Origin of the sequence: Micromonospora sp. NPDC049114, assembly GCF_040648635.1 — a bacterium.
Taxonomy (GTDB): Bacteria; Actinomycetota; Actinomycetes; order Mycobacteriales; family Micromonosporaceae; genus Micromonospora.
Genome location: NZ_JBEZEA010000003.1, coordinates 115,789 through 171,843, shown reverse-complemented (window position 1 = coordinate 171,843; position 56,055 = coordinate 115,789). Strand labels below are relative to the sequence as shown.

The following is a 56,055-nucleotide window of genomic DNA, read 5'->3' as shown; positions in this document are numbered from 1 at the left end:
GGAGGTGAGCAGGCCGCGCAGCTCCGCCGCGAGCGCCGGGAAGCGCTGCACGATGGTGTCCACCGAGACCGACGGGTCCAGCAGGGCGGCGGGCAGCCCGAGGTCGTCGACAACTGCCACGCTCGCCGACTCCAGGCCGGGCTGCTCGTCGCGGTCGAAGAGGCGGGACAGCAGCCGCCAGTAGAGGACCTGACGGCGGTTGGCGTCGGCGTAACCGCCGGTGGGGATCGGCGCGGTCATCGGCGCAGCAACCGTCCCGCGCGCTCGCGCAGAACGGCCACGGCATCGCCTGCCCGGGCCTCCTCCTTGGCGACCTTCGGATCGGTGACGCCGCAGGCCCAGTCGCCGTTGTGTGCCTGCACCGTCCGCCGCTTCACGGTGGCCCGGACCGCCAGCGGCTGGAGCAGCCAGCGGCCGTCGTCCCAGCGCAGGAGGCCCAGGCAGGCCGACGCGGCGGCGACCAGGGCGGCGGTCAGCGGGCCGGCGGCGGGAAGCCGGTCGACGGCGAGCGCCACCCGTTCGCCGTCCACCTCGATGCCGAGCGTGCCGTCCTCGTCGCGGCTCGCGGGGCCCTCGACGAGCACCGGCTCGGCGATGCCCGTCGGGTGCCGGTCGAGCGGGTCGGTAGCGGCCGTGCTCGCGGCGGGCAACAGCACGCGGGCGGTGGCGAACGGGTCGGCGGGCTCGTCGAGCTGGACCCGGTCGTCGACCCAGCCCAGGTCGCCGCCGCGCAGCGGCAGGTCGGTCACGACCAGCGCCCGCCGCTCGGCCAGCGCGGTGAGCAGCAGCGGGTGTGCCGACAGCAGCCGCCAGATCGCCGGCCCGACGATCGTGTCGACCTTCGCGGCGGCGACCGCCGTGCGGACCAGCAGCACCGGCCCGCCGTCCGCCGGCTCCAGGACGCCGTGCAGCTGGACCTGCATGGCGGTGTCGTGACTGTGCACGTCCACACCGAGCGGCAACAGCCGCCCGGAGACCGCCGTCGTCTCGCCGGTCGACGGTGCGCCCTCGGTGAGCAGGACGCCCCGGGCCCACAGGTCGGCCCAGCGGCGGGCCGGCACCTGCGCCATGGTGGCGACCGGCACGCAGGCCCGCAGCTCCGCCGCGAGACCGTCGAGCAGCACTGCGATCCGGCGCAGCTCCGGAACGGCCAGGCTGGCCTCAACGACCCCGGCGGCTGCGGAGAGCAGCTCGTGGTCGACGCCACGCCAGCCGGTGACCGCCACCTCGTGCCACCACGCCCGCGCTCCCGCGAGCGCGGGCGGCGTCTCGGCGGGCCTGCTGGTCGGCGTCGTCCACGGCGACCGGGTGCGGCCCACCGCCTCGTCGAGCTGCCCGAGCAGGGCGTCGTGTGCCGCGCCGAGCAGCGCCGAGCGCGCCCCGGCGAGCGCGGCGAGGTGCTCCGGGGCGACCGACCCGGCGGTGACCGCGTCGACCGCTGCGGTCACCGGGTCACCCAGTGGGGTGCCGGCCAGCGCGTCGGCGAGCGCGGCGAGCGCCGCGGCGCCCCGTTCGCCGATCCGACCGAAGCCGTCGGCGAGGGCGTCGTCGAAGCCCGCGACCACGTCGAGCGCGTCGCTCAACCCGGCCGGGACCGCGTGCAGGCGCGCGACCTGGGCCCCGCGCATCAGCGGCCCGCCCCGGTGGCCGGGAACCAGTGCAGCTCGGGCAGCGCGACAGTGCTGACGGGCAGCTCCAGGTAGGCCAGGTGGCGCAGGAAGCGGCTGAACACCACCGCCGCCGAGGCCGGCTCGGGCTGGCCGTCGAGCCGGGACAGCAGCCCGCTGCCGTCGGCCACTCCGTCGCCGACGTCGACCCGCAGGTAGCGGGCCACCCGGTCGACGCCGTACTGCAGGACGGCCTCGTCGGCGAGCGCGTGCAGGTGCTTGCACGGGATGCCGCGCAGGCCGCCGCAGGGCCGGTTGTTGTTGGTGCTGCACTGGTAGGCGTGGGTGCCGGCGGCGACCGACGAGACGTAGACCCGCTCGACGTCCGATCCGCTGGAGACCACGCCCTGCAACCGCCCGTCGGCAAGCTCGACGAAGGGCACCTTGGCCAGCTTGCGGGGGCGGGCCGGCGGCACCACCGCCACCACGCTGCGCCGCCGCCAGTCGGCTCCGTCGGCGTTCGTCACGTCACGGCCTCCCACATCGAGAAGAATCCAGGATGGTGCGCACGCCGGCCGGTGCCGGTGCCGCTACGACGACACGATCATGGACTACGGGTACGACAGGTCCGGTGGCGGCGCCGGTCCCGCGAACCGTTCGGCGCAGCCACCACGGCGTTCGGCTCGTGGCCGTGCCGGGCCGGGTCCGGAGCACCTGGCTGATAGTCGATCATCGATGGATCGGTTCGGATGTGGTCGCCGTTGGGGCGGACGGCGTGCCACGACGGTCCCGAACGACCCACGAGGAGAGGGATCAACCATGCGAGGGAACGCACGACGGGCCGCCGCCGCGGCCTTCGGGCTCGCACTGGGTGCCGTACTGGCGCTGGCCCAGGTCGCACCCGCTCAGGCCGAGTCGAACGGCGGGGTACGCGTGCTGCCGCTCGGCGACTCGATCACCGACGGCTTCAACGTGCCCGGCGGGTACCGCGTCAACCTGTGGCAGCGGTTGGCCGGCGGCGGCTACACAGTCGACTTCGTCGGCTCGCAGTTCAACGGGCCGGCCAGCCTCGGTGACCACGACCACGAGGGCCACTCGGGCTGGCGCATCGACCAGCTCGACGCCAACATCGTCACCTGGTTGCGTGCCACCGACCCGCGGACGGTCCTGTTGCACATCGGCACCAACGACATGAACCAGAACTACGACCTGGCCAACGCGCCGGCCCGGCTCTCCGCGCTGATCGACAAGATCAGGGCGACCGCGCCCGAGGCCGAACTCTTCGTCGCCACCATCGTCCCGGAGTCCGACCCGAATCTTGAGGCCCGGGTGCGGACGTACAACGCGGCCATCCCCGGGATCGTGGCGCAGAAGGGCAGCCGGGTGCACCTGGTCGACATGCACGAGGCGTTGAGCACGGCCGATCTCGCCGACGGCGTCCACCCCAACGCCGGCGGGTACGACAAGATGGCCGCCCGCTGGTACGACGCGCTGCGCTCGGTGCCGGGCAGCCTCGTCCCACCGGGCGCTCCGCCGGTCGGCACCCCGGTCGGCCTGGTCAACCCCAACTCCGGGCGTTGCCTGGACGTCTCCGGCGCCAGCACCACCGCCGGCGCCCCGGTCATCATCTGGGACTGTCACGGCGCCGCCAACCAGCGTTGGACCCGCACCGCCGCCGGGGAGCTGCGGGTCTACGGTGACCGCTGCCTGGACGTGCCGGGCGGCGCGAGCGCCGACGGCACCAGGGTGCAGATCTGGACCTGCAACGGCGGCGCCGCCCAACGGTTCACCTTCCGATCCGACGGGGCGATCATGCTGACCAGCGTCGGCAAGTGCGTCGATGTGGCATCGGCCGGCACGGCCAACGCGACAGCCGTCCAGCTCTGGACCTGCAACGGCGGCGGCGCGCAGCGCTGGTCCACGAGGTAGCGGTCCGGCGCCGGTCCACCTCGTGCCCCGGTGGACCGGCGCCCGCTCCTTTGCGCCCGGTCGGCCGCGCGGATGTCGTCGGGTCCGCGCGGATCGTCGCCGCCGCTGGTCGCGATCGGCCAGGATGGGCGGGGCGGCCGGGCCACGGCCGCGGCGAGGAGGCGGGCGATGCGGGTACGCGGCTGGGTGGACCGGGGGCGGTACGCCCGCGCGGCGGCGACACTGGCGGCTCTCGTCGCCGGCGCGGTGCCGCTGGCCGCGGTGCAGTCGCCGGGTCCGGCGGTCGCCGGCGCGGCGTCGGCCGGGGTGAGCGTGTGCCAGGTCCGCGACGACCGGCTCACCGAGATCTCCGGGATGGTCGCCACCGACGACGGGTACGTCGTGGTCAACGACGGCGCCGACGACGAGGCCCGCCTCCGGATCTTCTTCCTGGACCGGCGCTGCGCGGTGGAGCGGACGGTCAGCTACCCCTCCCGGCCCCGCGACACCGAGGACCTGGCCCTCGGCCGGGACGGCACCATCTGGGTGGCCGACACCGGTGACAACGACCGCAACCGCGAGACGATCGCGCTGTGGCGGCTCGCGCCGGGGGCGGACCAGCCGGTGCTGTACCGGATGAAATACCCGGACAATCCGCACGACGCCGAGGCGCTGCTGCTCGACGCGGCCGGCCGGCCGTTGATCATCACGAAGGGCGGCAGCGGCACCGTCGTGCTGTACTCGCCGACCACCGCGCTGAAGCCGGGGGCCACCACACCGCTGGCCTCGGTCGGCCGGGTGGTCCTCCCGTCCAGCACCACCAGCAACCCGTTCTCGTTCCTCGGGCGGGGCGTCGTCACCGGGGCGGCGAACGCGCCGGACGGCCGCCGGGTGGTGCTGCGGACCTACGCCGACGCGTTCGAGTACGACGTGACCGGCGGTGACGTGGTCGCCGCGCTGACCGGCGGCACCCCACGGGTCATGCCGCTGCCCGACGAGCCGCAGGGCGAGTCGGTCACCTACAGCCGCGACGGCAGGTCCCTGCTCACCGTCTCCGAGTCCGCCGACCAGCCGGCCGGCAGCCGCCCGACGATCCTGCGGTATCCGGCCCCGACGGCGACGGCCGCCGCCCCGCACCCGGCGGAGTCCACCACGGCGGCGCCGCCGTCGTCCCCGCCGGCCCGCCCGGCGGCACAGGCGGCCGGCATCGGGGGCGGTCGGGCCTGGCCGCTGGCCGCCGGCGCCGGGACGCTGCTGGCACTGTTCGCCGTGGCCGGGGTGCTGTGGCGGCGGCACACCGACCGACGCTGACGGACGGCGGCGTGCGCGCCACGGTGTGCGGGCGGGCGTCGCGTCGCGAGCCGCAGGGCCGGCGCGCTGCGGCAGGATGGGCGGATGTCCGTGCTGTCCGAGCTGCGCCACCCGATCGTCGCCGCGCCGATGGCCGGCGGCCCGTCCACCCCGGCCCTCGTGTCGGCCGTATCCGCCGTCGGCGGGCTGGGCTTCCTGGCCGCCGGCATGATCGACACCGTGCGGCTGGTAGCCGACATCGCCGAGGTGCGCGCGCGTACCGACCGGCCGTTCGGGGTCAACGTCTTCCTGCCCGGCGACGACACGGTCGACGAGGCCGCCGTCGGGGAGTACGCGCGGCGGCTCGCCCCGCAGGCCGACCGCTTCGGGGTGCGGTTGGGCGAGCCGGTGGGCGGCGACGACGCGTACCCGCAGAAGCTGGCCGCGCTTCTCGCGGACCCGGTCCCGGTGGTGTCCTTCGCGTTCGGGCTGCCCGACCGTGCCGTGGTGGCCGCCCTGCGGGAGCGCGGCACCGAGGTGTGGGCCACTGTCACCGGCCCGGCCGCCGCCACGGCCGCCGCCGAGCTGGGCGTGGACGCCGTCGTGGTGCAGGGCACCGAGGCCGGTGGGCACCGGGGCGGGATGCCGGACGACGACGACTACGCGCTGTTGCCGCTGCTCCGGCTGGCCGCGGCGCGGTGTGACCGGCCGTTGGTGGCCGCCGGTGGCATCGCCGACGGCCCCGCTCTGGCGGCGGCGCTGGCCGCCGGGGCGCAGGCCGCCCAACTCGGCACCATGTTCCTGCGCTGCCCGGAGGCGGGCAGCTCACCCCTGCACCGCGCGGCGGTGGCCAGCGCCGCGCCGACCGCGTTGACCCGGGCCTACACCGGCAAGCGGGCCCGCGGCGTGGTCAACGAATTCCTGCGTACGCACGACGCCGTCGCGCCGGCCGGCTACCCGCAGGTGCTGCACCTGACCCGTCCGCTGCTCGCCGCCGCCCGGCGCGATGGCGACGCCTCGGTGGTGAACCTGTGGGCCGGGCAGGCGCACCCGCTCGCCCGGGACGTACCGGCGGCCGAGCTGGTCGTCGAGGTCAGCGCCGCCGCCCGGGCCGCGCTGACAGTGGCGGCGCAACGGGCGACCCGCTGGGGCTGACCAGGCGACCTGTCGTCGATCCGGGCGGGCGGAACGGCCCGGACGCGCAACCCGTTAGAGTCTCGCCGTGATCGAGATCGGCGCGGACGTCGACCTGTCCCACCCACCCGACCGGGTCTGGCTCGCTCTGACGGATCGAGAGCTGCTCGGCCGCTGGTTCGCCGAGGCGGACATGGTGGAGGGGGTGCCGGACCGGCTGCTGCTGCACACGGCCGGCCTGCCCGGCTTCGACACCGACGTCGAGGTCGAGGTGACCGAGCGGCGGGTGCCGGAGCTGCTGGTGTTGCGCTGCGACGAGGCCGGTCGGCTCACCGAGCTGACCTGCGCCGTCACCGCCACCAAGCAGGGCAGCCGGTTGACCGTGCGGGAGGTCCCGACCCACGGTTCGTGGTCGGACGAGCAGCACGGGCCACGCGAACAGCAGCTCCGGCAGGCGTTGACCGTGCGCCTGCCGGCCATCCTCGACTGGCTCGCGTTCCAGCAGGTCGATCTGCGGCGTGGCGTCGCGGGGATGACCACCGAGCTGCCGGTGCTCGGCGCGTCCGGCCCGGCGCCGTCCCGGCGTCGCCGTCGTGCGGCGGTCGCCGGACTGGCCGCGGTCGTGCTGGCGGCAGGGCTGGCGGCGTGGCTGACGCTGCCGGGGGAGCCGGAGCACTCCGCCGCGCCGACTCCCACCTCGACGCCCACGCCGACGACGCCGCCGAGCATGGCGGCGGCGGCGCCGACCGCGCAGCCGACTGTGACACCGTCGGCGCGACCGTCGCGCAGCGTCACGCCGACCACCGCCCGTCCGAGCCGCACCCCGTCGGCGACGCCGTCGCGTACGCCGACTGCGGCGGTGCCACCGCCCCCACCGCCGCTGGCGGCCCGCTACGACACCGACTCGAGCCGGCTGTTCGGCTACACGGGGGAGGTGGTGGTCGACAACCCGGGCCCCGCGCCCGCGGAGCAGTGGGTGGTGGTGCTGACCCTCGCCGAGGGCAGCAGCGTCGACGACGTCGAGGGAGCGGACTGGCGTCAGGACGGGCAGGCCATCACCTTCAGCGGCCTGGCCGTGCCCGCCGGCGGTTCGCGGACGATCCGGTTCGACGTCCGCGACAGTCGGCCGAAGGCCAGGGAGCCGGAGGGCTGCACGGTGGGCGGCAACCCGTGCGCGGGGCTCTGACTAGGCTCCTGAAGCATGGCACTGCTGCACCGGGCGACACTGCGCCCCACCAAGCTCGAACTGCTGACGACCTGGCTGCCCGACCGACAGTGGTGGCAGGGGCCGGCCGGCGTCGACGTCGTGAGTCGGGGGGCGTACCGCTTCGACGACCCGGCCGGCGAGGTCGGCATCGAGACCATACTGGTCGCCGCCGGTGACTCCCCGGTCCACCAGGTCCCGCTCACCTACCGCGCCGAGCCCCTGCGCGACGCCGACGAGTGGCTGGTCGGCACGACCGACCACTCGGCGCTCGGCCGCCGGTGGGTGTACGACGGCTGCGCCGACCCGGTCTACGCGGCGGCGCTGACCCACGCCATCCTGGCCGGCGCCGGGCAGGCGGAGCAGTACTTCGAGGTCGACGGCCGGCGCGAGGTGCGACCGCCGACGATGGCGATCGACGTCAGCGGCGACGGTGGGGCGGTGCCGGCGATCGGCGCCGTCCGGCAGGTCGTCGACGACGTCGACACGGTCATCGTCACCGACGCGGTGGAGCTGGTCGTGGTCCGCCGGCCGGCCGCCGGGGCGGTCGGGGCGCAGGGCGCCATCCTGAGTGGCGCCTGGGACGGGCAGCCGACGACCGTGCCGCTGGCGTACGCCCGGAGGCGGTGACTGCGGTGGGCGGCCCGAGCGATCGGGCCGCCCACCGCGTTCACCACTGGGCCGGAGGCGGCGGTGGTGCCACCGGCGGCCGGTCGTCGCAGGTGATGGTGTTGGGCAGCAGCCACGGGGCGAGCCAGCCGCCGTCGTTGCCGCCCAGGTCGGTGAGGGTGAATTCCGACCCGGCGGGGGTGAAGTGGAACGACCCGCAGTTGTTCACGCCCACCGCTCCCACGTTGCGGGCGTCCACGTTGGCGAACGAGGCCGATCCGGCCGAGCGGGCGCTGAGCACCGACGTGCCGGTGCCGTCGACCCGGACGTCGCGGAAGCGCACGTTCGTGATCGAGTAGAGGTCCTTCACCGGCCAGTCGCTGACCAGCATGATCGCGTTGTAGGTGCTGTCCAGGTACGCGTCGCCGGTCACCTCGACGTTCGCGTCGATGCTGCGGTCCAGCGCGAACATCCAGATGGCGCCGAGCCCGATGTTCCAGTTCAGCTCGTACGTCCCGGCGCGGGCTGTGGTGTTGGCGGTGAACCGCAGGTAGCCGGCGAACGGTTCCGCGCCGAAGCGCGCCCCGGCGTGCAGCCCGCTGCCCTCGCGGACCGGGTCGGCGACGAGGTTGTTGGAGACGGTGGTGTCGGTGCCGCCGTAGATGGCAATGCCGTTGGCGAGCGTCGGTGACTGCACGGTGTTGTGGTCGAACGTGTTGCGGGCGTTTGCCGTCTTCTCCGACCACATCGCCAGGCCGTCGTCACCCGTGTTGCGCACGAAGGTGTGCGCGACGAGGGAGTCGGTCACGCCGGTGTGGAAGTTGAGCGCGTCGGCGATCTGGTCGACGACGATGGTGTTGGTGACGCGGACGTTGCGCATCGGCCCGTCGAACCACAGACCCGCCTTGGTGTGCCGCAGGTGCAGCCCGTCGATCGTGGAGTCACTCATCGCACCACCGATCGCGTTGACCTGGTCGGTGTCGATGCGCTCGCGTACGTCGCCCTCGATGGCGAAGCCGGAGAGATGCACGTTCCGGCTGCCACCGTCGGCGGCGTCGCGGCCGTAGAAGCCGACGCCGGTGTGCACCGAGCCGTCCGGCGCGGGCGTGGACAGGGCCACCTCGCGGCCCTTGAAGACCGTGTACCAGTTGCCCGCACCCTCGATGGTCACGTCGTCGACGATGATGTGCCGGTTGACCTGGTACGTCCCCGGCGGGACGTAGACCTTCAGGTGGGTACGCCGGGCGAAGGCGACGGCCTTGTCCAGGGCGTCGGCGGAGTCCCGGCGACCGGTGGGGTCGGCGCCGAACGCCAGCACGTTCGCGGCGAGCAGCCGTACGCGCGGCGGTGCGACCAGTTCGGAGTCGAGCAGGTCGATGACCGTCCACGCGGCGGCGCTGCCGGCCGGCGCGGTGAGCCGGACCGTGTCGCCGGCCCGGTAGGTGCGCCCGAGCAGCAGCCGCTGTTCGTCGTAGAAGTGGGTGGGCCGGAACGGCGTGCTGATGCTCGGGTACGGCGTGGTGGCCGACGGCACGCACTGGCACTCGGTGATCCACCAGTCCGGGTGCAGCAGCCCGGCCTGCGGGTCGTTGGTGAACGGGTACTGGTTGTAGAGCCACGAGTACTGCGAGGTCAGCGTCATGGTGTGGACGTTCCTGCCGTTGACGGCCACCCGCAGCGGCGCGGTGATCCCGCCGCCGGCGGGCGCGTCCGGGATGCTGTACCGAACGGTGATCCCGTTCGCCGCGCTGGGCAGGACGAACTCGACGTACTCGCCGGGGGTGAGCCGGACGGCGCGGCGGCCGGACGCCTCGGCGGGCAGCGTGTAGGCGGACCGGTCGGGGCCGATGACCTCGCCGTTGGTCCGGGCGTTCTCGGCCTCCTGTTCGACGAAGTCGACGTCGGCCCCGCGTCCGGCGACCAGCGCCGGGTCGAGCGCCGCCCGGGTGACGACCGGCTGTGCGCCGGACGAGCCGGGTGGGCCGGCGGCGGCCACTGTGGGCCCGGCGACCAGCACGGCGAGGCCGGTCGCGAACGCGACGGCGGTGGCGACCGGGCGGCCCGGGCGTCCCCGTGCCGGCAGGATGCTGCGAAACATCGGTGACCCTCCTGGTGGGGTGGTGGTGGAGGTCCGCCCGGCGTACCCCCGGACGCCCGACATTGATCGTCATGATGCAGCACCGCACATCGCACTGCAAGACAACAATCGAAGATTGAAAAGAGCCGACTATAAGGCCGCAAGAAATGGACGGTTGGCGAGTTGAGGTGTCGCGCGTCGCGTGCGCCCTGACCACCCCGGCCGGCGTAGGCTGAGCCGCGTGGATCAAGAAGACCGGATCGCACTGTTCCTCGACTACGAGAACCTGGCGTTGGGGGCCCGCGACCACCGTGGCGGCGCGGACTTCGACTTCCGGCCGATCGCCGACGCGCTGGCCGAGCGGGGGCGGGTCGTGGTGCGCCGGGCGTACGCCGACTGGTCGTACTTCGACGAGGACCGCCGGATGCTCACCCGGTCCCACGTCGAGCTCATCGAGATCCCGCAGCGCATGGGCGCGTCCCGCAAGAACGCCGCCGACATCAAGATGGCCGTCGACGCGATCGAGCTGGCGTTCGAGCGCGACTACATCTCCACCTTCGTCATCTGCAGCGGCGACAGCGACTTCACACCCCTGGTCCACAAGCTCCGCGAACTGAACAAGCGGGTCATCGGCGTCGGGGTCGAGGGGTCCACGTCGGCGCTGCTGCCCCCGGCGTGCGACGAGTTCCTCTACTACGACCGGCTGGAGGGTGTGGACATCCCGCCCACCCGCAGCCGGCGCGGTCGCCCGACCCGGCAACCCGGCCCCGACCAGCGTCCGCCCGAGCCGGAACAGCAGCGCGAACAGGAACACGAGCAGGAGGCCGAGGGGCGGCCAGCGGGTGAGGAGCCCGGCCGGGACGTGGACGCCCTCGCCGTACAGGTGGCCCAGACGGTGGCCGGGTTGCAGGGCAGCGCGAGTGGCGAGGTGACCGCCTCCCGGCTCAAGCGCACCCTGCTGCGCAAGGACCCGACGTTCAGCGAGTCCGACTACGGCTTCCGTACCTTCGGTGAGCTGCTGCGCCACCTCGCCGAGCACAACGTGATCGACCTGGCCGAGGGGCCCGCGAAGGGCGACCCCGAGGTGTCCCTGCCCGAGCACGGCGACCGGGAGGTCGCCTTCGGGCTGCTCCGGGGCGTGGTGGGTGAGCTCGGCAGCGCCGGGAATCCGGTCGCGCTCTCCGGTCTGAAGAACCAGCTGCGCCGGGCCCGCCCCGACTTCAGCGAGAAGAAGCTCGGCTACCGCAGCTTCCTGCAGTTCTGCAAGGCCGCCGCCACCAGCGGCGCGGTCGACCTGCGGTGGAGCCCGGAGGCCGACGACTACCTGCTCAGCGCCCAGGGGTGAGCGACCGCCTCCGGTAAGCCCCCCGGCCATCGACAGCTGTCGAGCGGAAGTGCCGGGACTGCCCATAGGGTGGACGGCAGGGCTGCCCCGAGGGCGAGGTGACGGTCGGCATGTCGGGACGTGGCGAATGGACACTCGTCGGCCGCGACGACGAGCTGAAGACCATCGAGGACGTCGTGTCGGCGCGGGCGCCCGGCCTGGTGCTGGTCGGCGACGCCGGGGTGGGCAAGACGCGGCTGTTGCGCGAGGCGCTGGCGCGGGCCGCCGAGAACGGCGTGGAGTGTCACTGGGTCTCCGCGACCGGCGCGGCCCGCTCCATCCCGTTCGGGGCGGTCTCGCACCTCATTCCCGCGCCCAAGCGTCCGCGCGTCGACCCGATGGGCCTGGTCGTCACGGTGGAGCGCGACTTCGCCCGCCGCAGCGCCGGCCGCCCCGTCATGATCGGCATCGACGACGCGCACCTGCTCGACGAACCGTCCGCCGGGCTGCTGCACCAACTCGCCGTACACGGCCTGGCGGTGGCGGTGGCGACGGTCCGCGCGGGTGAACCACTCTCCGACGCTCTCACCTCACTGTGGACCGGCTCGGGCCGGCGGCTGGAGGTACGCCCCCTGCCCGCCACCGCCGTGGACCACCTGCTCGACGAGGCGGCGCCGGGGCCGCTCGACGCGCTCAGCCGCCGCCGGCTGCGCCAGCTCGCCGACGGCAACCCGCTGCTGCTGCGGGAGCTGCTCGCCGATGCGCTGGACACCGGCGGGCTGCGGGAGTCGCGAGGCGTCTGGCGGTGGCGCGGCACCGCGTCGGGCAGCCCTCGGCTGGCCGAGCTGGTCAGCGCCCGGCAGCGCGCCCTGGAACCGGCCGCCCGTCAGGTGCTGGAGGTGGTCGCCTGCGGTGAACCGCTCTCGCTCGCCCTGCTGGAACGGTTCGTCGATCCGGCCGCCATCGAGGCGGCCGAGCGCAGCGGCATGGTGGTCGCGGAGCGCTCCGGCGCGCGGACCGCGCTGCGGATGGCCCATCCGCTCTACGGCGAGGCGCTGCGCGCGAGCATGCCCGCCAGCCGGTCGCGCACCGTCTTCGGGCAGCTCGCCGACGTGCTGGCGAGCATGCCGCTGCGCCGCCGCGACGACGCGCTGGTCGCCGGCGTGTGGCAACTGCGCTCGGGCAGCGTCCGGCATCCGGGCATCGCGCTGGCCGCCGCTCGGCAGGCCATCGACCGGTTCGACATCGACCTGGCCGAGCGGCTGGCCCGCACGGCGTACGACGCCGGGCAGGGCTGGGAGGCGCAGTGGCTGCTGGCCCGGGTGCTGCAGTACCAGGCGCGCAGCCAGGAGGCGTTCGACATGCTGCCACCGGCGCCGCCGCCGGGCAGCAAACACCTCGCCATCTGGGCGATCACCCGGGCCGGGCTGCTCTACTGGGGTCTGGACCGGATCGACGAGGCGCACGAGACGCTGCGGATGGTGCCGGCGGGCTCGCCCGGGTACGACCTGGCCGAGGCCACCCGGTCGTGGGTGCTGTTCTACGACGGCCGCTGCGAGGCGGCGCTGGCGGTGGGCCAGGCCGTGCTGGCCCGGGCCGACACCGGCGTGCGGGCGGCCAGTTGGGCGACAATGGGCGCCGCCTCGGCGGCCGGGATGCTCGGCCGGCTCGGGCTCGCGGCGGAGCTGGCCCACAAGGGCCGGGCGGTGCTCGCCGCCGAGCCCGAGCACCTGCCCTGGAACGAGGCGCAGGTCGGGCTGGGGCTCTGCTACGCCCGGTACGCCGCCGGCGAGCTGGCCGGTGCCGTCGAGCTGGCCGACGAGGGCTACCGCGCGGCGGTGGCCAGCGACGCGCGGGGGATGGTCGCCGTGTGGGCCGGGTTCCGGGGGATCATCGCCAAGTCGCAGGGGCAGCTCGACAGCGCTGAAGCCGACCTGCGCGAGGCCGTCGCCCTGGTCGAGGAGAACGACCAGTACCACCTGGTGCGGACGTACTGGGCCGAGCTGGCCGGCGTCCGGGCCCTGGCCGGCGACCTGCCCGGCGCCCGCCGCTGGCTGGCCGCGGCGGACGCGCGGGAGCGGACCGCGAACCGGATCTTCCACCCGTGGGTGGAACTGAACCGCGCCTGGGTGCAGGTGGCCGAGGGGGATCTCACCGCCGCCATCCGCACCGCCCGGAATGCCGCCGACCTGGCCCGGGGCAGCGAACAGCCCACGATCGAGGCGGTGGCGCTCTACGAGTGCGCGCGGCTGGGCGCACCGGAGCCGGTGCGGGACCGGCTGACCGCCCTCGCGGACCGGCTCGGCGGGCTCGCGTCGACCCTCGCCACCGCTGCCGACGGTCTGCTCCGCGACGACGGACCGACCCTGGAGGCGGCCGTGGACGACCTCGTCGCCCGCGGCCACACCCTGCTCGCCGCCGAGGCGCTGGGCGCCGCCGCCCGGGCGTACGCCCGCCGTGGTCGACCCCGGCTGGCGGTGGCGCAGCGAGCGGCGACGCTGGCCCGTGCCTGCCACGGCGTCCGCACACCACTGCTCGCCGCTACCGCTCCGGGCGCGGAGCAGGCGACGCTGACCCGCCGCGAACGGGACGTCGCGTTGCTCGCGGTCGACCTGTCCAGCCGCAGCATCGCCGACCGACTCGGGTTGTCGGTCAACACCGTCAACAACAACCTGGCCCGCGTCTTCACCAAACTGGGCGTGCGCAACCGCCGGGAGCTGGCAGTCGTGCTCGGCCACGAGCGGCCGGACGTACGGGCTGCGGGTCACCGCGAGCGATCCAGCCTCGACAGTAGGTAAGGGCGACTGATCTACCGGGTTACCGCACACCTTTCTACCGTGCGGTAACACACCTACCGGTGCACTCAGTCCCTGGAGGACGGCATGAGCCAACTGGATCCAAGCGGACCACCAGGACAGCGACCCACCAGGTCGTTCCACGTCCACAATGTTCTGTTCGCCGCCACGGTGGCGGTGGCGGTCGCCATGGTCACCGCGGTCGTCGCTCCGGCAGCCGGCGGCGCCTCGCCCACCCCGGTGAGCGCCACACCCGCCGCGGTGTCGTACGACGCGCCGCCCTGCACCCGGGAGCTGGAGGGCACGACCTGGCTGCTCGACCCGTGCGTCAAGGCGGGCGGGAAACTTCCGGTGGAGGTCGAGGCGCGACTCGCGCAGATCCGTACCCAGAACGCGGCTGCCGCCGCCGACTGCCCGGACCCGAGCGGTTCGCCGTCGGCCTCGGCGTCGGCGACGCCGACCCGGCAGACCCGGCCGCCGATGACGGCCCAGCCTGTCGCGCAGCGGGCTCCCGCCGCGACCGCGACCGCCCCCACCTCGACGGCGTCGCCCACCGGTTCACCCTCCTCAACGGCGTCGCCCACCGGCTCGCCCTGCCCCTCGGGCAGCGCGTCCCCCTCCGGGAGCGCGTCCCCGTCGGGTAGCTCATCCCCGTCGGGCAGTTCGTCGCCCTCGGGTAGCGCGTCTCCGTCGGGTAGCTCATCCCCGTCGGGTAGCGCGTCGCCCTCGGGTAGCTCGTCGCCGTCCGGTAGTACATCGCCCTCGGGTAGCGCGTCTCCGTCGGGTAGTTCCTCCCCGTCGGGTAGCGCGTCGCCTTCGGGCAGTTCGTCGCCCTCGGGTAGCGCGTCTCCGTCGGGTAGCTCGTCGCCGTCGGGCAGCGCCTCACCCAGCGGCTCGTCGTCACCCAGCAACCCGCCCGACCCGACCGACGGGCCGCCCTGGCCCACCGGCGGGCCGACCTCGCCGCCGCCCCCGCCGCCGACCGGCTGCCCGCAGGTCAACGGCAACCCCACACTGGTGGACGCCAACAAGGACCGTATCCGCTGCCGGGAGGTGCAGACCGTCGAGGACGACACCGTCCTGACCCTCACCGGGGACTCGATCAGCTCGTCGCACCACCAGTTCGGCTTCGGCGTGGGGCCTGGCTGCCCGATGACCTCGTTCGACGACCGGGGGATGCCCGGCAACAACGGCGTCTACAGCTACGGCCGGCGCTACTTCGACATGGACGGCAGCATCGTCGACTACGACAACTACGCGCGCACCGGGTACGGCACCGGCGACATCATCGCCGGTCGCGCCGGCCCCGACGCCTGCGGCAACGGATGGGGGCGCGTGGCCAGCCCGCTCGGCCTCGCCACCGCGCGCATCGCCAAGGCCAAGGCGGACGGGCACAACGCGTACCACGCCACCACCGGTGGGGTGAACAACACCAACTGGACCACCGTCCTGACCCGGCTGGGCATGTGCCGGGGCCTGGAGTTCGCGGCAGAGGCCCTGGACCCGTACGGCGTGTTCCGCTTCGAGTGGGCGGCCGTCGGCGGCAAGCAGGGCATCGTCACCAACGGCGGTGGTTGCAACTTCTGGCTCGACCTGCCGGTCGGCGAGGACTACTACATCAACATCGGGGTGCCGCGTTACAACGGCCCCGCGCAGTACGCCGGCATCACCGCAGACGCCACCACCATCGTCAACTCCCTGCTGGGCGCCGGCGCGGACAAGGTGGTGTGGATGCTGTACTACGACATCACCCCGGCGAACATCGACGTCGGCCAGTACGGCTGGGCCAAGCTCAAGTCGCTGCTGCCCACCGGATTGCAGTCCTACCTGCCCTCGGCGCCGGTGTCGACGCTGCAACCGCTCATCGATCCGCTCTGGGTGGGCACCGTGCGGGGTGTGATCAGCGACCTCAACTGGGCCATCCAGCTCGGGGTCCCGTTCGACCCGGCCGTGCGGGTGGCGTTCGCGCCGCCGTTCACTCCGGGTGACATCCAGATCACCGCAGAGGGTGGGTCGCCGCATCCCAGTCCCTCTGGGCAGGACAAGTTGGCCAGCACCCTGGCTGGCGTGCTCAGCGGTATGTGACGGGGACCTGATTCATCGCTCAGGACGGGGAGGAATCGCCGATGCGGTTCCTCCCCGTCGCCCGCACAGGTGGAACTGTGTCTGAGTTGCGGCTATTAATGCGGTATATGCTCACCTGCGCCGTACCCCCAGCACGAAAATTGCTATACGGTCGGCGAATGAAGGTGGAGGAACACTGGTGGAACGGTGACACGACCCCGCGCGGGCGCCGGGACGTGTATATCCGTACTGACGGGCAGGGTTGGGAGGTCCGCGCCCAGATCGGTGGGGCGTCGGGTCGTGAGCGGGTGCAGCAGTGCCCCAGCCGGGCCTCGGCGGCCATCCTCGCCGACGCCTGGCGCGGTACGCACCCATCCTGGCGCGAGCTGAAGCAGCGCTGATCCGGCACCGGGCCGGGCCGGCAACGCTCCTGGGCTCCCGCCCGGTGCGCTCCCCGGCCCGCCCGGTGTTCGACTCACCCCCCGACCGTCAGCGCGTCCCCCGGTAGCTGTCGGCGATGGCGGTCCGGCTCGTGAGTCACTGCTTCTGGAACATGACCGAGGCGACGTCTGCCACGAATGCCGACGCCCAATCGAGCTGGGGACAGTTGTCGCGGATCCGATGGAAGGTGCCGAACGAAGGAACCTTCACATGCCCATACCAACCAGCGGATACCGCGAGGTGGCCGAGGACCTCGCCGCACGCATCAGAAGCGGGGAGTACGCACCGGGTGAGCGGTTGCCCACCTACAACGAACTCTCCGCTATCTACGACGTCAGCGTGACCACGGTCCAGAGGGCGGTCATCGTTCTGCAGACCCGTGGTCTCGTGGTGGGTCTTCAGGGCCGCGGCCTGTGGGTCGCAGAAGAGTTGCCAGCCTGACCAGCGCCGCCCCGCGCGTGCACCACCGCCGGAGTGGAGCGGCCGGTGGCCGGGTCCGCCGAGCGCTTTCCGTGTTCCCCGCGGCAGGCCGGGTACACGGGGGCGGTCCGCGCCCGATGGAGGTCGCCCATGTCGCAGGGTCCCGACGAGGAGAACCCCAGGCTCGACGAGGAGATCCGGGAGGCCGAGCGCCGGCTCGCCGACCTCGCCGCCTCGTCGGACGACGCGCTGACCGACGACGACGCCCGCGTGCCGGACGATGCCCCCTCCGAGCAGGAACCGGAGTAGGGCCTGTCCGGCACCAAGAACCGGACAGGCCCCGTGTTCCGGGACGGGCTCAGCGCTTGAACGTGAAGGTGAAGTCGCCGGAGAGCTTGCCGCTCAGGCGGACCGCCGAAACGATCTTCCCTTCCTCGCTCAGCCTGTCGACCTCGGCTCGGGAGAGACCGAAGCCCTCGGCGATCAGTCGCGCGGGCCGGACCGGGATTCGTGCGCCGAAGCGGACCGCGACGTCGACCATCTCGCGGTCCAGGTGCGCCGATCCGTTGGTGTCGAGACGCCAGCGGCCGTCCCAGTCCAGGACGAACCGGTTGCGACGCTGCACGCCCGGCTCCTGAAGCAGTTCGGCGATCAGGCGACTGTCGTTGTCGTGCAACCGGTCGAGCAACTCGGGTCGGATGGTGCGGACCGTCGTCCGTTCCAGGACCGTGAGCTTCACCGTGTCCCCGCACCCGACGCAGAGGGCGAGGAGCCAGATGTCGATGAGCTTGTTGTTGGCGTTGACGCGGAACTTGCCGCTCGGCCGAAGGTACGGGGACGCGCACACGTGGCAGCGGCGGCGAATGATGGGCAGGCAGGTGGGCACGACGGCCCATTGTGAGAGCACAGAGGTACACCGGTTTCAGTGAGAAGTCCGCAGCAAAAAGGAGCGCGGCGCACAGGCGCGACGCGCGTATCAGCGCTCGGGAGGTCTCACAGGGTGTACAACGGGACGTCCTCGCCTCGACGACAGGTTGAGGCAGGACGCTAACGGCGCGAGCGCCGCCACTCCACCGGTTTTCTCAGGCGGTCGGGACCGGCAGCACCACGCCGTCGGCGGCCGACCGGTGCGCCAGCTCGATCAGCTCGACCGTGGCGACCGAGTCGCGCGGGTCCACCGGCATCGGCGTGCCGTCGCGCAGCGCCGCCGCCACCTGGGCGTAGAAGCTCTGGTACGCCCCGGGCAGGGTAGGCGTCGGACGCAGGTCACCGTCGACGCCGAGCAGGCCGTACCGCTCCGGCGGGACCTCGCCCCAGCCGGGCTGGTCGGGTCGGCCGCCGTCGTGCAGCGCCGCTTCCTGCACGTCCAGCCCGTAGGTCGTGTAGCCGGCCCGGTCGCCCAGCACCCGCAGGCGCGGGCCGAGCTGGGCGGTGATCGCCCCCATCCACAGGTGCGAGTGCACGCCGTTGGCGTGGGTCAGCGCCACGAACGCGTCGTCGTCGACCTCGGCGCCCGCGCGGCGGCGGTCGACCTCGGCGTAGACCCGATCGACCGCGCCGAAGAGCTGCACGGCCTGGTCGATGAGGTGCGCGCCCAGATCGAACAGGGCGCCGCCGGCCTCCTCGGTGCCGGCGAGCTCCCGCCAGCCCGGCTTGATCGCCGGGCGGAACCGCTCGAACCGGGACTCGAAGCGCAGCACCCGCCCCAGCTCGCCCCGCTCGACGAGCCCGCGGGCGGTCAGGAAGTCGCCGTCCCAGCGCCGATTCTGGAACACCGTCAGCGGAACGCCGAGACGGTCGGCCTCCTCGACCAGCGCCCGGGCGTCGGCGGCGGTGGGGGCCAGGGGCTTGTCGACGACGACCGGCAGGCCGGCCGCGAGGGCCGCCCGCGCCATCGGCACGTGCTGCCGGTTTGGCGTCGCGACCACGACCAGGTCCAGATCCTCGGGTGTACGCCACAGCTCGTCGGCGTCGTCGACCAGGCGGGCGTCCGGGAAGTGCTGGTGCGCCTGCTCGCGCCGTTGCGGATCGCGCGTCACGATGGCGTCCAGCCGCAGCCCGGGTGTCGCGGCGATCAGCGGCGCGTGGAACACCCGACCCGCCAACCCGTACCCGAGCAGACCGACCCGCAGCGCCTCCGCCATGCCGTACTCCCATCTCCTGGCCCGCGCCCTGGACCGGCGGCGGTGCCGGTGCTCGAATCTACGCCGCGCGCGGTCGGGCCTGATCCGGGCCCGCCGCACGTCAGCCCACCGGGTCGGCGCGCAGATAGGTGAGCACGGCGAGCACCCGGCGGTTGGTGTCGTCGCTGGGTGGCAGGTCGAGCTTGAGCAGGATGTTGCCGACGTGCTTTCCGACGGCGGCCTCGGTGACGTGCAGCCGGCCGGCGATCGAGGCGTTGGAGCGGCCCTCGGCCAGCAGCGCCAGCACCTCCCGCTCCCGGCCGGAGAGCGCGGCGAGCGGGTCGCGGGGGCGGTGCAGCAGTTGCCGCACCACGTCCGGGTCGATGGCGGTGCCGCCGCCGGTGACCCGGCGCAGCGTGTCGACGAACTCGGTCACCTCGGCCACCCGGTCCTTGAGCAGGTAGCCGACCCGCTGGCCGTCGCCGCTGTCCAGCAGCGCCGCCGCGTACCCCGTCTGCACGAACTGGCTCAGGACCACCACCGGCAGGCCGGGACGCTCGGCGCGCAGCGCGACGGCCGCGCGCAGCCCGTCGTCCCGCCGACCGGGTGGCATCCGGATGTCGGTGAGCACCAGATCGGGTCGGTGGGTGCGGGCCGCCTCCAGCAACTCCGGCGCGGACCCGACGGCGGCGCACACCGTGAAGTCGAAGCGGGTCAGCAGCGCGACCAGGCCCTCGCGCAGCAGCACCTCGTCCTCGGCGAGCACCACCCGGGTCAGCGGCGACATGGCAGCTCCACCCGGACCAGCGTAGGCCCGCCGGGCGGGCTGGCCAGCAGCAGCCGCCCGTCGGCGGCGGCGACCCGGTCGGCGAGACCGGTCAGGCCGGTGCCCCGGGCCGGGTCGGCGCCGCCGCGCCCGTCGTCGGACACCTCGACCACCAGGTCACCGCCGGCCCGGGACAGGCGCACCTCGGCGCGGGTCGCCCCGGCGTGCCGGGCCACGTTGCTCAACGCCTCCGACACCACGAAGTACGCGGTGGTCTCGACGATCTCCGGCAGCGCCCCGTCGACGTCGGCGTGCACGGTGACCGCGACGGGCGCCGCGTCGGCCAGCTCGCGTACGGCCCCGGCGAGACCGAGGTCGGTGAGGCTCTGCGGCCGGATGCCGTGCACCAACTGCCGCAACATCACCATCAGCCCGCGCGCCTGGTCGTGCGCCACGGCGAGCGGCCGGGCGGCGGGGGAGTCCTCGGGTACGTCCAGCCGGGCCAGGCCCAGTTGCAGGGTGAGGCTGGTCAGCCGGGGCTGCGCGCCGTCGTGCAGGTCCCGCTCGATGCGGCGCCTTTCCGCCTCGTACGCGCCGACCAGCCGGGTGCGGGAGCGGGCGACCTCACGCAGCGCCGCCGCGTCGACCGGCGAGCCCAGCGCCCACCGCGCCACGGCGGCCTGACCGGCGGCGAGCAGCCCGACCCCGTAACAGAGCACCGGGAGGAGCAGCACTCCCACGACCGCGTACGGGATGGCTTGGCCGGTGCTCTCGATCGGCCGCCAGATCACGACCGGGTCGGAGTCCCCGGCCAGCCAGGGGCTGGTGACCATCCCGATGTCGAGCAGCACCAGCACCAGGAACACCCAGTACGCGACAGGCACGAAACCGCCCAGCCAGAAGAGGTACGCGACCTCCCGCCAGCCGGCCGCCGTGCGGTAGCGGGCGGCGAGGCCCGGCCACGGTGACGCGGGCAGCGGTCGGCCGTCCACGAGGCTGAGCCGCCACCGTTCGACGGCGGCCACCGGGAAGCTCACGATCGGCGCGAGGGCCACCAGGGTGAGGCTGCCGACGGCCAGGAACAGCATCAGCGGTATCTCCGGCGGCCTGTCGTGCAGTCGCAGCGCGTTGGCGGCGGCCAGAAGGGGTGCGCCGATGACGAGCAGTCCGACGCTGAGCACGCCGGCGATCGGCACGGTGCTCACCAGGTAGGCCAGCGCGCGCCAGGGCCAGGCGGAGATCAACCAGTCGCGTCGGCGCAGCGTCGCGGCCAGGTGGCGGGGGTGTTCCGAGGTCATGCCGCAGACGCTAATCGCCGGTCAGCGGGCGCCCCAGCCGTCCAGATCCCCTTTGCGGGGTATGCCCAGCACTACCGGCCGAGCGGGTGTGCGGGGTCCGGAAACGGGAAGAACGCGCCGTCACGCGATTTGTGTGACACCGGTGGCGGCGGCTGGAGAGACATTGGGTGCCAGAACCTTCGTGGTGGTCGGCGGTACCAGCGGGCTGGGCCTCGCGGTGGCCCGGCTGCTCGTCGACGAGCACCGGGTCGTGGTGTTCGGCGACGTGCCGGCCGAGGTCGCCGCGACTACCGACGAGCTGGGGTGCGACGGCGCGGTCTGCGACGTCTCCTCCCACGAGCAGGTCCGGGACGCGTTCGCCGAGGTGGTGGGGCGCTACGGCACCGTCGACGGAGTGGCGGCGTGCGCGTCGATGTGGGCGGGCGGTGACCTCGGGGACCTGTCCGTGGAGCACATCCGGCGGGCCGTGGAGATCAACGTCCTGGGTACGACGTACCTGCTGCGGGAGGCGCTGGCGCACCTGCACCGGCAGGACTACGGGAACGTGGTCTACATCGGCGCGATGGCGCTCGCGGCGCCCCGGCCCGGCATCCCGGTCTACCGGGCGACCAAGAGCTACGGCAGCAGCCTCGTCGAGTCACTGGCCCAGGCCCAGCACAGCAACCGCGTCAAGGTGATGCAGTTGCACCCCGGGCCGATGCCGACCCGCTTGCAGGAACGCGTCGGCGCGGAGTTCCTCGACGAGGTGTACGCCCTGCCCGAGCAGGTCGCCACCGAGGTCGTCCGGCTCCTGCTGCTGCAACCCGACGACCTCTACGTCTCCGGCGAGCGCGTGTTGCGCGCGGACGGGCGGTGGTGACGGCGGCAGCCGGACCGGGGGACCGTCCGGCCTCCGCGTGGGCGCCCCTGCGCGGCGCCGTCTACCGCAATCTCTGGCTGGCCCTGCTCGCCGCGAACATCGGCACCTGGATGCAGACCGTCGGCGCGCAGTGGCTGCTGATCCACCACTCCAACGCCTCCACGCTGGTGGCGCTGGTGCAGACCGCCAGCCTGCTGCCGGTGCTGCTGCTGGCGCTGCCCGCCGGGGTGCTGGCCGACAGCTTCGACCGCCGGCACCTGCTGATCGCCGTGCAGCTGTTCCTGGTGGCGGTGGCGGTGGCGTTGACCCTGCTCACCCTGACCGACCGGATGCCGCCGGCCCTGCTGCTCACCCTCACCTTCGCGTTCGGGGTCGGGCAGGCGCTCACCCTGCCGGCCTGGTCGGCGGTGATTCCGGAGCTGGTGCCGCAGGAGCAGCTGCGGTCGGCGTCGGCGCTCGGGTCGATCAGCGTGAACGTGGCGCGGGCGGTGGGGCCGGCGGTGGCCGGTGTGCTGATCGCCCGGACCGGCGTCGCCCCGGTCTTCGGGCTCAACGCGGTGGCGTTCGCCATCTTCGCGGCCGCACTGTGGCGCTGGCGGCCGGGCACCGCCCGCGCCGTCGAGGTGCCCGAGCGGTTCACCGCCGCGCTGCGGGCCGGCAGCCGCTACGTACGCCACTCGCCGATCGTGCGCCGGCTGCTGCGCCGCGCGCTGGTCTTCGTGATCCCGGCCAGCGCGCTGTGGGCGCTGCTGCCGCTGGTGGCGGCCCGGCGGCTCGATCTGGGCTCCGGCGGGTACGGGTTGCTGCTGGCCGCCCTCGGGGTGGGCGCCATCGCCGGCGGTGTGCTGCTGGCCGTGATCCGCACCCGGCTGTCGGCCAACCAGCTCCTGCTGGTCGCCGGCGCGCTGTTCACAGTCGCGCTGGCGGTGGTCGGCACCGTACGGGTGGTGCCGCTGGTGCTGCTCGCCCTGCTGCCGGCCGGGATGGCCTGGGTGACGGTGCTGGCCAACGTCAACGCCGAGATGCAGCTCTTTTTGCCGAGCTGGGTACGGGCCCGGGGGCTCGCCGTCTACCAGGTGTGTTTCGCCGGCGGGCAGGCCGTCGGCGCCCTCGTGTGGGGTCTGGTGGCCGACATGGGCGGACTGGTCGTCGCCTACCTCGCGGCGGCGGCGTTGATGTTCGTCGGGACCGTGACGAGCCGGATCTGGCCGCTGCCGGACCTGCGCTCGGTGAACCGCGAACCGTCGGCCTACTGGCCGCAGCTGCATCTTGCGCACGAGCCGGACCCGGGCGTGGGACCGGTGCTGGTGACGGTGCAGTACACGGTCCGGCCGGAGCGCACGGGTCCGTTCCTCGCGGCCATGGACGTGGTGCGCGGCGCCCGCCAGCGCACCGGCGCGATGCGCTGGGGGCTGTTCCGACCGGCCGAGACGACGGACCGGTTCGTCGAGGTGTACCTGGTGCCGTCCTGGGACGAGCACCTGCGCCAGCACGGTGGCCGGTTGACGGGTGAGGACCGCGAGGCCGAGGCACGGGCCCGGGAGCTGACCGACGGCGCCCCGGAGGTGCGCCACCTCGTGCCGGCCGCCGCCGGGCCGGCGCTGAGCGACGACCGCGAAGGACTCTGATCTCCGTACGCCCCATCTCGTGGGCGATTTCTTCCCGCGTCATGTGCAGGACGTGACTGTCGGGGTACGTGGTGGCCCTGAGAGGGGAGGGAACCCATGGATCTGCTGGCTACCACGACCATCCGCCGGCCGGTGTCCGACGTGTACGCCTTCTGGCGTCGTCTGGAGAACCTGCCGACGTTCATGGCCCATCTGCAGGAGGTGCGCGCCACCGGGGAGCGTACGAGTCACTGGACGGCGAGCGCGCCGTTCGACCGTAGCGTCGAGTGGGACGCGGAGATCACCGACGAGGTGCCCGACGAGCGCATCGGCTGGCGGTCCACCGGCGAGGCCGACGTGCCGAACACCGGCAAGGTGTGGTTCGTGCCGGCGCCCGACGGCGTGAGCACCGAGGTGCACGTGCTGCTCGTGTACGACATCCCGGGCGGCAAGCTCGGCCAGGCCGTCGCCCGGTACTTCGGCGAGGAGCCGCACCAGCAGCTCGACGACGACCTGCGCCGACTCAAGCAGGTCATGGAGACCGGCGAGGTGATGCGCTCGGACGGCGCACCGTGGGGCAAGCGCGCCCGCCGGGAGTTCCCGCAGCGGCCGGCGCAGCCGCTGTCGAGCGACGAACTGGCGAAGGGGGAGGCGGCATGAGGGCGAACACCTGGGCCGGCCGGAACAAGGTCGAGGTCCGCGATGTGCCGGACCCGAGCATCCTGAACCGGCGCGACGCGATCGTGAAGGTCACCTCGACCGCGATCTGCGGGTCCGACCTGCACCTGGTCGACGGGTACGTGCCGACCATGCAGGACGGTGACGTGCTGGGCCACGAGTTCATGGGCGAGGTGGTGGAGGTCGGCGCCGGCGTCGACCCGGGTCGGCTGCGGGTCGGCGACCGGGTCGTGGTGCCGTTCCCGATCGCCTGTGGCGCGTGCGCGGCGTGCGCCGCCGAGCTGTGGTCGTGCTGCGAGAACAGCAACCCCAACGCCGGGATCGCGGAGAAGATGTTCGGCCACCCGGTCGCCGGCATCTTCGGCTACTCCCACCTGACCGGCGGGTTCGCCGGCGGCCAGTCCGAGTACGTGCGGGTGCCGTTCGCCGACGTGGGGCCGCTGAAGATCGAGTCGGACCTGACCGACGAGCAGGTGCTGTTCCTGTCCGATATCCTGCCGACCGGCTACATGGGCGCCGAGATGTGCGACATCCAGCCCAGCGACGTCGTCGCCGTGTGGGGCGCCGGCCCGGTCGGGCAGTTCGCGATGGACAGTGCCCGCCTGCTCGGCGCGGCAACTGTCATCGCGATCGACAAGGAGCCGTACCGCCTGCGGATGGCCGAGCAGGCTGGGCACACCACGATCAACTTCGAGGAGGTGGACGTCCGCTCCCGGCTGTTGGAGCTGACCGGCGGACGCGGGCCGGACAAGTGCATCGACGCCGTCGGCATGGAGGCCAGCCACGGCAGCGCGCACCTGCACGCGTACGACCGGGTGAAGCAGGCCGTGCGGTCGGAGACCGAGCGGCCGCACGCGTTGCGCCAGGCGATCCTGTCCTGCCGCAGCGGTGGCACCGTGTCGGTCATCGGCGTGTACGGGGGCTTGCTCGACAAGTTCCCCTCCGGCGCGTGGATGAACCGGTCGCTGACCCTGCGCACCGGCCAGTGCCACGTCCAGCGCTACATGAAGCCGCTGCTGCGCCACGTCGAGAACGGCGAGCTGGACCCCACCCGGGTGATCACCCACACCCTGCCGCTCCAGGACGCGGCGCGCGGCTTCGACCTGTTCAAGAACAAGCAGGACGACTGCGAGAAGGTCGTGCTGAAGCCCTGACGGGTCGGTGCCGGCGCGGTCGCGAAGGGGCCTCGCCGGCACCGCCGCGCGGTCGACGTACGCCGTACGACCGCGTTGTTAGGATGGCCGCACCATGGCGAGTGAGCGCAAGGCGACCGCGGACCCGGCCCGCAGCCTGGCCATCCTCTGGCGCACCCGGGAACCGACCAGCCGCAGCGCCGGGCAGGGCCTCAGCGTCGACCGGATCGTGCGGGCCGCTATCGACATCGCCGACGCCGAGGGCCTGGACGCGTTGACCATGCGCCGGGTCGGTGAGGCGTTGGGTGTCGGCACCATGTCCGTCTACACCTACGTGCCGGGCAAGGCCGAACTCGTCGCCGTCATGATCGACACCGCGTACGGCGAGATGCCGCGTTCCGCGGTCGAGGGCGACTGGCGGGCCCGGTTGGAGCGGATCGCCCACGACAACCTGGCGCTCTACCAGCGCCACCCGTGGATGCTGCGGGCCGAGACGACCCGCCCGGTGCTCGGCCCGCACCTGGTGGCCAAGTACGACCACGAACTCGGCGCGGTCGCCGACATCGGGCTCACCGACATCGAGATGGACGCGGTGCTCACCCTCGTCCTGGGCCACGTGAAGAGTTCCGCGCGCGCCGCGTCCGAGGTGGTCGACCTGGAGCGGGAGACCGGCATGACCGACGGTCAGTGGTGGCAGTCGCACGCGCCCTGGCTGGAGACGTTCCTGACGGCCGACAGCTACCCCACCGCGTCCCGGGTCGGCACCGCTGCCGGCCAGCAGCACGGCGGGGCGTACGGCCCGGAGTACGCCTTCGAGTTCGGCCTGCAACGCGTCCTCGACGGCATCTCGGTGGTGGTCGCCGAGCGGGCGGCCAGCCGGTAGCTGCGACGGCCGGTGCTATCTGGCCGCCTCCGCCGAGACGGCGGCCCCGAGCCGGGCGAGGGCCCGGGCGGACGCGCTGCCCGGCTCGGCGTGGTAGACGACAAGCGACTGGGTGGTGCCGCTGATCGTGAGCTTCTCGTAGCGCAGCTCCAACTCGCCCACCCGCGGATGGTGGAACGCCCGGAGCCCGCCCCCGGCGCGGACTGTGACATCGTGACGCGCCCACAACCGCCGGAACAGCTCGCTGCCCGTCGTCAGCTCCGCGACCAGTTCGGTGAGCCGCGGATCGTCCACCTCGACCCCCACCTGTGCGCGCAGGCCGGCCACCGCGCTGGCGGCGACCGCCTCCGGCGCCGGATAGAGCGCCGGCACGTCCGGGCCCAGAAACACCGCGCGCAGCAGGTTCACCCCGACCCGGTAGATCGGCGCCAGGGCGGTCGCCATCGGGTTGGCGAAGAGCACGTCCAGGTGCCGGCCGTGCACGAAGGCGGGCGTTTGCGCCCACGAACCCACCAACTGGCGGATGCCCACCGGCACCCGCTCCGGGCGTCGTGCCGGTCGGCCGGTCGGCGCGTGCCCGCCGAGGCGGTGCAGGTGCGCCGTGGCCTCGGCGTCCAGCAGCAGTGCCCGGGCCAGCGCCTCGAGCACCTGGGCCGACGGACTGCGGTCCCGGCCCTGCTCCAACCGCAGGTAGTAGTCCGCGCTGATGCCGGCCAGCAGGGCCACCTCCTCGCGCCGGAGGCCGGGCACCCGCCGGCGGCCGTGTGCGGGCAACCCGACGTCACCCGGCCGGATCAGCTCACGCCGGGCACGCAGGTACTCGCCCAGCGGGCCGGCCGCGCTCACCAGCTCATCGTAGGAGCGCTCGCCGCCGCCCAACCTGGTCCTGCCACTACCAGGAAAACCGGTAACCCGGATATCGCCCGCCGGCCGGGTGACAGTGGGTCACGTAAGCGTGATCGAAAAGAGGGGACAGGATGACCGAGCGAATCACGACGCCATTCGGTTTCGCCTCGACCGCCGACGAGGTGCTCGCCGGAGTCGACCTGAGCGGCAAGCGGGCCGTCATCACCGGCGGCGCCGCCGGGATCGGCATCGAGACCGCCCGTTCGCTGGCCGCCGCCGGCGCCGAGGTGGTGCTCGCGGTCCGGCGGGTCACGGCCGGCGAGGAGGCCGCCCGGGACATCGCGGCCAGCATCGGCGCGGACCGGGTCACCGTCCGCGAGCTGGACGTGGCCGACCAGGATTCGGTACGCCGATTCGTCGCCGGCTGGGACGGGCCACTGCACATTCTGATCAACAACGCGGGGATCATGGCGCTGCCGGAGCTGGAGCGCACCGCCGAGGGCTGGGAGATGCAGTTCGCCACCAACTTCATGGGGCACTACGCGCTGACCGTCGGCCTGCACGACGCCCTCGCCGCCGCCGGTGGCGCCCGGGTCGTGTCGGTCAGCTCCAGCGGCAACCTCTTCTCGCCGGTGGTCTTCGACGACCTGCACTTCGCGTTCCGGCCGTACGACCCCCTGCTGGCGTACGGGCAGTCCAAGAGCGCCGAGGCCCTGCTCGCCGTCGAGGCCGACCGCCGCTGGTCCGGTGAGAACATCCACGCCAACGCGTTGAACCCCGGCGCCATCGCCACCGGGCTGCAGAAGCACACGGGCGGGCTGCGGACGCCGAAGGAGCGGCAGAAGACCCCGCAGCAGGGTGCCGCCACCTCGGTGCTGCTCGCCGCGTCCCCGCTGCTCGACGGCGTGGGCGGTCGGTACTTCGAGGACTGTGCCGAGGCCCCGGTCCGGACCGAGCGGCCCGCCGACTACAGCGGCGTGGCGGCGTACGCGGTCGACGCGGGCAACGCCGAGCGGCTCTGGGAGGTGGCCGCGAACCTCGTCGCCGACGGTGCCGCCGTCCGCCGGCCACGGCACGGGTAGCCGCAGCGATGCGCCAGCACAGCGACCAACCGCGACGCGACGACGTGGTGGAGTTGCGGGTGCACGGCGTGTCGGGGGCGAAACCCTCGGTCATCCTCGGCGCGGAGCGGGTACGCCAGGTCGCGGGCGACGCCCGAGGAGGCTTTCACCGCCGCGACGGGTCCGACGACGCCGACCCGACCGGGGTGACGCTCGAGGCGTACCGCTGGGGTGACCTGCCCTCGGGCACTGTGGCCCGGACGCTCGGCATGGTCTTCCTGCTGCCGTTCATGCTCAGCAACGCGGCGGTGTGGATGCGGCCCACCGGCAGCGGCGCCGCCGGGGTCACCGTGCTGTGCCGGCTCCTCGCGCTCAACCTCACAGTGGTGTACGTGGTGTCCATCGCCGGGGTCGCCCTCGACCTGCTCGCCTGGCGGTGTCTCGGTGCGGTGGCGTGTCGCGCGCCCTTCGACACCCTGGCCGGGCTCGACGACCGACCTGTCGGGCAGCGGCTCGCCGTGCTGGCGCTGCTGCCGATCTTTGCCGTCGCGTTCCTGCGACTGCTGGGAACCCGTCGCCCCGGCCCGGCCGGCAACCCACTGTGGGCGGTGGAGCCGCTGGTGGTGCGGCTGCGGGCGATCCACGTCGCCGCCGCGCTCGCCGTCCTCGACGTCCTGCTCCTCGTGGCCCGTCGCGGTGGCGGCGCGACGCCCGTGACGACGCTGCTGGTGACGCTCAGCGCGGCCGTCCTGGTGGTCTGTGTGGGCCTGCTCGCCGCCCCGGGGCTGATCGACCGGGCCGCGACAGCGCGGACGGCCACGGTGACCGCCCGCGCCACGGGCGTGCTGGCGGCGGGTCTGACCGTGGCGACCCTCGTGGCCGTCGGGAGCGACGAGCGCGGCTGGCCGTCCTCGGGCGGGCTCCCTGGCTACGACGCGATCGCCGGTGGCGCCCTGCTCGGCCAGATGGTCCTGCTGGTGGTGCTCAGCGGCGTGGTGCTGTGGCACCGCGGTCGGTCCAGGCTGCCGCGAGGGCTGGGCGCGGCGCTCATCGCGGCCATCGCGGTCGGTCTGGCCGGCGCGCTCTCCGCCGGTCTCGTCTACCTGACGGGGATCCTGCTCGGTGGCTACCGCGGCGACGGGGGGCCGCCGCTGCCGTACCGCTGGACGCTGCTTGCCTTCTTCCTGCACGTGGCCGCCGCGGTGCTGCTGTGTGGGGCGTTGACAGTCCTGTCGCGGCACCGCCGTCGCCGCGCGGCGGTGGCGATCACCGCCCGCGACTTTCCCGCGCCGCCGCCGGAGGCGGCCGGACAGGTGCGGCGGGTCACGAAGACCGTGGCCCGGGCGCGGTTCACCGAGTGGCTGGGCCTGCTGGCGGCCACGTACGCGGCTCTCGCGGTGGTCGGGCTGGCCACCAGTCTGCTCGGACAGTTCGGGCGTGAACCGGACGAGCTGGCGCGGCAGTCTCTCGGGCTGCCGGCCGGGATCGTCGGGATGGGGCTCGCGGGAGGCACCTACCTCCTCGCCGCGGTGCTCCTCGCGTTGCTGCTGGGTGGTGTCTTCGCCTACCGGACGGCGTGGTTCCGCCGGTACGTCGGGATCCTGTGGGACCTGGGCACCTTCTGGCCCCGGGCCGCCCACCCGTTCGCGCCCCCGAGCTACGCCGACCGGGCGGTGCCGGAGCTGACCGACCGGATCGTCCAGCTGACCGAGCGGCACGCCGGGGTGCTGCTGTGCGGGCACAGCCACGGCTCGGCGTTGCTGGCCCTCGCGGTGCTGCGGCTGCCCCCGGCCGCGCGTCGGCGCGTCGCTCTGCTCACCTACGGCTCGCCGCTGGGCCGCCTCTACGCCCGGCTCTTCCCGGCCTACCTCGACGACAAGACGCTGCGCGAGGTGGGGGAGCGGGTCGGGTGGCGGTGGCTCAACCTCTGGCGGGACACCGACCCGGTCGGCGGTTGGATCTTCGCGGCGCACCGGCCCGGCGATCCGCCGCCGGAAGCGGCCGATCCGGCCGGCCGCGTCGATCGGCGGCTGCGTGACCCGCAGGGCCTGCTGCCGTCACCGGGGCAGCGCCGGCCGCCACCGGTGCGCGGGCATCACCCGGGCGAGTCCGACCCCGAGTTCCGGGCGGCGGTACGCGAGCTCATCGGCCGGCTGCGCCCCACGGACGGCGAATGAGTCGTCAGCGAAACCCTTCACCGGTCCTCGGACAGTCGCTCGGACTCCGCGACCACCGCACGGATCTTGCGCAGGGTGGCGTCGGGGGCGTGCACGGCGGTCCGCCACCGGTCGAGCGTGCGGGTCAGCACCCGGACGACGAACTGCAACTGGTTGACCTGCTCGCGCAGCAGCCCCAGCTCCGATCGCGCGCTGATCGCCTCGCCCTCCAACTCGGTGATCCGCATCTGCAGGGGTTGCACGAGTGTCAGGGCGGCTTCCGTGAGCGTGTCGGCGGCGTCGGCCTTGAACTTGCCCCGCTGCGACACGACAGTGGCGATGGCGGCCAGACCTGTCGTACCGCCGAGGACGCCGAGCAGACTGAGCAGCACCTGAACCCAGTGCGGCGCTTCGGGTGTTGGTGCAGAGATCACGTGACACCTCCGACGACCCGTCGGTGAGCCTCGCACTGGTGGCCGTAGGCCAGGCAGCGCAGGTCGACGGCGATCAGGGCGGCCCGCCAGAAGGCGCCCAGCGGCAGGGCACTGACCAACGAGGCCGCCACGAGGCCCTGCGGACCGGTCACCGCCACCAGTGCCACCGTGTACATGCCGGTGATGGTGCCGAGCACCAGCACGGCCGCGAACTCGATGCCGAGGCCGGTGGAGAGTCGACCGGGCCACAGGATGCCCAGCAGGCCGCCCACGCCGACCACGATCAGTGCGACCTCCCAGCCGAGCTGGATGGGCTCCGGCATGGACAGTTGGACCGACGGTGATCGGATGTCGAGCACGAGCAGCAGGAATCCACAGATGGGCGTCGTGACCAGGGCGGCCACCTCGAACGGCTGGCTCTTGGCCCGGGAGCGGGGATGTCCCACGGCGACTCCTTGGTCGAGACCGGGACCGTTGTCCCGCCACCGGCCGACGTCGTGTCAGGTCGCGCGTACGAACCGGTTCGCGGGCTGCGGTCTTGGGGACGGTCGATGGGCGACTCGCCGTCGTTGGCTGCCGGTATCTGCCTGTGTAGCACCGGTGACCGGTTCTCGTCCACCTGGTGTAACGTCGCCTTTCCGCAGGTCAGAGCTGTTGTCCGGAGCTGGTTGGCCGCCTCCGCGCGAGGGGCCGCCGGAATGCCGGCGACCCCGCGCGGTCGGGACGGAGAGTGTCGGATATCTTACCGTCGGTAAGGTGGTCGTCCGCTCCGGCGGATCACCGCAGGAGCAGATCGCGCAGCGCCCGGACCACCACCGCCGGCGCCTCCTCCGCCATGAAGTGGCCCCAGTTGACCGTCTGGTGCTCCAGGTTCGGAGCCCAGGCCCGCCACACCCCCGCCGCGTCGTAGCCGAGCGCGGCGCCCCAGTCCTGCTGGAGCACCGTCACCGGCATCCGCAGCAGGTTGCCGGCCGCCCGGTCGGCCGTGTCGTGAGCGACATCGATGCCGGCCGAAGCCCGGTAGTCGGCGACGATCGAGGTGACCGCGTTGCGGGACGCCCGCAGGTAAGCCGCACGCACCTCGCCCGGCAGCGCGTCCGGGTCGCGGGTCCAGACGTCGAGGAAGTGACCGAAGAACGCGTCCGGGCTGGCGCCGATCAGCTCCTCGGGCAGGCCCGGCGGCTGCGCCATGAGGTACAGGTGGAAGGCGACCGCGGCGCTGACGCCGTGCAGCACGTCCCACGTGTCCAGGGTGGGCACCACGTCGAGCAGGGCGAGGTGGCTGATCGCCTCCGGGTGGTCCAGGCCGGCGCGGAACGCGACCAGGGCGCCCCGGTCGTGCCCGGCCAGGGCGAAGCGCCCATGACCGAGCGCGCCGGCCAGCGCCACGACGTCGGCGGCCATGGTCCGCTTGGCGTACGCCGTGCCGTCGTCGTCCACGGGCTTGTCGCTGTCGCCGTAGCCACGCAGGTCGGGGCAGATGACCGTGTGGTCGGCGGCCAGGTCGGCCGCCACGTGCCGCCACATGAGGTGGGTCTGCGGGAAACCGTGCAACAGCACGATCGGTGGCCCGGAACCACCCACGGCGGCGGTGAGCGTCACGCCGTCGGCGACGGTGACGCGCTGGTAGTCGAATCCCTTGATCCTCGGCTGCACGGGAAACCTTCCTGATGAGCGGGGCCGGCGGGCGGGACGCCCGTCGCCGTCGTACGTCATCGAGGCTGCCCGGCAGTGATCAGCGGACGGTCAGCGCCGGATCAGTGCGCGCCGGCACGGCCGCCTAGATTGGTGCCATGACCAGGCAACCGACGCCACCGGTGGAGGTGACGTTCGGCGTGCTCGGCCCGGTGACCGCCACCAGCGCGGGCGGCCCGGTCCCGCTGCGGGGACACCGGCAGCGCCTGGTGCTGGCCCGGTTGCTGATCGCCCACGGTCGCATGGTGCCGGTGGAACGCCTCGTCGACGACCTGTGGGAGGTCCCACCGGACGGCGCGGTGGGCGCGATCCGCACCTTCGTCGCCGACCTGCGCCGGGCGTTGGAGCCCGACCGGCCACCCCGGCAGCCACCCCGCCTCCTGGTCACCGAACCCCCGGGGTACGCGCTGCGCGCCAGCCCGGAATCGGCGGACGCCTACCGCTTCGAGGCGGCCGTCGGCGAGGCGGGACAGCTGCTGACCGGGGACCTGCCCGCGCCGGCACTGACCGCGCTGGACGCGGCGCTCGGGCTGTGGCGGGGCCCCGCGTACGCGGACGCCGCGGGCGCGCTCTGGGCCGCCGCGGAGACCAACCGGTTGAACGAGCTGCGGATGCTCGCGGTGGAGCGGCGGGCCGAGGCGCTGCTCGCGCTGGATCGTCCGGACGAGGTCGCCGCCGACCTGCCCGCCCACCTCGCCAGCCATCCGCTGCGGGAGGACGCCTGGCGGCTGCTCGCGCTGGCCCGGTACCGCGCCGGCCGCCAGGGCGAGGCGCTGGCCGCGCTGCGCGAGGCCCGTGCCGTCCTGGTGGCTGAGCTGGGTCTGGACCCGGGGCCCGAGCTGCGCCGGCTGGAGGCCGACATCCTGGCCCAGGCGCCACACCTGACCCGAGCCCCCGCCGTGGCCGTCCCGGACCGGGCCGGACCCGTTCGGGACGGTGGCTCGAAAACGGCGCCGCACCGACCGTTCGTCGGGCGGGACGTGGAGCTGGAGCGGCTGCGGCACGCCGCCCAGGTCGCCACCCGGTCCGGCCGGCCCACGCTCGCCCTGCTCAGTGGGGAGCCGGGCGCCGGCAAGACCGCAGTGGCCGAGGCGCTGACCCGGCAGCTCGCCGCGCAGGGCTGGACCACGGCGTGGGGCCGCAGTCCCGAGTACGAGGGCGCTCCAGCCGCCTGGCCGTGGACCCAGATCACCGACACGCTCACCGAGCCGTCCGGGGCTGCTGAGCCGCCGGGGGCGGGTGAGCCGGTGGACGACGGCGGCGCGACGGCCGGGACCGGTGGCGCGGATGACCCCGCCGTGGCCCGGTTCCGACGGCACCGCGCGGTGGCGTCGGTGGTCTCCGCCGCCGCCGGCCGAGGGCCCGTCCTGCTGGTCCTGGACGACCTGCACCGCGCCGACGGCGACACGCTGGACCTGCTCACCGCCCTGGTCACCGGGCCGCAGCCGGCCACCGGGCCGGTGCTGGTCCTGGGCACCTACCGGGCCACCGAGATCAGCCCGGAGCTGACCGCAGCCCTGGCCCGGGCCGCCGCGCTCGAACCGGTGCGCGTGTATCTCGGCGGCCTGTCTCCCGAGGCGACCGGCGAGCTGGCCCGCACCCTCGCCGCACGGGAGCTGGACCCGCCCACCGTCGGGCTGATCCATCACCGCAGCGGCGGCAACCCGTTCTTCGTCCGCGAGCTGGCCCAGCTGTACGCCGGTGCGGGCGGCGCGGCGCTGGCGGCGGTGCCGCCCGGGGTGCGTGACGTCATCCGGCACCGCCTCGCACAGCTGCCCCCGCCGACCCGCACCGTGCTGCGGCAGGCGGCGGTGCTCGGCCGGGACGTCGACCCCGCGCTGCTCGGCGCGCTGACCGGCGACCCGGCGGAGCTGCTGGACGCCGTGGACCGCGCGTTGCAGGCCGGGTTCCTGACCGAGCGGGAGCCCGACGGGCGACTGCGGTTCACCCACATCCTCGTCCGCGACACCCTCTACGCGGACCTGTCCGCGGCGCGTCGCGCGGCCTGGCACGCCGCCGTGGCCGAGGCGTTGCAGCGGCGCCAGCCCGTCGACCCCGCCACGATCGCCCACCACCTGCTGCGCGCCGGCGGCCCCGCCGCCGCCCACCGGGCCGCGGGCTACGCCCGGACCGCCGCCGAGCAGGCCGAACGCGCCGGCAACCCGCACGAGGCGGCCCGGCTGTGGGCGCAGGTCGTCGACGCGTACGACCGGGCCGGGGGGACCGAGCGGCGCGAACGGTTGAACGCGGTGCTGGGCCTGGGGCGGGCTCTGGCGGTGACCGGCCGGTTGGCCGAGGCGCGCGGCCACCGCGCCGAGGCGATCGCCGACGCCGAGGCGGTCGGTGACCCCCGGCTGACGGCGGAGGTGCTGGCCGGTTTCGACGTGCCCGCCATCTGGACCCGCAACGACGACGACAGGCTCTCGGCGCGGATCGTCCGTGCCGCCGAGAACGCCCTGATCGGCCTCGGCCCGACCGGCTCGGCGCAGCGCAGCCGGCTGCTGAGCACGCTCGCGCTGGAGCTGCGCGGCACCACAGGTGAGCGGGGCAGCCAGGCCGCCGCCGAGGCCGAACGGATCGCCCGGACCGTCGCCGACCCCGGGTTGCTCGCCTTCGCGCTGAACGCGCGGTTCATGCACACGTTCCACCGCGTCGGGCTGGCCGCCGAGCGGGCCCGGATCGGCGCGGAACTAATCGACGTGGCCGCCGCGCGCCAGTTGGTGACCTTCGAGGTGCTGGGTCACCTCATCGGAGTCCAGTCGTGCTGCGCGCGAGCCGACCGGACCGGCGCGGACCAGCACGCCCGCGCCGCCGACCGCCTCGCCCAGCGGTACGAGCTGCCGCTGGTCGGCGTCTTCACCGGCTGGTACGCCGCGCTGCGCCGGGCGTTGGGCGGCGACCGGGAGGCGGCGGCGACCGCGTACCGGGCGGCCGCCGAACGGCTCCCCGCCGACGCCATGCCGGGCTTCGCCCACGGACTGCTGCCACTCGCCCTGCTCGGTCTGCGCCTGGCCGACGCCGTCAGCGCCGACCCGCTGGCGTCCACGGGCGCGGGCCGAACGGGCCAGGACCAACCGGCCTTCGGGCCGGTGAGTCAGCGGCCGATCCCCGGGCCGGACGACGAGGACTGGGCGGGCCTGGACTGGGGACCGCACGAGCCGTGGGTCCGCCCGCTGCTGCTCGCGGCCGAGGGGGACCGCGACGCCGCCCGAGCGGCCCTGCGGGCCCTCCCGGACGGGCCGCACGACCTGCTGCGGGAGGTACGGCTGTGCCTCACCGCCCGGGGCGCCCTCGCCGTCGGCGACCGGCCCACCATGGAGCGCGTCGCCGCCGCGCTCGGCCCGGCGGCCGGCGAACTGGCCGCCGGCAGCGGGGTGCTCACCGTCGGCCCGGTGGCCGGGCACCTCGCCGACCTGGCCACCGCGCTCGGCCGCGACGAGGAAGCCGCCCGACACCGTCGTACCGCCCGCCTGCTCACCGCGCGCCTCCGTACCGCCGACCCGAGCTGACCCGGCCGGGCGCGTGCCCCGCGCCCGGCGACTTGCCCGTTCCTGTGGAACCGGCAACCGGGGTGCGATCAGATGGAACAACCGGCGTTCGTCGTCGGCCGGGGATCGAGGGGGTACGCCGTGCAGGTGCTCGTCCTGATCGTGGTGCTGGGCGTCACCGTCCTGGTCGGCACCACCCTCGGCGGCCGGTACCGGGTGGCGCCACCGGTGTTGCTGATCGGGTTCGGGGTGCTGCTCGGGCTGGCGCCGCCGCTGTCCGAGGTGACCCTGGAGCCGGACCTGGTGCTGTTGATCTTCCTGCCCGCGATCCTCTACCGGGAGAGTCTCACCATCAGCCTGCGCGAGATCCGGGCCAACCTGCCGGTGATCGGGCTGCTCGCCGTGGTGCTCGTGGTGCTCACCATGGTCACGGTGTCCCTGACCGCGCAGGCGTTCGGCGTGAACCCCGCGGCCGCCTGGGTGCTCGGCGCGGTCCTCGCGCCGACCGACGCCGCCGCGGTCACCGGCCTGGCCAAGCGCCTGCCCCGCAAGCTGCTCACCACCCTGCACGCGGAGAGCCTGATCAACGACGGCAGCGCCCTGGTGATCTTCGCGGTGGCCGTCGGCCTGCTCACCCAGAGCGAGAGGCCGGGGGTGCTGGGCATCGGCGAGGAGTTCGTCGGGGCCGGCGTCGGTGGAGTGGTAGCCGGCCTGCTGGTGGGCACCGCCGTGGTGCTGATCCGCAAGCGGCTCGACGACCCGCTGCGCGAGGGGGCGCTGAGTGTGCTGACGCCGTTCGCGGCGTTCCTGCTCGCCGACTCGGTGCACGCCAGCGGTGTGCTGGCCGTCGTGGTGGCCGGCCTGGTGCTGGCGTACGCCGGTCCACGGGTGATCCGCGCCCGGTCCCGGGTGCTGGCGTACGCGTTCTGGGACCTGTCCACGTTCCTCATCAACGGTGGCCTGTTCGTGCTGCTCGGCACGCAGATCCCCCGCGCGGTGCGGGGCATCTCCAGCACCTCGCCGGGCCGGGCACTGGCGATCGTGCTGGTGGTCACCCCGGTCGTCGTCGCCACCCGGCTGCTGTTCGTCTACCTGACGGCCGAGTCGGCGAAGCTGCGCCGCCGCCGGATGATGGATCACGACCAGCCGGCGTCCGACTGGCGGGTGGGGACCGTGGCCGGCTGGGCCGGTTTCCGGGGCGCCGTGTCGCTCGCCGCCGCGCTGGCAGTTCCGACGATGACGGCCGCCGGCACACCGGTGGCCGAGCGCGACCTGATCATCTTCGTCACCGCGCTGGTCATCGTCCTGATCATGCTCGTGCAGGGCACCACCCTGCCGCTGGTGGTGCGCTGGGCGGGGCTGACCGGCGACCCCGAACGCGTCGACGAGGCCCGGCAGGCCCGCCAGCGCGCCACCCAGGCCGGCCTGGAGGCGCTGCCCCGGGTCGCCGCCGAGATCGGCGTCGAGGGGGAGACGGTGAGCCGGCTGCAGGCCGAGTACCAGCGGCACCTGGAGGACTTCAACGACAGCGGTGGGCGTACCGCCGAGGAACGCCGGCTGGACCAGCGCCTGCGCCTCGGCGTCCTCGCCCACAAGCGGCGGGAGCTGACCCGGCTGCGCGACAACCGGGAGATCGACGACCTGGTGCTCCAGGAGCTCCAGGCCGCCCTGGACAACGAGGAGATCCGGCTGCTGGGGCGGGGGCCCAGCGAGTGACACCGGCCGGCGCCGGCGGCCTGACGGATTGGTGACACCGCCCCCGCGCGTGCGGGACGTTCGGGCACGTCGTCGGCGGGTACGGTAAGAACCGGTTCGGCGTCCGTCGATGCGTTAGGCCCGCGAGGGGGTCCCATGACCACCGGAGGAAGCGAAACCGACCTGCGGACGGTCACCGAGCGGGAGTTCCTCGACGAGCTGGTGGCGGTCACCCGCGAACGCGTCGCCACCCAGTTCCTCTACCTGATGGCGCAGGACGACGCAGTCATCGGGGTCCAGTGGGAGCAGCCCGGCGTGGACCACCTCCGCCGCTACCAGGTCCGCGACGCCTGCCCGCACTGCGTCGTCCTCGATGCGGTGGTGGCGCTGGCGCCGATGCTGCCACTCGACGTGCTGCGCGCCGCGCGCACCGGCCCCCAGTACGAGACGGTGCTGCGCACCGGCCGGCTGCCCCACCTCGCGTTCGCCCGTCCGGCCGGCCCACCCGGCGCGAGCTGGCTGGGGGACTGCCACGCGGTCGACGGTGACCCGCACTCCGCCGCCGACTGCCCGAGGCACGCTGTGCCCCGACCCACCGGCGACCCGCTGGAGCTGCGCCTCGGGTCGCTGCCCCGGGCCGTCCGGGAGCTGTACCCGCACGACGACGCCGCGACCGCCGACCTGGCACAGCGGTTGCGGATCGCCCAGGACTGGCGGGCCGACGCGCAGGCGGTGGCGAGCGGCATCCGCGAGGCGGCGGCGACCTGGGCGTTCCTGCGCACCTCCTGCGTGCTGGGTGTGCCGGTGCCCGGCGTCAACGGTCTCGTGCTCACCCTGCCGCCGGGCCAGGCCCCGGACGACCGACCCCTGGCCGAGCTGCACGCCGCGACGGTGCGCGCCGTGCCCACCGGTGGCCAGCTGCCCTACCAGGAGCGGGCCTGCCTGCTGCCGGAGCCGACGTCGGGAACGCACCGCATGCCGACGTACGCCGGCGCGGTGGATCTGACCGCCGCGGCGCCGGTGCGCACGCTGCGCCTGCCGTCGCCCCGCCGACCGCTGAGCACCACCGGCCGGGGCGTGCTGCTGCTCTACGAGGCCCGGCACGCCATGGGCCGGCACTTCGCGAGCGCGCCGGTGCGCGACGCCGCGTACTGGGATTCCGAGGCGGCGTTGAACGTCTTCGAGTTCACCCTGCTGGAGCGGGTCGCCGGGCGGCACTACCAGGAGGCTGTGGCGGCCTACCTTCAGGCGCTGCGCCGGGAGGGCGACCTGCTCGCCCGCCCGCACAAGGTGCTCGACCGGCGTCGGCGCAAGGCGCTCTCGCTGGCGTTCGGCGGGCTGGACGACGAGGAGCTGCACCTGTGGGCGTCGGTCGCGTACCGCAACGCCATCCTGGAGCTGCTCGGCGACCTGAAGGCGTTCGCGCTGCACCTGCGCATCCAGGCCGGCTGAGCTGCCGTCTCAGAGCACCTGGGCGAGGAAGCGGCGGAGCCGGGGATGCTCGGCCCCCTCGAAGATCCTCTCCGGCGGGCCGGCCTCCAGCACCACACCCCGGTCCATGAAGGCGACGGTGTCGGCGACGTGCCGGGCGAAGCCCATCTCGTGGGTGACCACCACCATGGTCATTCCGGCGGCGGACAGGTCGGTCATCACCCCGAGCACCCCCTTGACCAGTTCCGGGTCGAGCGCCGAGGTGGCCTCGTCGAAGAGCATCACCTCGGGCCGCAGCGCCAGCGCACGGGCGATCGCCACCCGCTGCTGCTGGCCACCGGAGAGCTGCGCCGGCCGGGCATCGGCCTTGCCGGCGAGCCCCACCAGCTCCAACTGGTCGCGGGCGACCGCCACCGCCTCGTCCTCGCCGAGCTTGCGCAGCCGCCGCAGAGCCAGGGTGACGTTGCGCAGCACGCTCATGTGCGGGAAGAGGTTGAACTGCTGGAACACCATGCCCACCCGCTGGCGCAGCGCGTCCGGGTCGTCGCGCAGCACGCTGCGCCCGTCCAGCAGCACGTCGCCCCGGTCGGGCTCGATGAGCCGGTTGAGGGTACGCAGCAGAGTGGACTTGCCCGACCCGGACGGCCCGATCACGCAGGCCGTCCCACCCCGCTGCACGCTCAGGTCGACGCCGCGCAGCACGCGGTTCGGCCCGAAGGCCAGGTGGACGTCGCGCGCCTGGAGGCTCACCGAGGTGGTGGTCGCGGTGGTGGTCATCGCCGGTCTCCTTCCGGGGCCCCGGCCAGCGCCAGGTCGTCGTCCTCGTCGTCGGCGGGTGCGGTGGCCGGCCGGCCGTTGCGCAGCCGTCTGTCGATCCAGTTGACGACGTGCGTCAGCGGGACGGTCAACGCCAGGTAGAAGAGCCCGGCGAGCAGCAACGCGGACTCGTTGCCGGTGGTGGCCGCGTAGTCCTGCCCGATGCGGAACAGCTCCCGCTGGCTGGCCACCAGGCCGAGGAAGTAGACCAGGCTGGAGTCCTTGATCAGCGCGATGAGCTGGTTGACCCAGGCGGGCAGCACCCGCCGGATGCCCTGCGGGATGATCACCAGCCGCATCGCGTCGGCCCAGGAGAAGCCGAGCGCCCGCGCGCCCTCCAACTGGGCCGCCTCCACCGACTGGATGCCGGAGCGGAAGATCTCCCCGATGTACGCCGCCGCGATCAGCGACAGCGCGAGGACGCCCAGCGGGTACGGGTCCGGTCCCCAGACCCGCATGCCGAGCGGTGCCAGCCCGACGCCGATCAGCAGGATCGTCGCCGCGGCCGGCAGCCCGCGGAAGACGTCGGTGTAGACGCGCGCCGGCCAGCGCAGCCATCGACTGCGCGAGATGCCGGCCACGGCCAGCAGCAGGCCGAACACCGTGCCGAGCAGGGCGGCGGAGACCGCCAGGATCAGCGTGTTGGGCAGCCCGACGGTCAGCATCTCGGGCAGCGCCTCGCGCATCGCGTCGGCGTCGAAGAAGGTCTCCCACAGGGTGCTCAACGGATCCATCGGTCGCCTCTCCTACCGCCCTGCTCGCTCGTCACCGGTTCAGGACGCAGCCGACGCCGACGGCACGGCGGACGCGGACGGCGCCGCCACGGTGCCGCTGCCCGGGGTGAAGTCCGCCGGGATGGGGCGGCCCGGGTAGTACTGGGCCTGCAACCGGCTCCAGGTGCCGTCGGCGATCACCTCGTCGAGGCCCTTGTTCAGCGCCTCGCGCAGCTTGTCGTTGCCCTTGGCCACGGCGTACGCGGTGGGTGCCGGGCTGAGCTGCTTGGCCGCCACGGTGATCTTTCCCTTGCTGTCGGCGGCCGACTTCTCGCCGATCTCCGCCGGGGCGATCCACGCGTCGGCGGTGCCCGCCTTGAGCTGGTTGATCGCGCCGTTGTAGTCCGGCACCCGCACCGGGTCGAGCTGCTTGCCGGTGGCGTAGTCGTCCTGGACGGTGCCCTGGACCACCACGACCCGCTTGCCGGCGAGCTGGTCGAACCCGGTGATCGGCGAGCCGGCCGGCACGTCCAGCCCGAAGTAGCCGAAGTCGTAGCCGTTGCCGAAGTCGACTGTCTTCTTCCGCGCCTCGGTGATCGTGATCGAGGAGCTGCCGACGTCGAACTTGTGGTTGTTGACCTGGGAGAGCAGCGCGGAGAAGTCGGTTCCGACGAACTCGACAGTCAGGCCGAGCTTGCCGGCCACCGCGGTCAGCAGGTCGTTGTCGAAGCCGGTGAACTTACCGTCCTTGAGGTACACGTTCGGCGGGGCGTCGGTGAGCGTGCCGGCCCGCAGCACGCCGGCCTGCGCCAGCCCGTACGGGTTGCCGGCGGCGCCCGACGAGTCGTCGCCACCGCACGCGGCCAACCCGCCGGCAACCAGCAGGGCCGCCCCAACGGCAACCACACGGCTCAGGACAGAAAAAGATCGCACGGGTGTCTCCAAAAGGGTGCATTGACCCGGTCGATCATGAAGTTGTTGCCCCGACACGCCGGTCGGACGGGCAACAACTTCATGATCGACGCGAGGGTCGAGTGGGGTGGGCGAGGGCGCCCGGGGAGGGGAGGGGTCAGCGCGTCAGGCGGCGGTACACGCCGCGCTGCGCATTCGCATCAGGTCCACGTGGCGACGCCGGGTCAGGGTCGGCATGAGCCGACCGGCCGGTGGCGTGGGGCTGAGGATGATGCGCATACGGTCTCCCGGGTCTGTTGCTGACCTGGGTGCCAGGCCACGCTTGCGCCGGCGTCCTGCCGGTGCCTGGTCCTCACCCGGGGCACCCCACCGCGGAGGAGGGTTGCCGGCCAGCGAGCCGGGGCTTCGCGCTGGCACTCATGACCTGCGCCGAGGCTAGCAGCTCCGACCGGTGGACCGTCCAGCCGTTATGACCACGCTCACCGTCCGCGACGGTTCGACCGGCAGGTCAACCGGCGTGCACGTGCGGCCGGCGGCGCGGGTCGGGCTCCTGGCGACGCAGGATCTCCCGGGTGACCGAGGCGATGGCGCCCTGCCCGAACGCCAGGTAGCGCAGGAGGTTGCGACCCGGGCCACCCTCGCTCCACTCGAAGTAGATGTGTGGCCGTCGCCGGCTCCGGTCGCGGATCTCCAGCAGCAGGGCGGCGAGCGCGGTGGGCACCGACGAGCCGGTCAGGCTGAGCACCGGGTAGCTGTCGTGCGCCACGCTGCCGCGCACCGGCAGCTCGGTCTCGAAGTCCGACGGGTCGGTGACGTGGACCTCGACGAAGATGACGTCGCTGTCGTCGGGGAAGTCGTTGTCCGCCATGGTCTGTGCCAGCTTTGCGCGGTACTCGGCCGGGTCGCGGCGCTCCGGCTCGTGCGCGATGAGGCGGATCCGACGGGTGGCCCGCTCGTCGATCATCCGGGCGGCGGTCGGGTCCAGCTCGACGTGGTCGACGCGCAGCTCGTAGGCCCGCATGAGCCGGGACAGCACCGACACCAGGATCATCCCGCCGATGAAACAGGCGGCGATCTTGACGCCGTCGGGGCGTTCCACGACGTTCGCCACAGTGGTGTAGACGAAGATCAACGCGATGGTCCCGAAGGCGTACGTCCGCCCCCGCTGGCGCCGTCGTCGCGCCGCGAGGGTCACCGCCGTCGCCGCCGAGGTGATCAACACCAGGACCCCGGTGGCGTACGCGCCGCCCTGCGCGTCCACGCTCGCGGAGAAGACCACCGTGATCACGAACGCCACGGTGGTGAAGACCAGCACCAGCGGCCGGACCGCCCGCGCCCAGGTCGGGGCCATGCCGTACCGCGGCAGATAACGGGGTACGAGATTGAGCAACCCGGCCATCGCCGACGCGCCCGCGAACCACAGGATCCCGATCGTCGACAGGTCGTAGACGGTGCCGAACACGCCGCCGAGGTGCTGGTGCGCCAGGTAGGCCAACGCCCGGCCGTTCGCCGGCCCGCCCGGCTGGAACGCCTCCGGCGGGATCAGCACGGTGGTGGTCACGCTGCTGGTGATCAGGAAGACGCTCATCGTCGCGGCGGCGGTGGTGAGCAGCCGCCGCGCTCCCCGGATCCGGCCCAACGGCCGGTCCTCCGAGTCCGCGCGATCCCCCCGGATGTGCGGCATCACGGCCACCCCGGTCTCGAAACCGGACAGGCCCAACGCGAGCTTCGGGAACACCAGCAGGGACAACCCGACCACCAGCAGGGGATCGCCGTGCCCGGTGCTCAGCGCGTTCGTCCAGTCTCCGACCGCGCTCGGATGGGTCACCACCCGCCACAGCGCGTCGGCGATCACCACCGCGTTCAGCCCCAGGTAGACCGCCACCAGGACGACGGCGATCCCGATGGCCTCGCCGAATCCCTTGAGGAACACCGCGCCCAGCAGTGCCACCAGCAGCAGCGTGAGGAGCACCTCGTGTCCCTTGAGCCCGCTCGGCCAGAACGGGTTCTCGTCGATGTGGGCTGTCGCGTCCGCCGCCGAGAGGGTGATGGTGATGATGAAGTCGGTGGCCGCGAAACCGAGCAGCACCAGCACGAACAGCTTGCCCGGCCAGTAGCTCAGCAGGCGTACGAGCATCGCGATCGAACCCTCACCGTGCGGGCTCTCGACAGCCACCCGCCGGTACACCGGCAGCGCGCCCAGCAGCGTCACCAGCACCAGCACCAGCGTCGCCACCGGCGACAGCGCCCCGGCCGCCAGCGCCGCGATGCCCGGCTGATAGCCCAGCGTCGAGAAGTAGTCGACACCGGTCAGGCACATCACCTTCCACCACGGGTGGTGCCGATCCTCGGGCGGGCGCCCGCCCGGGCCGGAATGCCGCGCGGCCCGCTCCGTACCGCCGTCGAGCAGCCAGCCGCGCAGCCGCCCACCGCGCCTGTCGCCCTGCACCGGCGCTTCCCCCGTCCTCCGCCCATGGTCACCGCGAGTATCCGCCCGGTCGCACGCGCCCGTCCCCGGGTACGCCGAACCCGCCCGTCCCCGGTGGGGGCGGCCGGCGAGTCGGAGGGTTTCGGCCCGGGGGCAGAGGGGATGCAGCGCCTCCGGCGCCCCGCACCGAACCGCCCGGTCGGGCCGGGAGGCCGCCGGATCGGATGCCACCGGGGAAGGAGCGGGTCATGGTCGGCGGCCGTCGATTCCGCCCGGGTGGTGGCTTCGGCCGTCAGCTCGACGAGCACGAGACCCGCGTCGGCGTGCCCCCACCGCCGGCACCGCCCCCGCCCGCCGGTGGCATGGTGGACAGTGCGGTCTACATCCGGGGACACCGGTTCGCCTCGCCGGCCGGCCTCGCCGAGACGTACTCCTGCCTCCAGGAGCAGGACGACGCGATGGCCTGGATCGGGTTGTACCGGCCCGACATCGACCAGATCTCCTCACTGGCGCGCGAGTTCCGCCTGCACGACCTGGCGGTGGAGGACGCGATCAACGCCCACCAGCGACCCAAGCTGGAGCGGTACGGGCACACGCTGTTCGTGGTGCTGCGTGCCGCCCGCTACGACGACCTGCGGGAGGAGGTCGAGTTCTCCGAGCTGCACCTGTTCATCGGGCCCGGTTTCGTGGTGACGGTCCGCCACGGCGAGGTGCCCGACCTGGCCGCGGTGCGGCGGCGGATGGAGGCCGACGCGCCGATGCTGGCCCAGGGGCCCGAGGCGGTCCTGTACGCGATCCTCGACCAGGTCGTCGACGGGTACGCGCCGGTGGTCGCCGGGTTGGAGAACGACATCGACGAGATCGAGACCCAGGTCTTCGGGGGTGACCCGAACGCCAGCCGGCGCATCTACGGGCTCAGCCGGGAGGTCATCGAGTTCCAGCGGGCCGCCCGGCCGCTGCTCACCATGCTCGACGCGTTGGCCACCGGCGCCGGCAGCTACGGCACGGACGAGGAACTGCTCCGCTACCTGCGTGACGTGACCGACCACCTCACCCAGGTGGTCGAGCGGGTGGACGGGTTCCGGCACCTGCTGCAGAACATCCTCACCGTCAACGCCACCCTCGTCTCACAGCAGCAGAACGAGGAGATGCGCAGCCTGACCGCGGCCAGCTACGCGCAGAACGAGGAGCTGAAGAAGGTCTCCTCGTGGGCCGCGATCCTGTTCGCGCCCACGCTCATCGGCACCGTGTACGGCATGAACTTCGTCCACATGCCGGAGCTGAACTGGCGCTTCGGCTACCTGTTCGCGCTGCTGCTGATGCTGCTGGTCTGCGGAACCCTCTACCTGGTCTTCAAGCGGCGCGGCTGGCTCTAGCGGCGGGGCGCCGGGCTCACTCGATGCCGCGCAGGATGTGCCGCTCGTCCTCGCTGTCGTCGTCACCGGCGCCGATGCGACCGAGCAGCACGGCGGCGGCCCAGATGGTCAGGGGCGTGGCCGCCCCGGTCATCCCGCCGCCGGTCCGGTCGTGGCTGGTCTGGCTCCGCTCCGTGCGCGGTGGCCTGCGCTGAGCCTGCATGGGCCCTGCCTCTCCTCGTCGAAGCCGCCGCGGGCGGCGCGGTGTGCGCCCGCGCCCCCGGCCGGGCGGCCCGCTCGCGCGGGTCACCACGGGTACGGCATCCACGTCGAACCATCCCACGCCCGGCCACATCCGCACCCCCTGTTTTCGGTTTCCCGACTGTCGCCCGCCAAACCGGACATCTCGCCTCGATGGTGCATCGAGTGGCGGAGTGGGTAGCGAGGTACGGGTGAGCGGATCTCTCGACACCGCCGTGCAGGTCACCACCGGACGTGGAGCCCTGCCCCGCTACCTCGTCGCCGCGACGCTCGCCCGCGGCGCGGACGCCGGCGCGACAGTGGGCGTGGTGCTGCTGGCCACCGTGTCACAGGTCGGGGTGGCCCGGCCGGCCCTGCTCGGCGGGCTGCTGGCCGCGTGCCTGACCGCGCCGCACCTGCTCGGGCCGCTCATGGGTCGCTGGCTGGACCGGGCGCCGGACGGCCGGGGCCGGTTGGCGGCCGGCTTCGTCACGTACGCCGTAGCGGTCTCGACGGCCGCGCTGCTGCTCGGCCGGGTGCCGGTAGGTGTGCCGGCCGCGTTGCTGGTCGTTGCCGGGGCCTGCGGGCCGCTGCTGACCGGCGGACTGAGCAGCCGGCTCGCCGGGCTGCTCGACCCGGACGAGCGCGCGCAACGTCGCGGTCAGGGGTGGGACACGGTGACGTACGGGGTCGGTGGCAGCGCCGGTCCGGCCGCCGTGGCTGCCCTCGCCGCCCTGGCCGGGCCTCGGCCGGCCCTGGTCGGGTTGGGTGCCGCCACCCTGCTCGCGGCAGCCCTGGTGGGGACGCTGCCGGCACGCGCACCCGCCCGGCGGGGGCCGGCGCGGACGACGCCCGCCGCCCGCGGAGCGCTGCGGGCGCTGCTCGGTCCCGGACCGCTGCGCCGGGTCACCGGGGTCACCTCGCTCGCCGCGCTCACCGGCGGAGCGGTGTCGGTGCTCGCCGTCGCGCTCGCGGCGGACCTCGACCGGGAGGCGGTCTCCGGCGCGCTGCTGGCCGCCGCGTACGGCGGTGGAAACCTCGCCGGCGCGCTCCTGGTCACCGCGTTTCCGCTGACCGGTGACCCGGAACGACTCACCGTCCGGTGGGCGGCGCTCGGCGCGGTGGGGATCGGGCTCTGCGCGGCAGTGCCCAGCTTCGGGCTCGCGGTGGTCGCGTTCGCCCTGGCCGGGGCGGCGACCGCGCCGCTCTTCGCGGCAACCCTGGCCGCCCGTTCGGCGTACGCGCCGGACGCCGTGCGGACGCAGGTGTTCGTGTCGACGGCGGCCCTGAAGGTGGCCGCCGGCTCGCTCGGGACCGGGCTGGCCGGTGCGCTCGCCCCGCTCGGTCCGCGCCTGCTGCTGGTGGCCGGAGCATCCATCGCGCTCGCGGCGGCGGTGGCGGCGACGGTGTCCGCGCGCCGGAGCGTCGACCGCAAGGACGGCCAGGACGGCTAGGACAGCGGGTGGGCGATGCCGCGGGCGTGGTCGGTGAGGGCCGCGCCGACCACTGTCGCCGCCAGCGGCAGCACCTCCAGGCAGCGGCGCACCGCGGCGGCCATCAGCGTGTTCGGCACCCGCATGGACAGCGTGCAGTGCGGCACCCAGCGCCCGGGCTGGTAGTGCTCGACCAGGGTGATGCCGGCGGCGGCGAGCCGGCCGTGCACCAACCGGTGGTGCGCGAGCAGTTCCGGCGTGGGCGCCGGGCCGAGCCAGAGCACCCGCCCGACGAACTGCCCCGCGTGTTGGAAGTCGAGTCGTAGGGGAGCCGCCACGACGGTGCCGCGCAGCGCCTCCGCGACCTGGTCGGGATCGAAGCGGGGCGCGACAGCGAGCGAGACGTGCGGGCGGTGCCGCTGCTCCAGCAGCGAGCGCATGCTCTGCACGCCCTCGGCCTCCAACGCGTCCCACAGCACCCGGATCCGCCGGGTGGCATCCGGGTCCAGATACAGCTCCAGCGCCGCGACCACGTGATCACCGTAGCGGCCGAGGTCCGGCTGTCGGTGCCCGGCGGTACCGTGATCGGAAACCGACCAGGAGGCGTGCCCAGTGGACGTGAGTGACCTGCTGACCGAGACGTACGACCGGCTGCCCGACCTCGTCCGCGCGGCGGTCGACGGCCTCTCCCCGGAGCAGCTGCGCCGGGCGCCCGGCGAGGGCGCCAACCCGGTCGGGTGGCTGGTCTGGCACCTGACCCGCGTCCAGGACCACCACGTCGCCGACCTGCTCGACGCCGAGCAGATCTGGGAGAGCGGGGACTGGGCGGGGCGGTTCGGGCTCGCCGCCGACCCGCACAACACCGGCTACGGCCACACGCCCGCACAGGTGGCTAAGGTGCGGCCGGAGAGCGCCCAGGCGCTGATCGACTACTACGGGGCGGTTGCGGCGCGTACCGGAACGTTCCTGGCCGGGCTGCGCCCGGCGGACCTGGACCGCGTCGTCGACGAGTCGTGGGACCCGCCGGTCACTCTCGGCGTGCGGCTGGTCAGCATCGCCGACGACGACCTGCAACACGCCGGGCAGGCCGCCTACGTCCGCGGCCTCGTCGAGGCCGACTGACCCGCGTCCCCCGGTTCACCCGGTTCGGGTGACTCCCGCTCACCCCGCGCCGGGTGATCCTGACCGGATGCGGGAGGTGACCTGATGGACACGACGGCGGCGCGGTTCCTGCAGGACCTGGACGGCAGCCGGCGCCCCGACCTGGCCGAGACCACCGCCGGGACGCTGCGGCTCGACATGCGCGGCGAGGGCTGCACCGATCACTGGTACCTGACCGTCGCCGACCAGCACGTCCGGGTGACCCGGTCGGCCGACGACGCCGACCTGCTGGTCCGCGCCGACCGGGCGGTCTTCGACCAGCTGGCCAGCGGTCAGCTGCACCTCGCCGAGGCGTTGCTGCGCAACGAGCTGACCGTGCGCGGCGACATGGCGCTGCTGATGCTGCTGCGGCGGATCTTCCCCGGCCCGGCCGACGCGCGGCATCCCCGTGCGCTGGGCCGGGCGGCCCTCGCGGGACAGGACAAGGCGCGATGAGGCAGGAGCAGGTTCATGTGATCGCCGGCAACGTGTTCGCCATCAGCGACGCCCAGGGCGACATGGAGGTCGATCCGCAGGCGCCGGTCGGGCTCTTCTCGTTCGACACCCGTTTCCTGTCCCGCTGGGTGCTCACGGTCGACGGGGAACGCCTCAACGCGCTCTCCCGCGACGACATGACGTACTTCGAGACCCGGTTCTTCCTGGTGCCCGGCGCGGCGAGCCACTACGTGGACGCCGACGTGTCGATCATCCGGCACCGCTCGGTGCACGACTGCTTCCACGAGCAGATCACCGTGCTCAACCACTCGCCGAAGCCCGCCGACTTTACCGTGCGGATGGAGGTCGGCGCCGACTTCACCGACATCGCCGAGGTCGCCGACGTCGCACAGCCCCGACCGCGCGCCGTCCGGATCGCGGCCGACACCGACCGTGCGGCGCTCGTGCTGCGCTACGAGCGGGAGCGGTTCGGCCGCGTCACCACCGTGCGCAGCACCGCCCCCGCCGAGGTCGACGAGGGGGGATTCACCTTCCGGATCAGCGTCCCGCCCGAGGGGGCGTGGGAGACCACCCTGCACGCCAGCATGACGATGCAGGGCGAGGGCGACCGGGACATGCGCGCCGACCTGGAGTCGCACCAGCAGGTCCTGCGGCGGGGAATGGGTGACGACCTGACCGCGTGGCTGGCCCGGGCCCCGCAGTTGGTGGCCGAGCGGGCCGGCCTGGAGGAGACGTACCAGGGCGCCCTGGCCGCCCTGGCGGCGCTGCGGTACGAGCCGCTCGCGTACACCGACCCGGTGCCGGTCGGCGGCCTGCCGTGGGCGATGGGACTGTGCGGGCGGGACAGCATCATCACCTGCCTGCAGAGCCTGGCGTTCACCCCCGAGCTGGCCCGCGCGACGCTGCGAATGCTGGCGCTGTTGCAGGGTGGCCAACTCGACGACGACCACGACGAGGAGCCGGGCAAGATCCTGGTCCAGCTGCGCTACGGCGAGTTGGCCGCGTTCGGCGAGCGGCGCAGCGCGCTGGACTACGGCGCGGCCGACACCACCCCGCTGTTCGTGGTCCTGCTCGACGAGTACGAGCGCTGGTCCGGCGACGCGGAGCTGGTGCGCGAGCTGCGCCACCCGGCCCGGCGGGCGTTGGACTGGATCGACGAGTACGGCGACATGACAGGTGACGGCTACGTGCGCTACCAGAGCCGTAACGAGCGGCACGGCGTGGTGAACCAGTCCTGGAAGGACTCCCCGGACGCGATCGCCGACGCGCACGGGCGGTTGCCCGCCTTTCCCCGCGCCACCTGTGAGGTGCAGGGCTACGCGTACGACGCGAAGCGGCGCGGCGCCCGGCTGGCCCGCACGTTCTGGGGCGACCCCGAGTACGCCGACCGGCTCGATCGGGAGGCGACGGCGCTCAAGGAGCGGTTCAACAGGGACTTCTGGCTGCCGCACCGGGAGTACTACGCGTTGGCGCTGGACCCGTACGGCGAGCAGGTCGACGCGCTGGCGTCCAACATGGGGCACCTGCTGTGGAGCGGGATCGTCGCGGACGATCGCGCCGAGGCTATCGCCGAGCACCTGCTCGGGCCTCGGCTGTTCAACGGCTGGGGGGTGCGGACGTTCGCCACCGGCCAGCGGCCGTACAACCCGGTGGGCTCGCACCTGGGGGCGGTCTGGCCGTCGGACAACGCCCTGATCGCCGCCGGCCTGCGGCACTACCGCTTCGACACGCACGCGGCCCGCATCGCGGCCGGCATCTTCGACATGGCGCAGACGCTGGGCGGAGCGGTGCCGGAGCTGATCGCCGGTTACGAGCGGAGCCTGACGAAGTATCCGGTCCAGTTGCCCTCGGCCGGTCGTCCCCAGTCGTGGTCCTCCGGCGCGCTGCTGATGTTGCTGGGCACCCTGTTGGGCCTGCGGCCCACCGGCGAGGACCTGCTGGTGAATCCCGCCCTGCCCACCGGCTTCGGAGGTGTCGAGCTGCTCGACATTCCCGGCCGGTGGGGGCACACCGACGCGTACGCCGGTGACCGTTCCACCCACCCGGGGGCCCGCCCGCGGACCCGACGGCGATCGTGACTCAGCGACCGTCGCTCCGGCCTGTCGCACCGTCGGCGTCCTGATCGGGCGACGGGGACACATGGGCCGGGGCGGGGCGCCGGTGGTGTGCCTGGGCGTTGCGGAAAGCCTGCACGGCGAGGCTCAGTCCGGCCAGCTCGTCGGGACGCGGCGCGGCGCGCACCGCCGTCAGGAGCAGCACGACCGGACGCGTGCCGGTCGACGGGTCGACGGGGAAACCGCCGAGCAGCCGCTCGGCGGTTTCCTGGTCCATCCGGTCCGCGTTCATCTCTTGTCCCTCAGCGCCGACCCCGCGGGCGATGTCACATCCGCGCCCGGAGCAGGGGACCGGTGGTGACGGCACGAGGCGAGGCGCCGAGGGCCGGGGCGGGGCTCAGCCCATGGTCTTCGACCCGTCGATCGCCTCACGCAGGATGTCGGCGTGACCCGCGTGCTGCGACGTCTCGGCGATGAGGTGCAGCAGCACCCGCCGGACCGTCCAGCTCGCACCCGGCTCGAACCAGGGCGCCTGCGGCAGCGGGTGGGCCGCGTCCAGATCGAGGGTGGCGATCAGCTCGTCGGTGTGGGCGGCCACCGCCTGGAACCGCTCGACCAGCCCGGCCAGGGTCTCGCCCGGCGCCATCCGGAACTGGCCGACCCAGTCGATCTCCTCGCGCTGCATGGCCTCCGCGCCACCCACGGCGAACCGCATCCACCGCTCCTCGGTGCCGGCGACGTGCTTGATGAGCCCGCCCGGGCAGAGCTCGCTCACGGTGCTGCGCGCGGCGGCCTGCTCGTCGGTCAGACCGTCGACGGTGTGCAGGAGGAAGCCCCGGTGCCGGCGCAGCGTCTGCAGCAGGTCGGCCCGTTCCCCGGTGAGCTGCGCGGTGCTGGTCATGGTGTGCCCTTTCCGTCGAGGTCGGTCGGGCGCCAGCCTAGGAGCGGGTACCGACACTTCGGGGTCGGACACGACGAGAGCGCCGGCCGCCAGCGGTTGCCGATCGGGCCGCGGGACTGTCCACTGAACGACATGGGTGTGATCAAGGTGGGCACGTCGTCCTGGGCGGACCAGACGTTGCTGCGCTCCGGCTGGTATCCGCGCTCGGCCAACACGCCGGCCAGCCGGCTGGCCTTCTACGCGGGGCGGTTCCCGCTGGTCGAAGTGGACACGTCCTACTACGCCGTTCCGGTGCCGGAGACGACACAGGGCTGGGTCGACGCGACGCCCGACGACTTCACCTTCAACGTCAAGGCGTTCAGCCTCTTCACCGGCCACCCGACGCCGGTCGCCGTACTGCCCCGGGATCTGCGGCCGGCCGCCGGCCCGAGCCGGGTCCGCCGTCGCGATCTGCCCGAGCAGACGTACGACGAGCTGTGGGCCCGTTTCCGGGCGGCGCTGGACCCGATCGCGGCGGCCGGCAAGCTGGGCGTGGTGTTGCTGCAGTTCCCGCCGTGGTTGGCGCGCGGGGCGGCCGCCGAGCGTCGCATCGTGGAGCTGGCGCAGCGGTGCCGGCCGTGGCGGGTGGCGGTGGAGCTGCGGCACGCCTCCTGGTTCGACGGCGACGCCGCCGCCGCGACCCTGGACCTGCTGCGCGCGTACGACCTGTCCCTGGTCTGCGTCGACATGCCGCAGGGGCATCCGTCGTCGGTGCCGCCGATCCTGACGCGCACGGCGGAGCCCGCGATCGTCCGCTTCCACGGCCACAGCGACGCGTGGGGCGACGGTGACAAGCAGGACAAGTTCCGCTACGCGTACGACGAGTCGGAGCTGCGGGACTGGGCCGTGCGGCTGGCCGAGCTGGCCAGCGACGTCGACGACCTGCACGTGCTGTTCAACAACTGCTGCGCCGGGCAGGCCCAGCGCGACGCCACCCGGCTGGCGCAGCTGCTCGCCGAGACCATGCTGGCCGATCCGCGGGTGCCGCCCGGGCCCCGTGGACCGGCCGACGGTCACCCCGTAGCGGCACGGGCCACGTCGACCGGCTGACGCCACTGCTGCCCGCGTGCACCCCGTTCGGAGCGGGCACGCGGGCAGCGTCGGTTGATCAGGAGCGTCGGCCCCGGCTGCGCAGCGCGTCCTCGGACCGCTCGTTGATGTCCGCGTCGTCGGGGAAGCTCCGACCGCTGGGCGCCGGATCCGGCGGCGCACCCGGCCCGGCCATCGTCGTACGGGTGGGTTCGACCGAACCGAAGCCGTGCCGACCGGCCGGACCGCTGCGGCCAGCCGGGGCGCCCGCGCGCCGCTCACCGCGCCGTCCCTCGGGCACCGCTGTCTCCTCGCTGCCCTCGTCCATCGGCGAGTCGTCGTCGGTGCCCCACGGCGCGTCGGCGTCGAAGCCGTCGCCGGTGCCCCACGGGTTGACCGCCTCCGGTTCCGGCCGATCGCCACCGCCACTGCTGCGTCCCTCGTGTGCCGTCATGGCCACCTCGCTCGTCGGTCCGCCGCTACTACCGACGGACGGAATGCCCGTCTCCGGGCCGGTCCTGCCCGCTCGGCACGCCGTGGAGCGTGGCGGGCGCGCAGGGCCGGCCGGCGTCCCGCCGTCGACGGTCCGGCGGGAAGCCGGCCGGCCCGACGCTCAGCGTCCGGACATGGCCATCTGTCGCTTGCCCATGCCCATGCCCATCTTGGCCATGCTCATCGGCGCACTGCGGATCCCGCCGGTGCGGTTGAGGATCCCGCGCAGCACCTGACCGGGCTTCTGCTGCTCACCCATGTACGCGGTGACGACGACAAGTGATCCCGTCAGCGCCGGAATCGCCCACTGGAGCAGCTTCATCTGCCGCTGCGAGGAGGCGACGCTGGCCGGCGTCTGGTGGTTGGGCTCCGTGGCGCCGCTCACCGGCGGACCGCCCGCCTTCTCCAACCGCATGCCGACCAACCGGCTGTAGCCGGTGACCGCGAGCGCGCCGATCGTCAGCGCCGTCTTGATGGCGCTGGCCCGGCCGACCCCGCGTTGGGCCGCCACCCGTGGGCTCTCCGTGACCAGTTCGCCGACCGCGCCGGCCAGGTGCGCGCCGATCGCGGCCGCGTTGACCGGCGTCCACTTCGACCAGCCGGCCGAGGCGACCGGCAGTCGCTGGGTCGAGTCGTTGATTTTCGCCGCTGCGCCGTTGACGCCGAAGGCACCCATGAGGGAGCCGCCGAACCAGGCCGCCAGACCCAGATCGTGCATCGAGCGCAGTGCGGTGTGTCGTTCGGACATGTGATCCCCTTCCGCCGTGTCGGGCGATGCGGCTTACCCGCCGCCCGGGCGGCTAACCCCGTCGCCTGTCGGCCGATCCCCGTCGCCTCGACACGACGGGGACGTACGGGCGTCGCGGTCGGAGATCGCCTCCGGGAGGAGTCGTCCGCGTGGTGGCGGGTAGATCCGTCCGACGCCGACGAAGGAGGGGAACGCGATGTCGCAGCCGGATGAGGTCCGCGAGAAGACCCCCAAGACCGACGCGGTGCTCATGCACCCGGACAACGATCCGCACCGGAACACCGCGGAGGTCGCGCCGCGCAAGGACCACGCGCAGATCCAGGTGGAACGCGACGACGAGCTGGTGCCGCTGGACCCGCAGGAGTGAGCGGGGCGGGCCGCCCCGAGCAGCCGGTACGGCTCAGCGGGGCGGCAGGTCCGCGGCGAAACGGGCGATCCGCCCGGCCAGTGGTGTGCCGGCGCGGACCCAGGTGAAGTGGTCCAGCGGCGCCCCGGCGTCCGCCACCGTGTACCGCTCGCGGGTCACCGGTGCGGCCGTGAGCTTCGCGCAGAGGTGGTCCATCGTCTCGTGCGGGGTGTACTGGTCGTCGTCCACGCTGATCGCCAGCACGGGTGTGCGTACCGCGCGTACCGCCGCTTCGGTGTCCGTGCCGTCGAGGCGGGGAAAAAGGCCGGTTCGCGCGGTGTGTGCCCAGTCGCGGATCACGCCGCGCGCCTGCCGACCGCCGAAGCCCCACCCGGGCCAGACGCCGAGCAGCGCCGCGGTGGCGGCGATGCCCTGCGTGTACGGCAGAACGCCGAGCCCTCGGCGACCCGGATAGGTGCGCCAGTACGGGATGCCCACCGCGACCAGGGCCAGAGCGTCCACCGCGTCGCCGCCGTGGCGGGCGAGGTGCAGCAGGGCGGCCTGCCCGCCGAGGGAGTGGCCGAGCAGCACCCGGGTACGCCCGTCGAGCCGCGGCTTGAGGGCGGCCAGGACGGCGCCGATGTCGCTGGCCAGCTCGGTGTAGCCGTGCCGGTCGGCGCGGCTCGGCGCGGGCGTGCTCGCTCCGGTGCCCCGCAGATCCGCGACGATCACGGCCAGGCCGGCGGAGCGCAGCGCGGCGGCGAACGGCCGGTAGTAGCGGGCGCGGACCCCCATCGCGGGCCAGATCACCACCACGGGAGCGCCGGGCGGGCCGGCCGGCTCGGGATAGACCTGCACACCGAGCCGAGCGCCGTCGACGTCGACGAACTCCTGCACGTACTCCGGGTCCCCGTTCACCGGCTCAGCGTACGGCCCGGCGTTACCGGCGGGTAGCCGAGGCGGTTCGGACGCGACGGAGGCCCCGCCGGGTGGCGGGGCCTCCGGTGGCGCGACAGGTCAGGAGACGGAGATCGTCCCGTCTCCGGCGCGGACACACGACACCGCGCGGGCGGCGGTGACGGCCGCGCCGGCGAGGCACCGGCCGAGCACCTGGTGCCCGGTGGCGTTCGGGTGCCACGACTCCTGGCAGGTCTGGAAGTAGCTGACGCAGGTGTTGGCGATCCGCTGAATGGCGATCTTGTCCTTGCCGGCGAGGCTGGTCACGAACGTGCCGGTCGCGCCGTCCTGGAGCCGGATGGGCGTGGCCAGCGCGCCGGTCGGGCTGGACGCCGACTCGCACAGCCGCGCGCCGTCGAAGGCCCGCTGCACGTTGAGGTAGACCAGGTCGTCGCCCGGGAACTCGGCGGCCAGGGTGTCCCGGGTGGACTTCACGATGCCGCCCAGGCCCTGCGAGAAGCGGTGCCCGGGGGCGAGGCTGGCCCGGTGGATCGGGCAGCCGGCCGCGTACCGCTCGGCGCCGAGGTCACGGAACTTGTCCCGGGTGTCGTCCCGGCCGTCCTCCTCGTAGTACACCGGGTTCAGGTCCAGCGGCAGCGGGTTGGTGTAGTCCTGGAACACCACCCGGTGCTGGCCGTCCGCGTCCACCTGGTCGAGGGTGGTAAGGATCTGGCGTACGGCTGCTGTCGTTTCCGCGGTCGCGGCGCTGAGCTGCGCGGCGGTGGCCAGGTCGGCGTCGCTGCACGGCTTCTGCTCCACCGGCCCGTTCAGGTAGGCCCAGAACTCCCACCAGCCGGTCCAGGCGTCGGCGATGAACCGGTTGGCGCACGTCTCGGCGACGCTGCCGAAGGTGAACGAGCTGTTGTTGGAACCCAGACCGATCAGCACGAGGTCGATGTCCTGGGTCTGCGCGACGGCACGCAGCTGGTCGAGCTGGGCGGCCACGGTCCGGCCGTTGGCCCGCGCGCCG

Annotated in this window: 52 protein-coding genes, 1 pseudogene and 1 riboswitch (2 of these 54 cut by a window edge); of the genes and pseudogenes, 28 read left to right on the top strand and 25 right to left on the bottom strand. The window is 73.6% G+C overall.

All coding sequences use genetic code 11. From position 1 onward, the window contains the following. The 3 genes and pseudogenes from AB0B39_RS13695 to AB0B39_RS13685 all read right to left on the bottom strand — a co-directional run. Positions 1-240, bottom strand: a pseudogene (locus tag AB0B39_RS13695) (VWA containing CoxE family protein) (its annotated part extends 6 nt beyond the left edge of the window); the annotation flags it as partial. Continuing rightward, complete coding sequence (locus AB0B39_RS13690) at positions 237-1,628, bottom strand: hypothetical protein (protein WP_357574462.1); 1,392 nt, start codon at positions 1,626-1,628, stop codon at positions 237-239. The gene AB0B39_RS13690 and the pseudogene AB0B39_RS13695, both read right to left, overlap by 4 nt. Then, positions 1,628-2,095, bottom strand: a complete 468-nt coding sequence (locus AB0B39_RS13685; protein ID WP_234582301.1) for a hypothetical protein — start codon at positions 2,093-2,095, stop codon at positions 1,628-1,630. Before AB0B39_RS13685 ends, AB0B39_RS13690 begins: the two co-directional genes overlap by 1 nt. 331 nt (positions 2,096-2,426) lie before the next feature. Between AB0B39_RS13685 and AB0B39_RS13680 the strand changes: the two genes are divergently transcribed. The 5 genes from AB0B39_RS13680 (at position 2,427) to AB0B39_RS13660 (ending at position 7,773) form a co-directional block, all read left to right on the top strand. Then, positions 2,427-3,536 carry a lectin gene (locus AB0B39_RS13680; RefSeq protein ID WP_357495191.1) on the top strand — a complete coding sequence of 370 codons (1,110 nt, stop codon included), beginning with the start codon at positions 2,427-2,429 and terminating at the stop codon, positions 3,534-3,536. 168 nt (positions 3,537-3,704) lie between these two features. Further along, positions 3,705-4,826, top strand: coding sequence for a hypothetical protein (locus tag AB0B39_RS13675; RefSeq protein WP_357574461.1), 1,122 nt, complete (start codon positions 3,705-3,707; stop codon positions 4,824-4,826). Between the two features lie 84 nt (positions 4,827-4,910). Beyond that, the gene (locus AB0B39_RS13670; protein WP_357574460.1) at positions 4,911-5,960 is read left to right on the top strand and encodes a nitronate monooxygenase; all 1,050 of its coding nucleotides are present in this window, start codon (positions 4,911-4,913) and stop codon (positions 5,958-5,960) included. A 67-nt stretch (positions 5,961-6,027) separates the two neighbouring features. Further along, entirely contained in the window at positions 6,028-7,125 is a 1,098-nt protein-coding gene (locus tag AB0B39_RS13665) for an SRPBCC domain-containing protein (protein ID WP_357574459.1), read from the top strand. Between the two features lie 15 nt (positions 7,126-7,140). Next, entirely contained in the window at positions 7,141-7,773 is a 633-nt protein-coding gene (locus AB0B39_RS13660) for a hypothetical protein (protein WP_357574458.1), read from the top strand. Positions 7,774-7,813: 40 nt separating this feature from the next. On the opposite strand, the gene AB0B39_RS13655 is transcribed toward AB0B39_RS13660, so the two are convergent. Beyond that, complete coding sequence (locus tag AB0B39_RS13655; protein WP_357574457.1) at positions 7,814-9,850, bottom strand: glycosyl hydrolase family 28-related protein; 2,037 nt, start codon at positions 9,848-9,850, stop codon at positions 7,814-7,816. A gap of 220 nt (positions 9,851-10,070) precedes the next feature. Between AB0B39_RS13655 and AB0B39_RS13650 the strand changes: the two genes are divergently transcribed. Both AB0B39_RS13650 and AB0B39_RS13645 read left to right on the top strand, forming a co-directional pair. Then, the gene (locus AB0B39_RS13650) at positions 10,071-11,174 is read left to right on the top strand and encodes an NYN domain-containing protein (protein ID WP_357574456.1); all 1,104 of its coding nucleotides are present in this window, start codon (positions 10,071-10,073) and stop codon (positions 11,172-11,174) included. A gap of 110 nt (positions 11,175-11,284) precedes the next feature. After that, positions 11,285-13,951, top strand: a complete 2,667-nt coding sequence (locus AB0B39_RS13645) for an AAA family ATPase (RefSeq protein ID WP_357574455.1) — start codon at positions 11,285-11,287, stop codon at positions 13,949-13,951. A 65-nt stretch (positions 13,952-14,016) separates the two neighbouring features. On the opposite strand, the gene AB0B39_RS13640 is transcribed toward AB0B39_RS13645, so the two are convergent. Further along, positions 14,017-14,976, bottom strand: a complete 960-nt coding sequence (locus AB0B39_RS13640; RefSeq protein WP_357574454.1) for a hypothetical protein — start codon at positions 14,974-14,976, stop codon at positions 14,017-14,019. On the opposite strand from AB0B39_RS13640, the gene AB0B39_RS13635 reads away from it, so the two are divergent. From AB0B39_RS13635 to AB0B39_RS13620, 4 genes are all read left to right on the top strand, one after another. After that, entirely contained in the window at positions 14,966-16,033 is a 1,068-nt protein-coding gene (locus AB0B39_RS13635) for a hypothetical protein (RefSeq protein WP_234582257.1), read from the top strand. The two genes, AB0B39_RS13640 and AB0B39_RS13635, sit on opposite strands and share 11 nt — an antisense overlap. Before the next feature lie 158 nt (positions 16,034-16,191). After that, the gene (locus tag AB0B39_RS13630; RefSeq protein WP_030335934.1) at positions 16,192-16,413 is read left to right on the top strand and encodes a hypothetical protein; all 222 of its coding nucleotides are present in this window, start codon (positions 16,192-16,194) and stop codon (positions 16,411-16,413) included. 250 nt (positions 16,414-16,663) lie between these two features. After that, the gene (locus AB0B39_RS13625; protein WP_357574453.1) at positions 16,664-16,894 is read left to right on the top strand and encodes a winged helix-turn-helix domain-containing protein; all 231 of its coding nucleotides are present in this window, start codon (positions 16,664-16,666) and stop codon (positions 16,892-16,894) included. A gap of 129 nt (positions 16,895-17,023) precedes the next feature. Next, on the top strand, positions 17,024-17,182 hold the full coding sequence (locus AB0B39_RS13620; RefSeq protein WP_234582256.1) for a hypothetical protein: 159 nt from the start codon (positions 17,024-17,026) through the stop codon (positions 17,180-17,182). Positions 17,183-17,231: 49 nt separating this feature from the next. Here the strand turns inward: AB0B39_RS13620 and AB0B39_RS13615 are convergent, their stop codons facing one another. The 4 genes from AB0B39_RS13615 to AB0B39_RS13600 all read right to left on the bottom strand — a co-directional run bounded on the left by AB0B39_RS13615 (position 17,232) and on the right by AB0B39_RS13600 (position 21,060). Further along, positions 17,232-17,759 carry a DUF1062 domain-containing protein gene (locus tag AB0B39_RS13615; RefSeq protein ID WP_357574452.1) on the bottom strand — a complete coding sequence of 176 codons (528 nt, stop codon included), beginning with the start codon at positions 17,757-17,759 and terminating at the stop codon, positions 17,232-17,234. 196 nt (positions 17,760-17,955) lie between these two features. Continuing rightward, complete coding sequence (locus AB0B39_RS13610) at positions 17,956-19,017, bottom strand: Gfo/Idh/MocA family oxidoreductase (RefSeq protein WP_357574451.1); 1,062 nt, start codon at positions 19,015-19,017, stop codon at positions 17,956-17,958. A 100-nt stretch (positions 19,018-19,117) separates the two neighbouring features. Further along, positions 19,118-19,783, bottom strand: a complete 666-nt coding sequence (locus AB0B39_RS13605; RefSeq protein ID WP_357574450.1) for a response regulator transcription factor — start codon at positions 19,781-19,783, stop codon at positions 19,118-19,120. Beyond that, the gene (locus AB0B39_RS13600) at positions 19,771-21,060 is read right to left on the bottom strand and encodes a sensor histidine kinase (protein ID WP_357495167.1); all 1,290 of its coding nucleotides are present in this window, start codon (positions 21,058-21,060) and stop codon (positions 19,771-19,773) included. The genes AB0B39_RS13605 and AB0B39_RS13600 overlap by 13 nt, the downstream gene beginning before the upstream one ends. 163 nt (positions 21,061-21,223) lie before the next feature. Between AB0B39_RS13600 and AB0B39_RS13595 the strand changes: the two genes are divergently transcribed. The 5 genes from AB0B39_RS13595 (at position 21,224) to AB0B39_RS13575 (ending at position 26,220) form a co-directional block, all read left to right on the top strand. After that, positions 21,224-21,919 (top strand): SDR family oxidoreductase, encoded by a 696-nt coding sequence (locus AB0B39_RS13595; protein ID WP_357574449.1) that lies wholly within the window; start codon positions 21,224-21,226, stop codon positions 21,917-21,919. Beyond that, positions 21,913-23,547 carry an MFS transporter gene (locus AB0B39_RS13590; RefSeq protein WP_357495163.1) on the top strand — a complete coding sequence of 545 codons (1,635 nt, stop codon included), beginning with the start codon at positions 21,913-21,915 and terminating at the stop codon, positions 23,545-23,547. Before AB0B39_RS13595 ends, AB0B39_RS13590 begins: the two co-directional genes overlap by 7 nt. A 96-nt stretch (positions 23,548-23,643) precedes the next feature. After that, positions 23,644-24,186, top strand: a complete 543-nt coding sequence (locus tag AB0B39_RS13585; RefSeq protein ID WP_357495161.1) for an SRPBCC family protein — start codon at positions 23,644-23,646, stop codon at positions 24,184-24,186. Then, positions 24,183-25,358: a zinc-dependent alcohol dehydrogenase gene (locus AB0B39_RS13580; RefSeq protein WP_357495159.1), complete on the top strand. Its 1,176-nt coding sequence runs from the start codon at positions 24,183-24,185 to the stop codon at positions 25,356-25,358. Before AB0B39_RS13585 ends, AB0B39_RS13580 begins: the two co-directional genes overlap by 4 nt. A 94-nt stretch (positions 25,359-25,452) precedes the next feature. Next, entirely contained in the window at positions 25,453-26,220 is a 768-nt protein-coding gene (locus tag AB0B39_RS13575; RefSeq protein WP_357495157.1) for a TetR/AcrR family transcriptional regulator, read from the top strand. A gap of 15 nt (positions 26,221-26,235) precedes the next feature. Here the strand turns inward: AB0B39_RS13575 and AB0B39_RS13570 are convergent, their stop codons facing one another. Beyond that, the gene (locus AB0B39_RS13570; protein WP_357574448.1) at positions 26,236-27,066 is read right to left on the bottom strand and encodes a helix-turn-helix transcriptional regulator; all 831 of its coding nucleotides are present in this window, start codon (positions 27,064-27,066) and stop codon (positions 26,236-26,238) included. Between the two features lie 131 nt (positions 27,067-27,197). Between AB0B39_RS13570 and AB0B39_RS13565 the strand changes: the two genes are divergently transcribed. Beyond that, positions 27,198-28,148 (top strand): SDR family NAD(P)-dependent oxidoreductase, encoded by a 951-nt coding sequence (locus AB0B39_RS13565; RefSeq protein WP_357574447.1) that lies wholly within the window; start codon positions 27,198-27,200, stop codon positions 28,146-28,148. An 8-nt stretch (positions 28,149-28,156) separates the two neighbouring features. After that, entirely contained in the window at positions 28,157-30,304 is a 2,148-nt protein-coding gene (locus tag AB0B39_RS13560; RefSeq protein WP_357574446.1) for a hypothetical protein, read from the top strand. Positions 30,305-30,321: 17 nt separating this feature from the next. Here AB0B39_RS13560 and AB0B39_RS13555 read toward each other — a convergent pair whose 3' ends face one another. From AB0B39_RS13555 to AB0B39_RS13545, 3 genes are all read right to left on the bottom strand, one after another. Beyond that, positions 30,322-30,717, bottom strand: coding sequence for a hypothetical protein (locus tag AB0B39_RS13555; RefSeq protein ID WP_357495153.1), 396 nt, complete (start codon positions 30,715-30,717; stop codon positions 30,322-30,324). Next, positions 30,714-31,163, bottom strand: a complete 450-nt coding sequence (locus AB0B39_RS13550) for a hypothetical protein (RefSeq protein WP_234582242.1) — start codon at positions 31,161-31,163, stop codon at positions 30,714-30,716. Before AB0B39_RS13550 ends, AB0B39_RS13555 begins: the two co-directional genes overlap by 4 nt. A 331-nt stretch (positions 31,164-31,494) precedes the next feature. Further along, complete coding sequence (locus AB0B39_RS13545; protein WP_357574445.1) at positions 31,495-32,373, bottom strand: alpha/beta hydrolase; 879 nt, start codon at positions 32,371-32,373, stop codon at positions 31,495-31,497. Positions 32,374-32,510: 137 nt separating this feature from the next. Between AB0B39_RS13545 and AB0B39_RS13540 the strand changes: the two genes are divergently transcribed. The 3 genes from AB0B39_RS13540 (at position 32,511) to AB0B39_RS13530 (ending at position 39,047) form a co-directional block, all read left to right on the top strand. Continuing rightward, on the top strand, positions 32,511-35,921 hold the full coding sequence (locus tag AB0B39_RS13540; protein ID WP_357574444.1) for a BTAD domain-containing putative transcriptional regulator: 3,411 nt from the start codon (positions 32,511-32,513) through the stop codon (positions 35,919-35,921). Positions 35,922-35,993: 72 nt separating this feature from the next. Continuing rightward, positions 35,994-37,616, top strand: a complete 1,623-nt coding sequence (locus AB0B39_RS13535; protein ID WP_357495148.1) for a Na+/H+ antiporter — start codon at positions 35,994-35,996, stop codon at positions 37,614-37,616. A gap of 135 nt (positions 37,617-37,751) precedes the next feature. Next, on the top strand, positions 37,752-39,047 hold the full coding sequence (locus tag AB0B39_RS13530; protein ID WP_357574443.1) for a hypothetical protein: 1,296 nt from the start codon (positions 37,752-37,754) through the stop codon (positions 39,045-39,047). Positions 39,048-39,056: 9 nt separating this feature from the next. Here the strand turns inward: AB0B39_RS13530 and AB0B39_RS13525 are convergent, their stop codons facing one another. The 4 genes from AB0B39_RS13525 to AB0B39_RS13510 all read right to left on the bottom strand — a co-directional run bounded on the left by AB0B39_RS13525 (position 39,057) and on the right by AB0B39_RS13510 (position 43,916). After that, positions 39,057-39,803 (bottom strand): amino acid ABC transporter ATP-binding protein, encoded by a 747-nt coding sequence (locus tag AB0B39_RS13525; RefSeq protein WP_357495144.1) that lies wholly within the window; start codon positions 39,801-39,803, stop codon positions 39,057-39,059. Continuing rightward, positions 39,800-40,576: an amino acid ABC transporter permease gene (locus AB0B39_RS13520; RefSeq protein WP_357574442.1), complete on the bottom strand. Its 777-nt coding sequence runs from the start codon at positions 40,574-40,576 to the stop codon at positions 39,800-39,802. Before AB0B39_RS13520 ends, AB0B39_RS13525 begins: the two co-directional genes overlap by 4 nt. Before the next feature lie 39 nt (positions 40,577-40,615). Continuing rightward, positions 40,616-41,461 (bottom strand): ABC transporter substrate-binding protein, encoded by an 846-nt coding sequence (locus AB0B39_RS13515; RefSeq protein WP_357574441.1) that lies wholly within the window; start codon positions 41,459-41,461, stop codon positions 40,616-40,618. 319 nt (positions 41,462-41,780) lie between these two features. After that, a riboswitch (SAM riboswitch) is annotated at positions 41,781-41,892 on the bottom strand. Between the two features lie 83 nt (positions 41,893-41,975). Then, positions 41,976-43,916, bottom strand: a complete 1,941-nt coding sequence (locus AB0B39_RS13510; RefSeq protein ID WP_357574440.1) for an amino acid transporter — start codon at positions 43,914-43,916, stop codon at positions 41,976-41,978. 227 nt (positions 43,917-44,143) lie between these two features. On the opposite strand from AB0B39_RS13510, the gene corA reads away from it, so the two are divergent. Then, positions 44,144-45,271 carry a magnesium/cobalt transporter CorA gene (gene corA, locus AB0B39_RS13505; RefSeq protein WP_234582234.1) on the top strand — a complete coding sequence of 376 codons (1,128 nt, stop codon included), beginning with the start codon at positions 44,144-44,146 and terminating at the stop codon, positions 45,269-45,271. Between the two features lie 16 nt (positions 45,272-45,287). Here the strand turns inward: corA and AB0B39_RS13500 are convergent, their stop codons facing one another. Beyond that, a complete protein-coding gene (locus tag AB0B39_RS13500; RefSeq protein ID WP_007457747.1) occupies positions 45,288-45,473 on the bottom strand; it encodes a hypothetical protein in 186 nt (61 codons plus the stop codon). A gap of 229 nt (positions 45,474-45,702) precedes the next feature. Here AB0B39_RS13500 and AB0B39_RS13495 point away from each other — a divergent pair, with 229 nt between their 5' ends. Next, complete coding sequence (locus AB0B39_RS13495) at positions 45,703-46,944, top strand: MFS transporter (protein ID WP_357574439.1); 1,242 nt, start codon at positions 45,703-45,705, stop codon at positions 46,942-46,944. On the opposite strand, the gene AB0B39_RS13490 is transcribed toward AB0B39_RS13495, so the two are convergent. Then, entirely contained in the window at positions 46,941-47,456 is a 516-nt protein-coding gene (locus tag AB0B39_RS13490) for a 2'-5' RNA ligase family protein (protein ID WP_357574438.1), read from the bottom strand. The two genes, AB0B39_RS13495 and AB0B39_RS13490, sit on opposite strands and share 4 nt — an antisense overlap. Positions 47,457-47,535: 79 nt before the next feature. On the opposite strand from AB0B39_RS13490, the gene AB0B39_RS13485 reads away from it, so the two are divergent. The 3 genes from AB0B39_RS13485 to AB0B39_RS13475 all read left to right on the top strand — a co-directional run bounded on the left by AB0B39_RS13485 (position 47,536) and on the right by AB0B39_RS13475 (position 50,597). Beyond that, complete coding sequence (locus AB0B39_RS13485; RefSeq protein WP_357495133.1) at positions 47,536-48,045, top strand: DUF664 domain-containing protein; 510 nt, start codon at positions 47,536-47,538, stop codon at positions 48,043-48,045. Between the two features lie 84 nt (positions 48,046-48,129). After that, complete coding sequence (locus AB0B39_RS13480; protein WP_357574437.1) at positions 48,130-48,519, top strand: SCP2 sterol-binding domain-containing protein; 390 nt, start codon at positions 48,130-48,132, stop codon at positions 48,517-48,519. Continuing rightward, the gene (locus AB0B39_RS13475; protein WP_357574436.1) at positions 48,516-50,597 is read left to right on the top strand and encodes a glycogen debranching N-terminal domain-containing protein; all 2,082 of its coding nucleotides are present in this window, start codon (positions 48,516-48,518) and stop codon (positions 50,595-50,597) included. Before AB0B39_RS13480 ends, AB0B39_RS13475 begins: the two co-directional genes overlap by 4 nt. Position 50,598: 1 nt before the next feature. Here AB0B39_RS13475 and AB0B39_RS13470 read toward each other — a convergent pair whose 3' ends face one another. Continuing rightward, the gene (locus AB0B39_RS13470) at positions 50,599-50,865 is read right to left on the bottom strand and encodes a hypothetical protein (protein WP_357495127.1); all 267 of its coding nucleotides are present in this window, start codon (positions 50,863-50,865) and stop codon (positions 50,599-50,601) included. 105 nt (positions 50,866-50,970) lie between these two features. Next, complete coding sequence (locus AB0B39_RS13465; RefSeq protein WP_234582227.1) at positions 50,971-51,474, bottom strand: DinB family protein; 504 nt, start codon at positions 51,472-51,474, stop codon at positions 50,971-50,973. Positions 51,475-51,606: 132 nt separating this feature from the next. Here AB0B39_RS13465 and AB0B39_RS13460 point away from each other — a divergent pair, with 132 nt between their 5' ends. Then, positions 51,607-52,563: a DUF72 domain-containing protein gene (locus AB0B39_RS13460; RefSeq protein WP_357574435.1), complete on the top strand. Its 957-nt coding sequence runs from the start codon at positions 51,607-51,609 to the stop codon at positions 52,561-52,563. Between the two features lie 58 nt (positions 52,564-52,621). Here the strand turns inward: AB0B39_RS13460 and AB0B39_RS13455 are convergent, their stop codons facing one another. Beyond that, positions 52,622-52,996, bottom strand: coding sequence for a hypothetical protein (locus AB0B39_RS13455; RefSeq protein ID WP_357495123.1), 375 nt, complete (start codon positions 52,994-52,996; stop codon positions 52,622-52,624). A 159-nt stretch (positions 52,997-53,155) separates the two neighbouring features. Continuing rightward, on the bottom strand, positions 53,156-53,782 hold the full coding sequence (locus tag AB0B39_RS13450) for a hypothetical protein (protein ID WP_234582224.1): 627 nt from the start codon (positions 53,780-53,782) through the stop codon (positions 53,156-53,158). Between the two features lie 196 nt (positions 53,783-53,978). Here AB0B39_RS13450 and AB0B39_RS13445 point away from each other — a divergent pair, with 196 nt between their 5' ends. Beyond that, positions 53,979-54,149 (top strand): hypothetical protein, encoded by a 171-nt coding sequence (locus tag AB0B39_RS13445; protein ID WP_357495121.1) that lies wholly within the window; start codon positions 53,979-53,981, stop codon positions 54,147-54,149. A gap of 33 nt (positions 54,150-54,182) precedes the next feature. On the opposite strand, the gene AB0B39_RS13440 is transcribed toward AB0B39_RS13445, so the two are convergent. Continuing rightward, on the bottom strand, positions 54,183-55,046 hold the full coding sequence (locus tag AB0B39_RS13440; protein ID WP_357495119.1) for an alpha/beta fold hydrolase: 864 nt from the start codon (positions 55,044-55,046) through the stop codon (positions 54,183-54,185). A 99-nt stretch (positions 55,047-55,145) separates the two neighbouring features. Next, positions 55,146-56,055 carry the 3' portion of a hypothetical protein gene (locus AB0B39_RS13435; protein ID WP_234582222.1) on the bottom strand. Its footprint extends 347 nt past the window's final position, so only the last 910 of its 1,257 coding nucleotides appear in the window; the start codon falls outside the window, past its right edge; its stop codon occupies positions 55,146-55,148.

Excerpts from the sequence above, each read along its gene's own strand:
- AB0B39_RS13690 (WP_357574462.1), bottom strand. The coding sequence starts at position 1,628 with ATGCGCGGGGCCCAGGTCGCGCGCCTGCACGCGGTCCCGGCCGGGTTG.
- AB0B39_RS13680 (WP_357495191.1), top strand. The coding sequence starts at position 2,427 with ATGCGAGGGAACGCACGACGGGCCGCCGCCGCGGCCTTCGGGCTCGCA.
- AB0B39_RS13675 (WP_357574461.1), top strand. The coding sequence starts at position 3,705 with ATGCGGGTACGCGGCTGGGTGGACCGGGGGCGGTACGCCCGCGCGGCG.
- AB0B39_RS13670 (WP_357574460.1), top strand. The coding sequence starts at position 4,911 with ATGTCCGTGCTGTCCGAGCTGCGCCACCCGATCGTCGCCGCGCCGATG.
- AB0B39_RS13660 (WP_357574458.1), top strand. The coding sequence starts at position 7,141 with ATGGCACTGCTGCACCGGGCGACACTGCGCCCCACCAAGCTCGAACTG.
- AB0B39_RS13655 (WP_357574457.1), bottom strand. The coding sequence starts at position 9,850 with ATGTTTCGCAGCATCCTGCCGGCACGGGGACGCCCGGGCCGCCCGGTC.
- AB0B39_RS13645 (WP_357574455.1), top strand. The coding sequence starts at position 11,285 with ATGTCGGGACGTGGCGAATGGACACTCGTCGGCCGCGACGACGAGCTG.
- AB0B39_RS13630 (WP_030335934.1), top strand. The coding sequence starts at position 16,192 with ATGAAGGTGGAGGAACACTGGTGGAACGGTGACACGACCCCGCGCGGG.
- AB0B39_RS13625 (WP_357574453.1), top strand. The coding sequence starts at position 16,664 with ATGCCCATACCAACCAGCGGATACCGCGAGGTGGCCGAGGACCTCGCC.
- AB0B39_RS13620 (WP_234582256.1), top strand. The coding sequence starts at position 17,024 with ATGTCGCAGGGTCCCGACGAGGAGAACCCCAGGCTCGACGAGGAGATC.
- AB0B39_RS13610 (WP_357574451.1), bottom strand. The coding sequence starts at position 19,017 with ATGGCGGAGGCGCTGCGGGTCGGTCTGCTCGGGTACGGGTTGGCGGGT.
- AB0B39_RS13605 (WP_357574450.1), bottom strand. The coding sequence starts at position 19,783 with ATGTCGCCGCTGACCCGGGTGGTGCTCGCCGAGGACGAGGTGCTGCTG.
- AB0B39_RS13600 (WP_357495167.1), bottom strand. The coding sequence starts at position 21,060 with ATGACCTCGGAACACCCCCGCCACCTGGCCGCGACGCTGCGCCGACGC.
- AB0B39_RS13585 (WP_357495161.1), top strand. The coding sequence starts at position 23,644 with ATGGATCTGCTGGCTACCACGACCATCCGCCGGCCGGTGTCCGACGTG.
- AB0B39_RS13580 (WP_357495159.1), top strand. The coding sequence starts at position 24,183 with ATGAGGGCGAACACCTGGGCCGGCCGGAACAAGGTCGAGGTCCGCGAT.
- AB0B39_RS13575 (WP_357495157.1), top strand. The coding sequence starts at position 25,453 with ATGGCGAGTGAGCGCAAGGCGACCGCGGACCCGGCCCGCAGCCTGGCC.
- AB0B39_RS13565 (WP_357574447.1), top strand. The coding sequence starts at position 27,198 with ATGACCGAGCGAATCACGACGCCATTCGGTTTCGCCTCGACCGCCGAC.
- AB0B39_RS13560 (WP_357574446.1), top strand. The coding sequence starts at position 28,157 with ATGCGCCAGCACAGCGACCAACCGCGACGCGACGACGTGGTGGAGTTG.
- AB0B39_RS13540 (WP_357574444.1), top strand. The coding sequence starts at position 32,511 with ATGACCAGGCAACCGACGCCACCGGTGGAGGTGACGTTCGGCGTGCTC.
- AB0B39_RS13535 (WP_357495148.1), top strand. The coding sequence starts at position 35,994 with ATGGAACAACCGGCGTTCGTCGTCGGCCGGGGATCGAGGGGGTACGCC.
- AB0B39_RS13530 (WP_357574443.1), top strand. The coding sequence starts at position 37,752 with ATGACCACCGGAGGAAGCGAAACCGACCTGCGGACGGTCACCGAGCGG.
- AB0B39_RS13525 (WP_357495144.1), bottom strand. The coding sequence starts at position 39,803 with ATGACCACCACCGCGACCACCACCTCGGTGAGCCTCCAGGCGCGCGAC.
- AB0B39_RS13520 (WP_357574442.1), bottom strand. The coding sequence starts at position 40,576 with ATGGATCCGTTGAGCACCCTGTGGGAGACCTTCTTCGACGCCGACGCG.
- corA (WP_234582234.1), top strand. The coding sequence starts at position 44,144 with ATGGTCGGCGGCCGTCGATTCCGCCCGGGTGGTGGCTTCGGCCGTCAG.
- AB0B39_RS13500 (WP_007457747.1), bottom strand. The coding sequence starts at position 45,473 with ATGCAGGCTCAGCGCAGGCCACCGCGCACGGAGCGGAGCCAGACCAGC.
- AB0B39_RS13480 (WP_357574437.1), top strand. The coding sequence starts at position 48,130 with ATGGACACGACGGCGGCGCGGTTCCTGCAGGACCTGGACGGCAGCCGG.
- AB0B39_RS13475 (WP_357574436.1), top strand. The coding sequence starts at position 48,516 with ATGAGGCAGGAGCAGGTTCATGTGATCGCCGGCAACGTGTTCGCCATC.
- AB0B39_RS13470 (WP_357495127.1), bottom strand. The coding sequence starts at position 50,865 with ATGAACGCGGACCGGATGGACCAGGAAACCGCCGAGCGGCTGCTCGGC.
- AB0B39_RS13465 (WP_234582227.1), bottom strand. The coding sequence starts at position 51,474 with ATGACCAGCACCGCGCAGCTCACCGGGGAACGGGCCGACCTGCTGCAG.
- AB0B39_RS13460 (WP_357574435.1), top strand. The coding sequence starts at position 51,607 with ATGGGTGTGATCAAGGTGGGCACGTCGTCCTGGGCGGACCAGACGTTG.
- AB0B39_RS13455 (WP_357495123.1), bottom strand. The coding sequence starts at position 52,996 with ATGACGGCACACGAGGGACGCAGCAGTGGCGGTGGCGATCGGCCGGAA.
- AB0B39_RS13450 (WP_234582224.1), bottom strand. The coding sequence starts at position 53,782 with ATGTCCGAACGACACACCGCACTGCGCTCGATGCACGATCTGGGTCTG.
- AB0B39_RS13445 (WP_357495121.1), top strand. The coding sequence starts at position 53,979 with ATGTCGCAGCCGGATGAGGTCCGCGAGAAGACCCCCAAGACCGACGCG.